This window comes from Paenibacillus sp. RU5M, from assembly GCF_900221055.1.
GTDB classification, from domain to species: domain Bacteria; phylum Bacillota; class Bacilli; order Paenibacillales; family Paenibacillaceae; genus Paenibacillus; species Paenibacillus marchantiae.
Map to the genome: position 1 here is coordinate 57,672 of NZ_OBQM01000015.1, position 57,671 is coordinate 115,342.

35 protein-coding genes and 2 pseudogenes (2 of these 37 cut by a window edge) are annotated in these 57,671 nt (G+C 39.6%); 31 read left to right on the forward strand and 6 right to left on the reverse strand.

Annotation, left to right across the window (positions count from 1 at the left end; all coding sequences use genetic code 11):
* Positions 1-364 carry the 5' portion of a TetR/AcrR family transcriptional regulator gene (locus tag CRO25_RS29110; RefSeq protein WP_079697354.1) on the reverse strand. It extends 248 nt beyond the left edge of the window, so only the first 364 of its 612 coding nucleotides appear in the window; the start codon lies at positions 362-364; the stop codon falls past the left edge of the window.
* Between the two features lie 285 nt (positions 365-649).
* Here CRO25_RS29110 and CRO25_RS29115 point away from each other — a divergent pair, with 285 nt between their 5' ends.
* From CRO25_RS29115 to CRO25_RS29190, 15 genes are all read left to right on the forward strand, one after another.
* The gene (locus tag CRO25_RS29115) at positions 650-1,705 is read left to right on the forward strand and encodes a ComEC/Rec2 family competence protein (protein ID WP_079697355.1); all 1,056 of its coding nucleotides are present in this window, start codon (positions 650-652) and stop codon (positions 1,703-1,705) included.
* A 4-nt stretch (positions 1,706-1,709) separates the two neighbouring features.
* Positions 1,710-3,065: an ABC-three component system protein gene (locus tag CRO25_RS29120; RefSeq protein WP_079697356.1), complete on the forward strand. Its 1,356-nt coding sequence runs from the start codon at positions 1,710-1,712 to the stop codon at positions 3,063-3,065.
* A complete protein-coding gene (locus tag CRO25_RS29125) occupies positions 3,062-3,628 on the forward strand; it encodes an ABC-three component system middle component 1 (protein ID WP_079697357.1) in 567 nt (188 codons plus the stop codon). Before CRO25_RS29120 ends, CRO25_RS29125 begins: the two co-directional genes overlap by 4 nt.
* Entirely contained in the window at positions 3,618-6,752 is a 3,135-nt protein-coding gene (locus CRO25_RS29130; protein ID WP_179132291.1) for a hypothetical protein, read from the forward strand. The genes CRO25_RS29125 and CRO25_RS29130 overlap by 11 nt, the downstream gene beginning before the upstream one ends.
* Positions 6,753-6,890: 138 nt before the next feature.
* Positions 6,891-7,160 (forward strand): hypothetical protein, encoded by a 270-nt coding sequence (locus CRO25_RS29135; protein ID WP_079697359.1) that lies wholly within the window; start codon positions 6,891-6,893, stop codon positions 7,158-7,160.
* 200 nt (positions 7,161-7,360) lie between these two features.
* Positions 7,361-8,398, forward strand: coding sequence for an ROK family protein (locus tag CRO25_RS29140; protein ID WP_079697360.1), 1,038 nt, complete (start codon positions 7,361-7,363; stop codon positions 8,396-8,398).
* A 265-nt stretch (positions 8,399-8,663) separates the two neighbouring features.
* Positions 8,664-9,863, forward strand: coding sequence for a sugar MFS transporter (locus tag CRO25_RS29145; protein ID WP_097115841.1), 1,200 nt, complete (start codon positions 8,664-8,666; stop codon positions 9,861-9,863).
* 186 nt (positions 9,864-10,049) lie between these two features.
* Positions 10,050-11,012, forward strand: a complete 963-nt coding sequence (locus CRO25_RS29150) for a phosphatidylinositol-specific phospholipase C/glycerophosphodiester phosphodiesterase family protein (RefSeq protein WP_072734652.1) — start codon at positions 10,050-10,052, stop codon at positions 11,010-11,012.
* The gene (locus CRO25_RS29155) at positions 10,999-11,697 is read left to right on the forward strand and encodes a response regulator transcription factor (protein ID WP_079697362.1); all 699 of its coding nucleotides are present in this window, start codon (positions 10,999-11,001) and stop codon (positions 11,695-11,697) included. The genes CRO25_RS29150 and CRO25_RS29155 overlap by 14 nt, the downstream gene beginning before the upstream one ends.
* A 341-nt stretch (positions 11,698-12,038) precedes the next feature.
* Positions 12,039-12,413, forward strand: coding sequence for a histidine kinase dimerization/phospho-acceptor domain-containing protein (locus tag CRO25_RS29160; RefSeq protein ID WP_143806611.1), 375 nt, complete (start codon positions 12,039-12,041; stop codon positions 12,411-12,413).
* Between the two features lie 64 nt (positions 12,414-12,477).
* Positions 12,478-12,963 (forward strand): ATP-binding protein, encoded by a 486-nt coding sequence (locus CRO25_RS29165; protein WP_179132292.1) that lies wholly within the window; start codon positions 12,478-12,480, stop codon positions 12,961-12,963.
* Positions 12,964-13,319: 356 nt separating this feature from the next.
* Complete coding sequence (locus CRO25_RS29170; RefSeq protein ID WP_079697365.1) at positions 13,320-13,568, forward strand: transcriptional regulator; 249 nt, start codon at positions 13,320-13,322, stop codon at positions 13,566-13,568.
* A 33-nt stretch (positions 13,569-13,601) separates the two neighbouring features.
* Entirely contained in the window at positions 13,602-14,018 is a 417-nt protein-coding gene (locus CRO25_RS29175; RefSeq protein WP_079697366.1) for an NUDIX hydrolase, read from the forward strand.
* Between the two features lie 512 nt (positions 14,019-14,530).
* Positions 14,531-15,151 (forward strand): hypothetical protein, encoded by a 621-nt coding sequence (locus CRO25_RS29185; RefSeq protein WP_079697368.1) that lies wholly within the window; start codon positions 14,531-14,533, stop codon positions 15,149-15,151.
* 133 nt (positions 15,152-15,284) lie between these two features.
* Positions 15,285-15,740, forward strand: a complete 456-nt coding sequence (locus CRO25_RS29190; RefSeq protein WP_079697369.1) for a DinB family protein — start codon at positions 15,285-15,287, stop codon at positions 15,738-15,740.
* Positions 15,741-15,857: 117 nt separating this feature from the next.
* Here CRO25_RS29190 and CRO25_RS29195 read toward each other — a convergent pair whose 3' ends face one another.
* A complete protein-coding gene (locus CRO25_RS29195) occupies positions 15,858-16,412 on the reverse strand; it encodes a stalk domain-containing protein (RefSeq protein WP_079697370.1) in 555 nt (184 codons plus the stop codon).
* A gap of 100 nt (positions 16,413-16,512) precedes the next feature.
* Between CRO25_RS29195 and CRO25_RS29200 the strand changes: the two genes are divergently transcribed.
* The 5 genes from CRO25_RS29200 (at position 16,513) to CRO25_RS29220 (ending at position 22,742) form a co-directional block, all read left to right on the forward strand.
* Positions 16,513-16,956 (forward strand): GNAT family N-acetyltransferase, encoded by a 444-nt coding sequence (locus CRO25_RS29200; protein WP_072734640.1) that lies wholly within the window; start codon positions 16,513-16,515, stop codon positions 16,954-16,956.
* 105 nt (positions 16,957-17,061) lie between these two features.
* Entirely contained in the window at positions 17,062-17,940 is an 879-nt protein-coding gene (gene rarD / locus CRO25_RS29205) for an EamA family transporter RarD (protein WP_072734803.1), read from the forward strand.
* A 21-nt stretch (positions 17,941-17,961) separates the two neighbouring features.
* Positions 17,962-18,279 carry an AbrB/MazE/SpoVT family DNA-binding domain-containing protein gene (locus CRO25_RS29210; RefSeq protein WP_063565341.1) on the forward strand — a complete coding sequence of 106 codons (318 nt, stop codon included), beginning with the start codon at positions 17,962-17,964 and terminating at the stop codon, positions 18,277-18,279.
* 430 nt (positions 18,280-18,709) lie between these two features.
* Positions 18,710-21,862 (forward strand): GNAT family N-acetyltransferase, encoded by a 3,153-nt coding sequence (locus CRO25_RS29215; protein WP_079697371.1) that lies wholly within the window; start codon positions 18,710-18,712, stop codon positions 21,860-21,862.
* A 1-nt stretch (position 21,863) separates the two neighbouring features.
* Positions 21,864-22,742, forward strand: a complete 879-nt coding sequence (locus CRO25_RS29220) for an amidohydrolase family protein (RefSeq protein ID WP_079697372.1) — start codon at positions 21,864-21,866, stop codon at positions 22,740-22,742.
* 170 nt (positions 22,743-22,912) lie between these two features.
* On the opposite strand, the gene CRO25_RS29225 is transcribed toward CRO25_RS29220, so the two are convergent.
* Positions 22,913-23,707 carry a phosphotransferase family protein gene (locus CRO25_RS29225; RefSeq protein ID WP_179132293.1) on the reverse strand — a complete coding sequence of 265 codons (795 nt, stop codon included), beginning with the start codon at positions 23,705-23,707 and terminating at the stop codon, positions 22,913-22,915.
* Positions 23,708-24,016: 309 nt separating this feature from the next.
* Here CRO25_RS29225 and CRO25_RS29230 point away from each other — a divergent pair.
* Positions 24,017-25,159, forward strand: a pseudogene (locus tag CRO25_RS29230) (iron-containing alcohol dehydrogenase).
* 366 nt (positions 25,160-25,525) lie between these two features.
* Here CRO25_RS29230 and CRO25_RS33120 read toward each other — a convergent pair.
* Positions 25,526-25,708, reverse strand: a complete 183-nt coding sequence (locus tag CRO25_RS33120) for a hypothetical protein (RefSeq protein WP_143806612.1) — start codon at positions 25,706-25,708, stop codon at positions 25,526-25,528.
* A gap of 723 nt (positions 25,709-26,431) precedes the next feature.
* Between CRO25_RS33120 and CRO25_RS29235 the strand changes: the two genes are divergently transcribed.
* Positions 26,432-27,463, forward strand: coding sequence for a hypothetical protein (locus CRO25_RS29235; protein ID WP_079697374.1), 1,032 nt, complete (start codon positions 26,432-26,434; stop codon positions 27,461-27,463).
* Positions 27,464-27,638: 175 nt separating this feature from the next.
* Here the strand turns inward: CRO25_RS29235 and CRO25_RS29240 are convergent, their stop codons facing one another.
* Together CRO25_RS29240 and CRO25_RS29245 are read right to left on the reverse strand one after the other, a co-directional pair.
* Entirely contained in the window at positions 27,639-27,884 is a 246-nt protein-coding gene (locus tag CRO25_RS29240) for an acyl carrier protein (protein ID WP_079697375.1), read from the reverse strand.
* On the reverse strand, positions 27,881-28,684 hold the full coding sequence (locus CRO25_RS29245) for a helix-turn-helix domain-containing protein (RefSeq protein WP_079697376.1): 804 nt from the start codon (positions 28,682-28,684) through the stop codon (positions 27,881-27,883). Before CRO25_RS29245 ends, CRO25_RS29240 begins: the two co-directional genes overlap by 4 nt.
* Before the next feature lie 337 nt (positions 28,685-29,021).
* Between CRO25_RS29245 and CRO25_RS29250 the strand changes: the two genes are divergently transcribed.
* The 9 genes and pseudogenes from CRO25_RS29250 to CRO25_RS29290 form a co-directional block, all read left to right on the forward strand.
* Positions 29,022-33,470 carry a non-ribosomal peptide synthetase gene (locus tag CRO25_RS29250; RefSeq protein WP_179132294.1) on the forward strand — a complete coding sequence of 1,483 codons (4,449 nt, stop codon included), beginning with the start codon at positions 29,022-29,024 and terminating at the stop codon, positions 33,468-33,470.
* 30 nt (positions 33,471-33,500) lie between these two features.
* Entirely contained in the window at positions 33,501-34,970 is a 1,470-nt protein-coding gene (locus CRO25_RS29255) for a serine hydrolase (RefSeq protein ID WP_079697378.1), read from the forward strand.
* A 100-nt stretch (positions 34,971-35,070) separates the two neighbouring features.
* Positions 35,071-35,355, forward strand: a complete 285-nt coding sequence (locus CRO25_RS34345; protein ID WP_079697379.1) for a TauD/TfdA family dioxygenase — start codon at positions 35,071-35,073, stop codon at positions 35,353-35,355.
* Positions 35,346-35,555: pseudogene (locus tag CRO25_RS34350) on the forward strand (TauD/TfdA family dioxygenase); the annotation flags it as partial. The gene CRO25_RS34345 and the pseudogene CRO25_RS34350, both read left to right, overlap by 10 nt.
* Before the next feature lie 38 nt (positions 35,556-35,593).
* On the forward strand, positions 35,594-35,968 hold the full coding sequence (locus tag CRO25_RS29270) for a TauD/TfdA family dioxygenase (protein WP_372829566.1): 375 nt from the start codon (positions 35,594-35,596) through the stop codon (positions 35,966-35,968).
* Between the two features lie 33 nt (positions 35,969-36,001).
* Positions 36,002-37,045: a guanitoxin biosynthesis L-enduracididine beta-hydroxylase GntD gene (gene gntD / locus CRO25_RS29275; protein ID WP_179132295.1), complete on the forward strand. Its 1,044-nt coding sequence runs from the start codon at positions 36,002-36,004 to the stop codon at positions 37,043-37,045.
* Positions 37,036-41,409: a MupA/Atu3671 family FMN-dependent luciferase-like monooxygenase gene (locus CRO25_RS29280; protein WP_079697383.1), complete on the forward strand. Its 4,374-nt coding sequence runs from the start codon at positions 37,036-37,038 to the stop codon at positions 41,407-41,409. Before gntD ends, CRO25_RS29280 begins: the two co-directional genes overlap by 10 nt.
* Positions 41,406-49,055 (forward strand): non-ribosomal peptide synthetase, encoded by a 7,650-nt coding sequence (locus tag CRO25_RS29285; protein WP_079697384.1) that lies wholly within the window; start codon positions 41,406-41,408, stop codon positions 49,053-49,055. The genes CRO25_RS29280 and CRO25_RS29285 overlap by 4 nt, the downstream gene beginning before the upstream one ends.
* A 79-nt stretch (positions 49,056-49,134) precedes the next feature.
* A protein-coding gene (locus CRO25_RS29290; protein ID WP_079697385.1) for a non-ribosomal peptide synthetase crosses the window boundary here: on the forward strand, positions 49,135-57,671 show its 5' portion. It continues 820 nt past the right edge of the window; only the first 8,537 of its 9,357 coding nucleotides appear in the window; its start codon is at positions 49,135-49,137; its stop codon lies beyond the right edge, outside the window.

Here is a 57,671-nt window from a genome sequence, read left to right on the forward strand (position 1 = left end):
AGATGGTGCCTTTATTCTTTTCGAAGATGATGACGATCTGGTTCCGGTATTTGCGTAATACGTCAACCTGTTCCTGCAACAGTGCCGACTTTCGCTCGCTATTCGTTTCCTCGAACAAGGTCTGGTTATCAAAGTGAATCGTCTCCACCAGCACATTTTTCAGATAATCCACCAGATCCGGCGGAACGACGGCGTAGAATAGTTCTTTCTTGTTCTTAAAATAAGTATAGATATTGCCCACGGAAATATTGATCTCATCCGCGATATCGCTCATCTTGGCATCCGCATAGCCTTTTTCAAAAAAGACTTTGAGCGCCGCGTATTCAATCTCTTTCCTGACTTCGTCTTTCTTGGCTTGCACCATCGGGAACGACTCCTTAATAGTGAATGAATGATTCGTTATTAGGATAGAGTCTTTTTTGGGGGTTGTCAATGAGGTGAGGAAGGGGACTTTATTTGAGAAATACTCTAACACAATAAATATTCTTCCAATTTCTTGATAATATTTCGGAATAGCAAATATTAGTATAAAGAAAGAGAACACTAGTTTGGAAGGTATTGGGTAACATTATAGCGAAATCTGTAGAACCAATACCATGAATGTTGTGTTGCTTTATGGTGGAAAAATTAAATTATACATGGAGGTAAGATGAATACTGAAATAATGGCGCTACCTGCGTTGGATGGAGACTGTTTTTTGATAAGATTTGGGGAAAAAAAAGATATAAAAAATATCTTAGTTGATGGAGGAAGAGGGCCTATTGGTTTTCAAAAATTAAAAAAAGAAATACATAATATGATTTTAAAAAATGAATTCATTGATCTATTAGTTCTTACACACGTGGATCGTGATCATATTCAAGGAATATTATCACTATTTAAAGACAAAAGTATACCCAAAAATATATTTAGGAAAATTTGGTTTAATTCAGGAAGGGTTTTATATGAATATTTTAGTAACGAAATACAACAAAATAGGGATATCTACCTAACAGACACCGAATCATCAAGAGTTAGTATTGCTCAAGGCATTCAATTTGAATCTATTATTGAAACTTTAGGTATTTCAAATAAAGATATAATTAAATCACTTGATTACTTTCAAATTGAGGGTGCAACATTTACTATATTATCTCCAAACATAGAAACTTTAACTAAATTACACGAAGATTGGGAAACCGAGTTGGGTGAAGAGACCTCTAAAATCAGTTTTTCTACACATTCCAAAGATAGATTTGATATAGATCAGTTGATAAATGATAAATTTATTGAGGACAAAAGCTTACCCAATAAAACAAGTATAGCTTTTATATTTGAGTATAGAAACAAAAAAATACTGATGTTAGGCGACTCTCATCCATCCATTATTGTAAATAGTTTAGAGGCATTAGGATATTCAAAAAGAAATAAGTTGAAAATTGATTTAATGAAAGTATCTCATCATGGAAGTAAGTATAATACTAGTGATGAGCTTCTTCAAATTATTGAATGTAGTAAATTTTTGATTAGCACTAACGGAGTAAAACATGGTGTTCCTGATAAGGAATGTTTGGCGCGTATCATTAATTCTAATAAAGATAAGACATATTTATATTTCAACTATAAACAACGAAGTGATATTTTCACAAAAAAAGATATGGAAAACTATGATTTTGAATGCATTTTGCTAAATTCAAATCAGCACAACTATCATTTGGAGGTCTAATAGATTGTTTAGCGATAATTATTCTCAGATGGCTGTTAGAATTCAAGTGGGTGGTACTAAACCTTCTCTAGGTAGTGGTTGTTTGTTTCAGCCACATTCAGATGAATATTCATATGTCTTAACAGCAAAGCATTGTCTAATAGGTAAAGATTTTGATAACCCAAATGTTTTGGAACTATCTGATATTAGTATATTCAGAGATTCAGATTTTGGAGGAGAAAAATTGAATGTGATATCTTATAAGATACATGAAGATGACTCTTATGATATTGCTTGTATTATTGTGAAAAAAGTTAATGATCTCCCCAATCTATTAATGGGTGAGCCACATAGGAACTGTGAAATTATCTCTTATGGATACCCGTATATCTTAAATGATCGAAACATTTGTGGGCAATTATTTGAAGCTAAAATTATGCATATTCAAAGAAATGAGCAAAAGCAGTTTACAGCGAAGGTAGATGTAGGATTTTTAACATATGAGAATGATGCTTTGACAAATATTGAAGGATACTCTGGATCGGCCGTATATATTCAAGAGAATGAAGGTTTACTTATAGTTGGTGTAATAATAGAACTTAAACATCCATCAGGTGTTTTTTCTGAGTTTATTGTTGAAAATATATCAAGCTTCAACGAGTTCTTGTTGGCAAATTCGTTGAAGCCATTGGAGCCAAGTTGTTTATCAACATTTGATTATTATTTCCATCATGCATTTTTAGGATATAGTGAATTCGAAAGGTCTTGGTTGAAACAAAAACTGCAAAGTTCGGTTAGTGCGGAAGTTACTCCAGCAAAAATTAAAGATGTTCTTAGAGAGAAATTATTGGTTCCTTATTCGGATTATAGTGAATCGGTATCTATTCATGATGATTTATGGAGGGGATGGGTATTATTATTAGTTGCGCTAAGTCATGATAGTAATTTTAAATTAGAGTCAAAAGACCTATCATCCCCTATTCTTTTATATAAAACTAATTCTGATGCCAGAAAAGATCCAATTCATCACTTTTTCGTTAAAAGATTTTATAACTTCCATGACTTTATTGAACACATTGTTACTAAAGATAATATTTATGATGATATTCGCCAAGACGGAATAATCATTGTAAATAATTCTGGATCATTCAAAGCAGCGGCTCTAAATAAGTCTCAGATAAAAAATATAATAACCGATATTTCACAAACTAAACCACTAAATGGAGTAATTAATATTGATGACCCAGAGATCGACAAAAACATTTCTGTATTTCATTTGAAGAAATTTGAAAATATTTTCGAATCGGTAGACTGGAATAAGGATCTTAATACAATCGATCAAGAATTAAAAATAGAGTTAGAAAGGGTATTTGAAAAATGATAGAACAGAATAATATTATAATCCCTAAATTAGAACTAGATAGTCAACAAAGTTTAGAGCACTTGCTATGTTGGGAAAAAAAAGATCCTAACTTCTCATTTTATATATTCAGTATTCAATTTCATAGCAATGTTCAGTTGGAAGAAATGTGGAAGAAAATCAATAACATCATAGCTACATATTTTCAAAGTAATCTAAATAAAAATGTTGAAAAATGGAATGTTTATTTATTTTTCTTTGTTGTAGATAAAGTATCAAGAGATGTTAAATATAAGATTGAACAAGATAAATACTGTTCAAGGAAAATAATAATTGATAGTAATGAAGAATGGTTAGATGAAAATAAGATAATGAATTATATACAAATGCAACTATTTACCTTGAAAATTGAGAAAAAAATTGATGGATTGAATGATATTGCATTGGCAAGTAAATTATTCAACTCAGATAATGCTGAATTAGCTAATCTATTCCTAGAATTCACACAACTGAATAACAAAAAATTAAAAAAAGAAAAAATACAAAATTACTTAAATGAAAGGAGAAAAAGAAATGAAATTTAAATCGATTGAGATTGAAGCATTCCGGGGTTATAACAAAAGTCAGATTTTTGATTTTACAGTAGAAGAAGAAATTATGAATTTGATAGTTATCTATGCCCCTTATGGTTTCGGGAAAACTTCTTTTTTTGATGCGGTTGAGTGGGGCTTCTCTGGAAATATAAAGAGGATATATGGCAATAATCGAGTAAAAGAAATTGCTAATCATGATAAAGGTTACATATTGAAGAACAAAAATAGTTTGAATAGATATGGAAGAGTAGAGTTTATATTAGAAAATAATGAAAAAATTGTTTTAGGAACACCTGTATTAAATGGTAAAAGACAACGTGATGATGATAAGCCAGTTATCTTTCAGTCTAGTGAATTCTTCAAAGAACATCGGAATAAATTGTTTATAAATCAGAATGTATTAACACATGATAAGATAGATTCTTTTTTAAGGTTTTCAACTTCTACTGAAAGATTCAATGCATTAAAAGAATTTTGGGATCACAGTGATGATTCTCTGGTGTACAGTAACTTAATCCAAATGAACAAAGACGTTCAAAAAAAATGGGAGGATACCTCTAATAAGATAAGTGCTCAGAGGACTGAACTCAATGCCATTAAACCTAATGAATTAGTAATTTTAAATGTGCATAAATTGGTAACTGAGGTTTTCAGAAATGATCCGGATAACATGCCAATTATTATGGATGAATCTTCAGATTATGACCAGGCTATGCAAAGTCTTAACAAAAAGTTGTCTGTTTTTGAGACAATAGCGACTCAGAGTAAGAATGAAATTGAAAGGGCAACTAACTTAAGTGTAAGACTTAAGAAGGACTATATTAACTCCAAGAGTTCAATTGCAGAAAATTTTAGTCAGAAAAATGAGTTGAATAAAATTTTAAATACTTTCAACAATTTGAACGTAGAACAACAGAATTTCAAGCAGTATGAAGCAAAGATAGCAGAATTAAATTTAAAAATTAGAGGTGTCACATACTTAATAAATCAATACGGTTTTTATGAAATGATGAACAGTAAAATTGCTGGATTAAGTGCGAGTAAATCTGAGTTAGATAGAAGAATATATAATATTAATGAAGAGATGTTTCTTATTGAAAAAGAGCATATAAATGAAATTCAAGAATATGAATTTCTTATAGAGAAACGAAAAAAGATAAAAAACGACCTATCTTTATTAGAAGATTGCTATAGCAAAATTTTGTCTTTAGAAAAGAAAATATTCTATGAAAATAGAATAAGGAGAATTGAACACTGTTTAATCGAGCAAGGGAAGAAAGAACAACAATTAGAATTTATTATCAATAAGTATAAAGAATATAGAGCTGCAGATAATAATACTTTATGGGGAAAAGTATCAATGGAACATCCATCAGATGATATTGAAGTTCTATATGATCAATGTGTAAAACTGTTCAATAGAAATGTTGAGCTTAGTAATTTAATTGACGAAAAAAACAGTTTATATTCTAAATACAATGGATTAAATGGTGATTTGTTAGAATTAATTGAGTTAGGGACTAAACTCGTTACAGAAACAAAAAATTCTTCTTGTCCCTTGTGTAAACATCAATATAACGATTTCAATGAACTCTTAAAAAAAATAAACAATGACACGAAGTATCTCTCAGAAATAGATATCCTTACTAATCATATAAATATGTTAGAAGAAGAGAAAAATAATAATACTAACAAGCTAATAATACTTAGAGAAGCTTATAACGAAAGTATTAGTACTGCCATAGAAAGTCTCCAAAGTAAATACGTGAGGTATATTGATAAAGAGAAGTATTTAATTGGAAAGTTAAAAAATTCAAAAGAGCTATTCAATAAACATCAAGATAATATAACTTTAATCTATGATTTTCTTATAGGCTATAATAAATCAAACTATTTCGAGGAGACTCGTCAAAAGCTTAATTTAGTTTCACATGAAATAAATTTAAATCTTGAGCGAATGAAAGAGACAATAGGTGGAATTGAAAATTCTATAGAAATTACTAAAAATATAATAATAAGTAAGAAACATGAATTAACTAAATTAAAAAGTAACTTTGAATTTATTAACAATCAAATCTCTGATCTTTTAAATAATAAAGAGTTTAATGAATACAGAAGAATTTTATTACAGGAGTATGAATTGTTAGAAAATGAGAATTTCATTGAGACACTAACACAAATGAAAGATTCTTTTAATGCTTTACTAGTTACTGAAACTTTAGGTTTGAATGAAACAATTAAAAATTACAATAATTTTTTAAAGGAGTTAGAAGGTAAGAATTATGAAAATATTGTTAACAGTGTTAATCAAATTGATGTATTAAACCATGAATTAAATAATATCAAAAACCAATTTTTCACTGAATACAAACTGCTCCTTGATGTAGATGATGTCTCTCTGAATCATTTAGAGCAATTTATATCACAAAAAAATGAAACTAAATCCCAAAATGATAAATTAATACAGGTATGTAAAGAAGCTATTAACAATCTCGATGTTCTAGAAAAAAATGAGTTATGGATAAGGAAAAAAAATATCTTAAATGATTTATTGGCTGAACAAGAATATGTTGATCAGTTGTTAAGAGATACAAATTCATTAGTTTTAACTGGCAAAGAGCATATTCAAAAACAAATAGAAACAAAATTTAATTTAGCAACAATCAACAAAATATATCAAATGATAGAGCCTCACCCCGACTTCACCAATATTGAATTTAGAATAATACAACAAGAGGATAGTCAATTAGGCTTAATGGTTTCAGCCTTGAATAAAGAAAAAACAAAAGAAGAGTCTCCAATACTATTCTTTAGTTCTGCCCAAGTAAATATACTTTCTTTAAGTATATTTTTAGCTAAAGCTCTTGAAAGTAATAATGGTTATAACACTATTTTTATGGACGACCCGATCCAACATTTAGATAGTATAAATTTACTTTCATTTATAGACCTGTTAAGAATAATCACAACAGAACTGGACAAGCAGGTTATAATTGCTACCCATGATGATAGATTTTTTAATTTAGTGAAAAGGAAATTAGATCCAAATTTTTTTAAGTCTAAATTTGTACAACTAGAGTCTTTTGGGAGAATTAAATCTGAAGATCATTATTGATTTTGAAGAAGAATTAATATAGCGCTCTAACTGTTAATGCGCTTTTGTACAAAATTATTTATTTTCAATTGTACGTCTTCGCGTACCACTTTCGCCTTTAGTCTATGTTAATCTCTTTTTAACAAAGGAGAGATTAACATGACAAGTACCAACAGCGAAGACCTGTCTTCGCAGTATGCACAACTCGTCCAACAAGAAGACGATTACGTTGATCAACTCGTCACATGCAATAAACTCATCCTAGACGCCATGGAGATCATTTCGAAGCAGGCAGGTGTGCTAGACATGGATACGGTGAAACAAGCAGCATATCACCTTCATGCCATGGAACAGGATCTGAACCGAAAGTTATTTGAAGTTCGACTGGAGAAGAGCATCTTGGCAAATCAAATGAGCCAGTCTACATAAACTCACCTTAACTAAAAGGACAGCGCAGGATCATATAAGATGATCTTGAGCTGTCCTTTTGTCTGTCCATCCATACGTTTTTCACTCTCAATTTAGCATTGACTTTCCTCCCAAATCCCCCTACACTTCAATTGTTAAAATACTTTTAAAAACTTTCATTGAAAAGTTCGAAATGAACGAAAGGAGGCATATAACTAACGATGTTACCTACATCACACAACACCCAACAGGTGAAGCGCATTAACGTTGAACTGGTGAAGAATACGCTCCGATCCATGGGCGTAGGCACGAAGGCTTCGATTGCGAACCTGACCAAACTCAGCGTAGCGACATGCGGCACAATCTTGAATGAGTTGCTTCAGACAGGTGAGATTATCGATCTGGGCCCGGATGAATCGAGTGGGGGAAGACCTGCCAGTCGTTATCAATTCAATGCGGACTACGCCAGCGTACTGTGCCTGATTATTCGAACAGAGGGCGGCGTTCACTCGATCACACATACATATGCCAATCTGAACGGAGAGATGGCGGATGAACAGACACTCTTTTTGGATGAGATTAATGTCATGGTGGTAGAGGATCTAATTGCAAACCTGATCGAACAACACCACAATGTGCAGGCGATTGGTATTGGGATACCTGGTGTGGCACACAACGGTGTGATTGGCATTTGCGATGTGTCGGAGCTGGCGGGTCAACCTCTGGGGCCAAGGCTCAAGGAGAAGTACGATGATGTTGAAGTAGTCATTGGCAACGACATGAATCTCACGGTGTACGGACTGTATAACCAACAGCAATTCGAGGAAGAGAAGAACTTCGCGGTGGTAACTTTTCCGGAGAACCATTTTCCGGGTGCGGGCTTTATCATTGATGGGCGACCGCTTACCGGGAATACGCAATTTGGGGGCGAGGTTTCCTTTTTGCCTTTTGGCGTGTCACGGGAAGAGCAGCTACGAATGTTGAATACGCCAGATGGGTTGCAGGAACTGGTAGTACAGACGCTTGTATCGATCATCGCGATCATTAACCCGGCTACGATTGTGGTTACAGGCGATACGATGGATCCAGCTATGCGGGATGGCCTGACGCAAGGTTGTTTGGATCGAATGATTCCACTGGAGCATATGCCGGAGTTGATCATCCAAAGAGACACTCGACGCGAGTATGTGACTGGGCTGGTCGCTGTTACTCTGGAGAGCCTGACCTACCGCATCCAGGTAGTTGAGAAGCAGTGGTAGGAATTACTTATTATGAAGTGAAGTTAAGTAAAATTTTTTACACGAGAACGGAGAGGGCAGAACCAATCTGAAGAACGCCTTTATCACCGAATTTTCCCTTTAGGAAAGGGGATCAGAAAAATCTGGGGATAACAGCGGTCGGAAGATGGTACTGCAATCGTAGTTATGAAGTGTAACCATTTTTCTGAACACAATGGAGGAACTTATTTTGAATCAGCAAGCAGGTACGCAAGGGAACAAGAAAAAGTTCAACAAACTGTATGCCATGCAACTGGCAACGATTTTTCTGGGATTTATCGTATTTGGTATATCTGAAAATATTAAGGGACCAGCCATTCCGCGAATTCAATTCGACTTCAATCTGGATGAGAAACAGCTCGGGACGTTATTGTCCCTGAATGCACTGGGGTACCTGATCGCCTGCTCCTTCACCGCCATCCTGGTTCGCAAATGGGGCATTAAGGCGGTTAGCATCATTTCGTTTGCATCGATGATTCTCTCGGGTGTGTTCATTTACGTATCTCATACATATCCACTCTTTGCTTCATCATACTTCTTCATGTACATCGGAAACGGCATGTTGGAGATTGCGCTGGCGATTCTGGGGGCGCGAATCTTTGTGAAAAACACAGGTACGATGATGAACCTGTCCCATTTCTTCTATGGACTGAGTTCAACGGTAGCGCCTTTGCTGGCGACAGGTGTCATGTCGTTGCACGTGTTCGGACACGAGCTGGACTGGCGTGGTATGTATCTGGTGATGTTGTCACTCTGTATGCTACCGATCATTGCAGCGCTGCGCAGTAAGTTTCCGGGGGATGATCTTCCTCATGAAGATCGGACTTCACTCAAGACGTTAACACGTGATCCAGCCATCTGGCTGATGGTGCTTATTCTTTCTTTTGGCGTGGTATCAGAACTGGCGGTTGGAGGTTGGCTCGTTAACTTTCTGGAGAAAGCCTACACGTGGGACACGGTCAAAGCATCTGGGCTGCTGTCTGCGTTCTTCCTGAGTTTTTCGTTGGGCAGACTGTTGCTAGGACCGCTTACTGACCGGATCGGATTCGTTTTGTCGTTGATTCTGTTCTCTGCTTTTTCGGCGGTATGTACGTTTGTCGCCATTGCAGGCGGAGAGGGGCTGGCATTCTTCTTTGCCGTATCGGGAGCGGGTATTGCGATGATCTATCCAACAGTCATGGCATTTATCGCACGCAGATATCCGAACGGCAGTGACACTGCGATTACGTTCACAGTTACCTTGATGGGGATTGGTAGTGTCATCGGTAACTATGTGATTGGCTGGGTCATTGAAGGTGTGAAGAATATGTACGGTCCAACGACTCAGTTGGGGCTGCTGCGCGGTCTTCAGGCGGGGTATGGATTCATCGGTTTATGTGCAGTGATCTGTGCGGCGTCAGGTGTGGTACTGTTTGTGTATTTGAAACGGAAGCAGGAACTGATCTAGTTATCATTCTAATGGATATGAATAGCGCAAGATGATATGGGAATTCTCGTTTTGGCAAACGGGGATTCTTTTTTATATGGATTTCAATGCATACAAACTTCATAAATTCATTCGTTTTTATACCAGTCCTTCTTCATTTGAGTCCTGTAGTATGACTTACATCGGGATAACAAAGGAGCAGAACGAATGAAGAAGACGAGTATGTTAAGCTTATTCATAGTCATTACGGCTGGAATGATCTGGTGCAGCTGGGGCCTTGTTTGGTCAGGTCAGAATCAGCCGGCCTCTACAGCTGGCACCAGCGGCTGGCAGGGAAATAGGCTTATTGCACATGCATTTGGAGGAGTCAACGGCGCTAGCTACACAAATTCTTATGAGGCATTTATAACCAATTACAATAGAGGGTACCGCTTGTTCGAGGTTGATCTTGTGCAGACGACGGACGGGGAGCTTGTAGCCAGACATGATTGGTCTCACAGGCTGCAGCCGGATTTGGCTGCTCATCGCGGACGAAACGTAACAACGCTTCAGTTTGCAAACTCGCTTATCATGGGCAGATTCCACCCGCTTACACTGCCGGACATACTGCAGCTGATGCAGCAATATCCTGATTTTGACTTAATCGTGGATACGAAAGCAGGCAGTAAAGAGCAAATTCAGCAGCAGTTTGCGCATCTAGTCAATGAAGCGCACCGTACGGATCCTGCACTGCTCAACCGGATTATTCCTGAAATTTTCAGCCCGGAAATGTATGACACGGTTATGGGAATCTACCCCTTTCCAAACAAAATGTATTCACTTTACAAAACTGGCGCCTCTGCCGAAAGTATTGTAGAATTCGTAAGGGACAAACATATGACAGCGGTTGCCATGCCTGTATACCGCGTGTATCTCAACCCCAATCTAGTACCAGCACTAAATAAGTTTGGGGTAAAAAGCTATGTTCACACCGTCAACCGCAGACCGGTTATGCAGATTCTGGACAGGTTCGGGGTGCATGGATTTTACACGGATCAGGAAGAATCACCGGAAGAGCTGATGCTTGCAGACGTTCCCCCCGGCCATGTTGATTTTCCGGGATACATGAGTTCCGGATGGGCAAGTATAAGAAATATCGTGATGAAGGTGAGAAATAATGGCTATAAATAACATTCTTGTTGTAGACGATGAACCGGAAATTCGAGAAGCGCTCGTTATTTACTTGAAAAGCGATGATGTGGATGTATTAACGGCCTCTAACGGATTGGAGGCGCTGGAAATCCTAGAACAAGAAACCATTCATCTTATTATCATGGACAACATGATGCCACAGCTCGATGGAATTAAAACGACATTTAAAATTCGTGAAAACAAAAATATACCGATCATTATGCTTTCCGCCAAATCGGAAGATAGCGACAAGATTTTGGGACTCAACGTTGGGGCCGATGACTATATTACGAAGCCGTTCAATCCGCTAGAGCTAATCGCTAGAGTCCGATCTCAGCTGCGTCGGTTTACGAATTTAGGTTCCTTCCAGTCAAACGGGGAAGAGATCATTCAAGTAAGAGGACTCGTGCTGAACAAAAGCTCGAAAACTGTTGAGGTAGATGGAGAGGACGTCAGACTGACCCCGAAGGAATACAAAATTTTGGAGCTGCTGATGGAGAACAAGGGCAGAGTTTTCTCGATCGAAGAGATTTATGAGCGCGTGTGGAATGAACTGATCTTCGCTTCAGAGAATACGGTTGCCGTACATGTGAGAAATATTCGTGAAAAAATTGAAATCAATCCCAAAGACCCAAAATATTTAAAGGTGGTATGGGGAATTGGATACAAAATTGAGAAAAAGTAAAGCAGATCGGAAGGTTTCAATCGACCTTATTGTCATCATTGTTGCCGCGATCTTATGGAGCCTCATACTCATTAACGAGTATTCATACGCGGGGTTGAGTCTGAGCTATTCAACATCAAGTTTTATTCAGGCACTGCTTGCCTTTACTATTCTTTGCTTGCTGGTTAGCAGACTGTTTCTTTATTTTAAGGCACCCCTTAGCAGGCGTTCATTCTGGCATGGCAGTGTGCTGATGGATTACTTTCATATTTGGAGAACCGGTATTAGAGCCAGTTTACAAAACTGGAGACTACTGTTCGGCCTCATCATTATGCTTTTGCTAACCGCGATAGCCGGCATTTGTGTTTGGGAGGCAGCCACAAATTACGGTATATGTATGGCTGTATGTGTTGTTCCTGGTTCCGTATATCCTTTCCAAGCTTGGACGCTTCATCGCCATCATGAACGGGAGCAAAGAAATTGCCGAAGGGAATATTCAGAATACGATTCCGGATACCGGCAAGGATGCTCTATCCAAGCTTGCTGGTTATATTAACAATATGAAATCCGGGTATCAAAGCGTGCTGGAGAATCAAATGAAGAGCGAACGGTTAAAAACAGAGCTGATTACCAACGTGTCACATGATTTGAAGACCCCGCTTACTTCTATTATCAACTATGTCGATTTATTAAAAAAAAGAAGATCTGTCTACGGAGACATCCCGAGCCTATATTGAAACCCTGGACCGGAAGATGCTAAGGCTGAAGCTGTTGATAGAAGACCTGTTCGAAATCTCAAAGATGGCCAGAGGTACAGTAGAGCTGGATATGGAGTACGTCGATGTCGCAACCTTGTTAACACAGGCGATTGCCGAGTCCAATACCAGTATGGGACAAGGGTCGCTCGTGATTCGGGAGAGGATCGCGAAATTCCCGATCCATGCACATTTGGACGGCAATAAAATTTGGCGTGTCTTCGAAAATTTTATTGGCAACGCGCAGAAATATTCGCTTCCAGGAACCAGAATCTATATTTATTTGGACGAGTCTGATGATATGGTATTATTTAAAATTCAAAACACAGCTGCTTATGAAATTGATTTTGCTGCGGAAGAATTGTTCGAGCGTTTCAAAAGAGCAGACGTATCCCGCCAGACAGAAGGCTCCGGACTAGGGCTGTCCATTGTGAAAAGCATCGTTGAGCTGCACGGCGGGAAGATCAAAATTGAAATTCATGGCGATCAATTCAACGTTATTCTGCATTTGCCCAAGCAGCGCTTAATATAAACGTCATAAAACTAAGTTAACCCTCAATGCTCCTTTTCAGGATGCATGAGGGTTAACTTATCTTCAGGCTCTCTTCCAGCCCAACTAGAAGCATAGCGAATCAGATATTACCCTTTGCAAAAGAGAATGGGATCACAATTATGGGATATTCACCATTTGGATTTGCTCCTCATTTACATACATTGGGTATGAAAGGTTTTCCTGAAGTGGGTTCAATAGAAAGAATGGGAATTAGAAAAAGATGATATTGACCAGATTGAGAATCTCTTCCCATTTGTAAAAATGGAAGTATATTCACGCTGGCAGTGGATTACGCTTAAGGTTAAATATGTTCTTATAAGGGAGGTCATCGTTTCTTGAAATTTGAATTAGGGCGTTGCTTACTGAATGAACGATTGATGGAATCCGGAAGGTCAGCGGAATGGCTGTCCAAAGAATTGCTTTTTAAACCGGAACGAGTTTACGACTTTATTGAGAACAAAAGAGTGATGCCACTCAAAATTGCCATATCAATCGCCGATTCCATCGGTTGTGATGTTCGTGCCTTGTATGAATTAATTCCGAATGATACAAAGGCAGGGAAGTATGGGAATCATGTGGAATAAATATACAACTTTATCTTATTTGGAGGTTGTAAAATGGGTTTCCCGACACATATTGTATCTGCAGGCGGAATAACTGAAGTTGGAGAAAACCTGATTGATGGCGTCATTCGTGAAATCAAAGAGGAAAGTGGGATTGACGCCACGGTTAGTCATCTAATCAGTGTTGTTTCGAATACAGCAATCCATAAGTGGTATGACAATGTGACGGATGTCCCTACCAAGGTCATGTTTGATTTCGTATGTAAAGCTGTGGGTGGAGCGTTAGCTACTTCTAATGAAACGAGCGAATGCAGGTGGGTTCCAAAGGAACATGTTCTGGATTTGATTACTTTACCTGAAATCCGCATGCGTTATGAAGCTTATTTGAACTTTAACGGCTCTGTGAATTATATGGAGTATGTCACTGCGTCAACGACAGAATTTAATGTCAAGCTTCAAAGGAGTGTTTAGTTGTACGAGGGATCGTGTAACGGGAAACGAGAAAAAATGAGGAGGCAACCAATACATAATGGTCAATGATCTATACCGAAAAATGGGTCCTTTCCTTTTAAAGAAGAATCTAGTTCAGTTAGCATCTCAGTTTTTTATTTCGGCGTTAATCGGAGTTATATATACATTAATGATCATTGATGAAACTATAGGTGGATATATTCATGAAGTATTACCGAGTAAGGATGGACCGAATCTTCATCAATATTTGCCCATTGTGATCACTGTGTTAATTTACTCGTGCTTCATTCAAAGAAAAGAAAGAATTTTTATAGAAAAAATCTCATTCAGTTGTCTTCATATTTTGATTGCAATACTAAGCTGTATTTCTTCTCTTATCGTTATCATGATGGTTCAATTCCCATTGATGAACTAACTAAATTATCAACTAACGAGCAGGAACGAGCAGGCTAGTTCACGGTACTAAATATACTAAAGGGCAGAATACCACGAAGCTTAGGAGGAGTAGGAAGATGATTCGGGGTGTAATTATTGAAGGGATGTCTACTGTAGGAAAAACATCATTATTTTCTGCTATAAAGAGATTACATAGTCAAACACAGAATAATGAAAAAACTATAATTGCAGTAAGTGAACACTATTCACAAGTATTGCATTCACACCAAGGTGTTTTAAGATCCATGGATAAGGATGAACATATTTCACTTCTAAGTCGACATGTTGATTATCTTGAACAACAATCCTATTGGATTAACTTTCTTGGTCATTCCAAACCATCCAAAGGTATATTTTTTCTTTTAGAGAGGTTTCATGTAAATCATAGAGCTGCATTTAAAGCCTCTCATGAGATTGAGTTGCTTGAGAAACGTCTACTCAGGATGAATGCACATTGTGTACTCTTAACCTTGACCCCGGATACTGTTGAGTCTAGGTATATTGAAAGTCGCGGTGAAGCCTGGAAGTCATATGTGATGGGAAATTCTACTACTCTCCAAGTATGTGAAACGTTTTTAGATAATCAAGAAAATCTTCGAATGGCTACGAAACAATCATTGATTCCAACTTTAGAGATTAACACAGATGAAGCAGACTGGGATGCTTATGCAAAACAAGTTCTTACGGATTTACGTTAAACGTTGGCGTTCAACCAAGACACTACGGAATTTGTTCAGATATCAGTTAAATCAAAATGAAAAGCTTCATTGATGAAACTATCGGATGGCAGCAGATTAAATTAATCAATGAGACGAAGAGGGGGAAATCGAAATGAAGACAATCAAGTGCATGATGGACCACCTGTACTGGGCAGACGGACGTATCCTGGACGCGCTCGAAGAGAGTGGGACGAAGAACAAGGACCTTCTGAAACTGGTTCGGCATGTTGCGGTCGCAGAACGAGTCTGGCTGTCCCGATTGCAGGGCAAGGGCAGCGCGCAATATTCGTTATGGGAAGAAGCGGAAGACCTGAAGGCGCTCCGGACGATGTTCGAAGAAAATGCTGAGCAATATCGCGTCTATATCCAAGGGCTTGAGGAATCTGAGTTGGACGAAATGATCGACTACGCAAATCAGAGTGGGGTTTCATTCCGAACATCCGTCCGGGACATCCTGTTGCAGGTTCTCTTACATGGGCAATATCACCGGGGACAGATCAATCGGGTACTTCGGATCGAATCGGCAGAGCCTGTCCAAGTCGATTACATCACATTCGCGAGACTCTAACGGGCAGGATAGCGTGGCATATAGAGGACTGGATATTCATAGATAGGTTTCTTAATAAGAGGAAAAGAAACCTATCCTGGGGATAACCGAAAGAGAATTAGAAAATAAAGGTTTTAATTAATCATTAAACTCAACAAACACATGCATATACTTATCTAATCCTGGAAGACCGGTCGTTTCTTTGATATCCAAAAATTTAAGTTTTTCTTCCCAGTCCACTCTTTCTTGGTCGGACTCATCAGCAGCTACTTCAAAAATATATGCTAAGACAAATGCATCAATACTTGAGACTCCATTTTTTAATTGTACCCACTCTCGAGGGAGAACAACTTGATTTTTACCCGCTGTGATTTCTTTGCCAGAGAAATTAAGAATCAGTTCTTGGCCTTGATTTTTAACCGTAGTAATTTTTTTCTTTCCGTCCCAATTAAACGTTGCTCCAGATTGTTTAAAAACATCCTTCATAGGAACATAAGTGGAGTTATACGTCGTTCTAGTCAACTTATGGTCCTTTGTGATATTTAGTTCTATCTTTTTTAATGAAGGATTATATGTATACGCTGCACGTTCCTTAAAAGGTAGATCCTTTAAAGGTTGGTCCGTAGCAGATGCAACCGACACTACACCCACAACTAAAGTTGACATCAAAAATAGAGAAACTAATCGCTTCATCTTGATTCCTCCTTAAGTATTGTTATTCACGTAACATAAACGCTACAAGACAGGAAAATGTTTCCTTTAAAATCCAGTTGTATGAAAAGGGAGAATAGGCATGGAAATTAAGATACGAGAAATTGCAGCGAATGATTATACTGAAGTTGTTTTTTTATGGAACGATGTGCTTGAGATTCGCAATGTTAATGATGAAAATTTTCGAGATACTACAGAAAAAATGAATGAGGACGGGAATTACAAAACATTTGTTGCATTATTTGAAAATGATGTGGTTGGTTTTGTAACTATAGTTCAGGCATTGTCCATAGGGGCTTCGATTGGTTATTTACATATACAAGCTCTTGCCGTTAAAAAAGAATTCCAGCATCGTGGGGTAGGTACACAACTATTAAGACATACTGAAAATTATGCTAAAGAACTCGGAATATCTAGTATTATTTTATGTAGCGGATTCAAGCGAACTGATGCCCATGCTTTCTATGAGCATAATGGCTATGACAAAGATTCATACTGCTTTGATAAGATTATTAACCTTGACTAATTAATAATAATTAAATCAAATTCATCAATTATTTCCTTTACTTGAGAGGGGATTGAGACGTATAATCCGTTCAGACATCAGAGCAAGAAGAGGGGAAAAATGATTATGAATAACGGGTTAGTCAACGCTATTATTGCGTATATCATGTGGGGGGTTCTCCCGCTTTATTGGAAGTTGTTTAGCGAAGTTCCGGCAGGCGAGATTCTGTCGCATCGGGTTGTTTGGTCTTTCGTTTTTATGGGTATTCTGGTCGCCGCCCAGCGTCGCTGGGGTGACATAAAGCGGATTGCAACTAACCGCTCGCTTCTTCTGTCCCTCACCGCCAGCGGAATGCTGATTGCAGTTAATTGGCTTATCTTCATCTGGGCGGTCAACAACGGCCATGTCGTCGAGACAAGCCTTGGCTATTATTTGAATCCGTTGCTGAACGTCTTGTTAGCGGTTCTCTTCCTTCGTGAGAAGCCAAACCGCGGCCAATGGCTCGCGATTGCCATCGCTGGAGCAGCGGTGCTTATCATCGCGATTGACTATGGACGGTTTCCGTGGGTCGCGATCTCGCTGGCCGCGTCATTTGGCTTGTACGGCCTGGCGAAGAAGAAGATCAAGCAAGACGCTTCTATAGGCTTATTCTCGGAGACGGCTGTAGTCCTGCCTGTCGCGCTCGGCTACTGGATCTATTTGGCCGTTGTGGGGAAAACGACGGCATGGACGCTGCCTGCACCTACGTTCATTGAATTGCTTCTTTCCGGCGTGGTCACGGCGCTACCGCTGCTCTTTTTTGCGCGAGCAGCCGCCCGGATGTCGCTGTCAACGCTCGGCTTCGTTCAATACATCGGGCCGACGATCATGCTGTTACTGAGTATATTCGTATTCAAGGAATCGGTCTCGCCGGTTTTGCTCGTTGGCTTTGCTCTCATCTGGACAGCGCTCGTGGTATACGCTACAGCATCGATTCGCGGCGCGAAACTCGCGAAGGCGAGTTGATGGCATAGTACCCCGGTAGGGATGAAGTGGAAAACCCTGGAGCATCAATCAAACGAAAGGCGTGGGATTGCCATGACTACAGCCACACTTAGCAAATGGGGAAATAGCAGTGCAATTCGCATTCCTAACCAATTGCTTAAGCGTCTTAATCTGGAAGAAGGCTCGGAAATTGAGATTTTGGTGACAGAAGATAATGAATTGTTGTTGCGTCCAAAAACCAAGCCTGTAGAGTCCAATGAGGAACTACGTAACCATCTAAAGACGTTGCTCTCTAAAGTGAAACAGGATACAAGACATGAAGAAATAGACTTTGGCACAGAAGGGAACGAGCTACTTTGATCATTCCCAGCCATACGACCGACCACTGTACTAACATGAATTTAATGAAGTAACGGGTTTTACTGTTGTATGTCGCTTAATGAGCCAATCCCAATGAAATCAGTTCTACGCAATGTCCGTTCTATTTTGGCATAATTGAAGATTATTAGCTGTTCATTTACCTAAATCCACGTCTAACTTAGAGACGTGGATTTTTTCTTCATACCTAAATAGATTCGTCCATCCTTGACGCTTCGAACAAGAGCCGAAAGGCACTTATAAGTTGGAAAGAAAGATTTTTAATCCTCTGAAATTGTTTCCATTTATAGTATGATAAGACTATCGTTAGCTTCTTCAAACATGGCCTGTATTATCTCTGCGGCTATCGGGCAAAGGCCATATCGAATGATCACGAAGACCATCCTATAGATAAAGATAAGGAGATCCAAATATGACAGTAACTTCGATCATGGAACAAATCCGCATTATCGAATACGATCCCTCCTACGCCGCTGCAATCGCTGATATGTGGAACCGCAGCAATGAAAGTTGGGGAGGTGGCACCAACCAGAGAACGGAGGATACCGTTCGCCGGGAGATGGAGACTTCGTCCAATCTTCATGTATTTCTCGCCGTTCATGAGAAAGAGGTTGTTGGCTTCTGCAGTTTTGCCCACTACCGCTATGACGAGAATGCCCTGTATGTACCGCTGTTGAATGTGCGCCCCGATTATCACGGCTACAAGGTCGGACGTAATCTGATCCTGAACGCCGTTCGCAAGACTGTGGAAGCGGGATGGCCTCGCCTAGATCTGTTTACATGGGCAGGTAACACCAAGGCTGTACCGATGTATAAGAAATGCGGGTTCTTCTGGGAGAAAAAGGATGAAAATGTGCATCTGATGAACTTCATCCCGACCATCTTGCAGACGGAAGCACTTGCTCCTTATTTTGAGGAGCTGGATTGGTACGCAGACAGCACCCGTGAACTCGTCATCGAGCCGGATGGCCGACGGGAGCGTGGTTTCGATTTCTTTGATTATTCCTGGAAAAAGGGAGATATCTCCTTGCGAGCCGAATTCGAGAAATCAGGTCGCGGGCTGACAGCTCTCGAAACACCGGAGTACGAAATTACCACAGAGATCGACGATCATGATCTCGTATTTGGTTCCACATACAAGGTTCGCTACCGAATCACAAACCGCTCAGCATCCGAGCTGAAGTTCGAGATCAAGGGTCAGGACAACAAAAATATTCGTTTTACGCTGGACGTTGCAAGAGCGGTTGCTCCGGGAGAAACGGTAATCGTGGAGGGCGAATTCCACCTAGATCCGGTTCAAGAGGAGCAAAGTCCGAATAAGACCCATCCCGTTGTGACGAGCACATGGCTGATCGGTGGCAGGAAAGCCGAGTTTCGTAGGGGCGTTGCCCCGAAATTCCCGGCCAAGATCAACACGGCGTTGCCCGTGAAAGAGCTCTATACAAGCGTTCCTGCTGAGCTATACCTGAACGTGGAGAATAATTTTGATTCCGAAGCAGTGTTCACTTTTGACTTGCCAGAAGAAGAATTCCTAGAGTGGGCAGAACGCTCGGTGCGCCTCACGGTCCCTGCAAAAGGCAAAGCATCTGTTCCCGTAGCGTTCACCTTGCGTTCGTATGGTCTCTATTCGCGAGAAGTAGAGGTAACAGCTGTTCCGACGGATAGACAAGAGGTATCTTTTACAACCAAGCTGTCTGTTCTAATGAAGGGAACACAAGGACGTTACGGTGGGGAAAATGGGGAACAGTGGGTGGCCGTGAACGGTGCATTCTCCCTCCATATGAGCAAGCAAGAGAACAACATGTGGATTGAATATCCTGGCTCGGTTCACACGTTCTGGTGGACCTATCCGAAGCTCGGTAAGCCATTTGCAGAAGAGTTCTCCAAGAAACAAGCCAAGGAAGTGAACATCTATCCGGAGGGAGAAAACCAGGTTCTCGAAGCACTGTATGAATCGGAAGATTTCCCTGGTATAGAGATCAAGTCCGTGGTCAAGCTGTCTGCCAACGGAATTGCGGAGTTCTACCACGAAATTGGGAATACGCGCAGCGCAGAGCTGGAAGAGAATATGTTCTTGATGACGAACTTTGGTTTCTTCGGCAACCGGCTTATTCTCCCGTACCAAGGCCGTTATGTAGATATGGGCGATGCGTACTCTGGCGATCCGAGCCACTGGGACAGCGCCCAAATTACAGAGAACTGGCTGTTCTGCAAGGAGGAGTATGGTGCTTGCGGTATCTATTGGGACCCTTCGCTGAAGCTGCTTCGTCCGGAACACACACTGGGGTTACAGCATGAGCTAGGCCGGATTCCAGCAGGAGCCGTTGTGCAAACAAAGGCGACCGTATTTGCTCTGAATACCTTTGCCAAATGGCAGGATTTCCGATCATTCGCTCAAAAACGGCATAGCCCGGTTGTACCGAAGCTGGACAACCATCTTGAGCTGGCATTGGGTGGTGGCAATCCGTTTGCCCAGGATGTGCTGACAGCAGAACTGATTGAACGGAAGATGGTCCCGCTCGCTGGAAACCTGGAACTGTACGTGCAGAATGGTGGCACACCAGAGCATTTAGCTGCTGATATGGAATTAAATCGAGAGCAGGATCTGCGCTCTGCTAAATTGCAGTTCTCCCCTGAGGAAAAGGATGCGACAGGAGAAAGTGAATTGGGCTGGAAGGTTCGGGCCGTATATCGAGGCGAAGATCGGATTCATGAACGTACAGCCCTCTGGTATCCGCAGACAGGAACAGCCGTTGATTGCGTGATTGAGGAAGGTCCAGCAGGTTCTGTGTACACGGTGAGCAACGGAGTTCTTTCGATGGCAGCTGCCCCTGGTTTCGGAAGTGTCGTGCATTCCTTGAAGTACCAGGGTGAAGAATGGCTGGACAGCACGTATCCGGAAGCAGCACCGCGTTCCTGGTGGAATCCATGGTACGGTGGACTTGGTGTAGGTATCCCTGCTATGAACGGTTTCAGCCGTCAGTTGGAACAAAGAAGCGCAACTTGGACGGAGCAGAAGGATGAATTCGGTAACGTCTGGAAAGGAATTCAGATCACAACCCGCATCGAGAAGCATGAAGCGAATCGAGGAATCACGGTACAGCAGCATTACCTCATGCTGCCCGGCGTTCCTGTTCTCTGTGAGTTGCACTCGGTTACGAACGAAAGCGGATTGGCGCTGGATTACTCGCTAGCCGAGGAACATTTCTTCAAACCCTCGCCTGTCTTTGCTGATGGTTGGCTGGAACACCCCGAGCAAGGGCGGTACCCTCTTGGAAAGCTAGATGGATATCTTCAGTCCAAAGGTTTCTTGCGAATGGGTTCAGTTTCGCGTAAAGACATGCTGCATGCAGTGAATCGTTACCCTAATCAGAATGCTGCGGGGTTTGTGAACAATGTGGTGCTTGGTCACAATGTGTATCACAATCTGCCACTGCTGAACGGGGAAACGGTCTGGACAGAGCCGACCTATCTGATCTTGGGGCAAATTCCTCTGAATCCAGAGGATGTACGTGGCCTTCTGCAGCTAGACTTTGCAACTTCAAAAGGTGAAAAGGAGGCTTAACATGCCGATTATTGACATTCACATTCATCTGTCGGACATCGACAGCTTTCATCGAACGGCAATAGATTTATCGAAAGTGGATTACTCTGCCGCTGGCCTCAAGGCGGAGTTTGATAAGAACGACGTTATTCTTGGCATCGGAATGGGGGTTACGGAGCAGACAAAGGGAGCATTCCCGGATTCCAGTTCTCCCAACCCGATGGGACTTGATTTGGAAGAAACGGTTCCTTCATTCCTGATGGAATGCGTCGGCATTAATCCAAACCACCTGGGTGGTGAACACGTTCAGGCCGAGCTGGACCGGATTGAAGCACGATTGCAAGCTCCTGAGGTAGCCGGAATTAAACTATATGCGGGGTACTATCATCACTACGTGTATGACAAGATCTACACACCGGTCTATGAACTGGCAGCCAAGTATAATTTGCCGGTGGTCATTCATACGGGGGATACGTACTCGATGAATGGATTGCTTAAGTATGCACATCCACTGACCGTGGACGAATTAGCCTTTCAACAGCGCGGTGTTAATTTTATGATCTGTCATTTGGGTGATCCTTGGGTGATGGATGCCGCTGAAGTCGTGGCGAAAAATCCGAACGTTTACGCAGATTTGTCAGGCCTTGTTGTCGGTGATCGGCCTCATTTTGAACGGTTTATGAGCGAACCCTTGTTCATGGATCATTTCCGCCGGGCGCTGGTGTATTCGGATCATTACGAGAAAATGCTGTTCGGAACCGACTGGCCGCTCGCGCCGATCGATTTGTATGCGGAATTCGTCCGTCGACTTGTGCCGGAGCAGCATCATGAGAAGGTATTTTACGAGAATGCTTTTGGTTTATTTCCGCGCATTAAACAGCGAATTGCAGATCTGGGTTAAACACCAGTTCATAATTATCTGTGAGAAATGTATGGCATTTAGGTCAGGGAAGCATATGATGTTCATACTGAATCCCTATCATGTAAGCTCCTGTCACTTCTGGTGGCAGGAGCTTTTTTTTCGGTAAAACAGTGAATTCATCTTATGCTTAACTTGGAATGAGGAGGGGATTAGTAGAACAAAGGTTGAGTTACCATCTTCATATACTTTTTTAAGTCGTCTTTTGCATATGAGTGTTGTTCCCATACCCCAAGGTTCCAACTCATATAGCCGATGCCAAGGTATCGGGATGCCAGGGAGAAATACTTTTCGAATTGATCTTGTGGAATATCGTATCTGTGGGAACTTAGGGCCTCCCGATAGATGTCTACTTGTCTCATATGGCTACAGCGTAGAGGAATATCGAAGAACAAGGAGCCGTATCTTGCTTCCTCCCAATCAATAAAATAGACATCCTCATTATTATGTACCAGTACGTTTCCGGGATTCAGATCATTATGGATCATCGTATGCATATGTTCATCTCTAATCAGAACTTCAAGATCATCTACGATGTTACTGGCTACAGCTTCAATTTCCGATATGATCGGTAATCCAAATTCCGCAATGAATTCTGGGTTTTCTATGGCGGCGTTCCACGAAGGTCTCCAACGATTTTCCATCATATCGATGATATGATTCTGATCCACAGTGGGTATCCAGGGCATTTCTTTTTTTAACCCCATATTCGTTCCATGTATGTAAGCCAGCGCTCGTAATTCTTTATTCTGAAGCAGATCCATATCCAGATGGCTATAATCGGTTTGGTAGTCCACATCCTGAATGCAGATCAAGCTGCGATCTTCAGTATGAGGCTCACTTGTTAGACTAAATGGCACATTAGCGCCTTGTGAAAATAATCTGGACAATGCAGAGCGTTCAATGAACGTGGCTCTCTTCGTAATGACAGAAATGTCCTTTTGCACTCCATTGACTAAGAATTCAATATGATAGGATGTGAGCATCCGAGGATATATACTGATGGATGGTTTGTTTTATTAATGCTTGTACTGTGATAGATTCCTTACTCATCTGATCGCTCCTTCCTGCTCATCAGTTTAAAAGCAATGTTAATAGTGTCATATATAAGATGCATAGTTTGTCGAAGAGAATAAAAGAATATCGCAGTAGCTATTCGATAAGGCAATGAACGCCCCATTTGTTTTTACGAATAAAGAGAACTATAATGATGGATGCACAAAATTTCAGACTTCTTTGGAGGAACATATAACGTTATAAGATCTTTTCAATTTTACAATCCTACCCGGCTGATTTTTGGCAAAGGGCAGATTGAAGCACTAAAAACTAAAGTTCCAAAATACGGAAAACGTGTTTTGCTTGTATACGGTGGTGGCAGCATCAAACGGAGCGGGCTGTACGATCAAGTGATCGGGCAGTTGAATGAAATCGGAGCAGAGGTAACGGAAATGGTTCGTGTAGAACCGAATCCACGTCTTTCCACAGTTCATAAGGGCGTGGAGCTGTACAAAACGAATAACATTGATTTGGTTCTTGCTGTAGGCGGTGGTAGTGTGCTTGATTGTGCTAAAGCGATCGCAGTAGGGGCCAAATATGATGGAGACATGTGGGATATTGTTGTGCGCGAAGCAACTCCTCAAGGCGGACTTCCGCTTGGAACGGTTTTGACCATGGCTGCGACGGGGTCAGAGATGAATAATGGTTCGGTAATTATCAATCAGGACACACAGGAGAAGTGGGCCTGGTTCAGCGAGTATTCCTTTCCGGCGTTTTCCATTCTTGATTCGGTGAATACATATACCGTACCTTTGGATCAGACCGTATAAGGTATGGTGGATATGATGTCTCATGTGTTTGAACACTACTTCCATCTGGATACTAATACACCTGTTCAGCTTGGATTCTGTGAGACCATTCTTTGCACGGTAATTGAAACTGCGCCTCTTCTGAGCAAAGATCCCGAAAATTATGAACTGCGCGAGACCATTCTCTATTGTGGAACAATGGCTCTTAACGATGTGCTGAATATGGGTCTTGCCGGGGACTGGGCATCTCACAAAATTGAACACGCCGTGTCCGCCGTGTACGACATTCCGCATGGGGGAGGTCTTGCCATTCTGTTCCCGCACTGGATGAAGCATAATCTGGATGTGGATGTAGATCGCTTCAAACGCATGGCTGTTAATGTATTTAATGTGAATCCTACAGGGAAGTCAGATAAATAGGTTGCTGAAGAAGGCATTGAAGCGCTGCGTAAATTCTGGACCTCAATTGGTGCACCTAGCCTTCTGGCTGACTATGACATCGACGATAGCCAGATAGATGCTATGGCTGATAAAGCGATGCGTTTTGGTCCATTCGGCTTTTTTAACAAATTGCAGCGTGAAGACGTGGTTTAGATTTATCAAGCATCGTTGTAATACAAAGGGCACATTCACTTTGTAGGTAAGCCTACTCAACAAGGACGTTCCAGTACTTCTCAGGAACGACCTTATTTTTTTATTATTACCTAATCCCTTGTACATTCAACCGTTTAATCCAGGTCATATATTGCGAGCACCTTTTTCCGGTATTCCAAGTGTTCCTGAATTTGGCTTAACGATTGGAGTGAAGCTGAGGGATCGCCCTCAAGGCTAAACTTCCCCAGATTATTATTGATATGCCTGTAGTCCCTCAGTTAACAGTCAGTTTGGTTGTGCCATTGAGCCCTACTAGTTCGATGATGTTGAGTTCGCTCAAGTCGGCTGAAACTTCTTCAGATTTCTTCAGAATCTGGAGAGTAGTATAGGCATCGTTCCATCGTCAAAGTGGGTCATTCGGTGATCCCGCTTCATAACATCATCCACGGTTGTGCCTACATCTATAAGATCTGACATCACAGACAGATCGTCAAAGTTGTTGAATACTACAGAGTTCGCCGAAAGGTTATCGACGCGATAAATCGTCACTTTATTTTACTAACTCGCCAGTTCGGCATCATCAGGATTATCGGTCGATTCTGCACCGTACAGACCCCATAAGACCACGCTTCCTGCAATGATTACAACGGCAAGGGCAGAAAACATCACCACGTTTTTTCTGGATTTCAACACCGTTTCAATTCCTTTCTAAATCAGGATAATCGAATACTATAACCGCAGATCCTTCTGGTTGTATTCTCGCGTAGGGCCTTCCTGCTTAAGATACACCTTGCTGGGCTTTTGGAGAAACAGATTAAGCAACTTGAAGATGTGAACAAGAGGAGGGAATTCTGAATGAACATAACGCCAAAAAAAGGGCCAGGTTCATAAACGTAATCGTTAGCTTATAGCTTTGTCTTGAGATAAATACGATGGTCAGGATCGGAGGAACCAGAACCATGAGGACTCAGAGCCCGATACTTACAAAATAGGCGATCTGTTTCTTTAATGAAGTAAAGAATTATTTTAGTTTAATGTCTTGCTATGGTAATTTAACATGTATGCTATGTTTTTTTATTGGCTTTCATTATCGTGTTGCTTGCTTAAATTTGAAGATTCTCCCTAGCTACAGAAAATATATTTTGATTATTTGTGAAAGCCTTTTCATTTACAAATGAATTCTGGTATGATAGAAATGGAAATTGGAAGAAAGAATTTTTTTGTAAGTAAACTCTTAGAATTAACTGTTATGATTAGGAGAGAAAGATAAGGATGCTAACAGAAAAAGAACTACCGATTAAATATCCTATGATTACCTCACTTCCTGCGTTTGCAAACATGACTGCCATTCTTTGTACTCATGAAGATGTTTTTTTTCCGTGGTTGTGTCATAATCATGTGCAGTTAGTAGCATGGGAGACTCCAGAGGTTTACATACAATTTTATACTCCTGTTTTTAGAGAACACTATAGATTATTTGTACTGCACCACTATCATAAGAACGTTTTGGTAAAGTGGTGTGATAATATAACACAGTTTATTATTGATGCAATTGATGAAGAAAATTATGTGTATTTAAGCATAGATCAATACTACATTGCAGCCTATGATAATTTTAGAAGAGTGCATACGCCACATGATATGCTGATATATGGATATAACAAAGAAAACCAAATGTTTTACGTAGCTGATTTTTTTAATTCTAAATATTCCTTCTCGAAAGCATCTTTTAATAGCGTTAACGGAGCATTTTTAAGTCCTCATTCTGAGGGGGAATGGTTCAAAGGGGTTCAGCTTTTGCAATTCAATGAACGAAAAAGTGAATTCAAGTTTGATCTAGCTTATCTGATTAAACAGTTGCATGAATATTTGCATGAAAAAAAATCCTCTAACGATTATAAGTTGATTGAAGAACCTGGAAAAGATACGGATGCTTGGGGAATAGGGGTTTATCGTTTTTTAAGAAAACATATTACAGAAAATGCTTTATTTGAATTTAGTCTGATTAGATCTCTCCATTTGCTCTTTGACCATAAAGAAGTGATGTTAAGGAGTTTGGTTTTTCTCGATGAAAAAAAATATATTACCAGATTTGATTTTCATGAAAAGGCTTACGGAGAAATTAAACAGCTATGCTTAATTCTTAGGAATTTGTGTATAAAGCACAGTATTTCAGAAAAAACAAATCATATAAAAAATATAATTGAATTGATCGAAAAGATTGAGAACGAGGAACGGATTGCAGTACAGGAACTGTTATCAGATCTTGAGGAAGTAGAGAAAAACCTAGCTGAAGTAGATTAAATTAATCATTTTATAAAAAATTAAGAAAGGTGAACTCTGTCATTCAGAGATCACCTTTCTTAATTTTTAGTAAGTATAAGAAGTCATGTATTATTTGTTTTCCAGTGTGGATTTGTCTGAAGCGTTGCTAATTAGAGGCACAGGAAATTTCACCTGTTATTAAAGTGTTTAAAACTTATTTTAACTTCAATTGAATTATGTTAAGTATATTTGATAAAGTGTTAAAGTTCTCAAATAACAACTCTTCATCATTAAAAATGATATCAAAATGTTCTTCTAAAATTACAATCAGTCTTATCATTTTAATAGAACATACCCCTAAGTCATTTAAATTATCATGCATATCAATTTCTTTGATGTTAGTAACTTGCAGACACTGGGCGATATTTTTAATTACGATATCTTTTAGATCTTCGGTCAATGAGTTACACTCTCCCCTTCGTTGCAGTTCATGCGGATAAATCTCCGATATTCTGCTGGAGTAAAAGAAAAGTGTTTCTTAAAGATACTCGAAAACTGAGAATTTGAAATATACCCGATGGCAATAGTGAGTTCTTTGATATTCAAGTTGGATGTTTTTAGAAGATCACAGGCACGTTTCATCCGGACTTGTTGTAAGTACCTCATAGGTGATATATCAAATATTTTAGAGAAACTATTGCTTAAATAAACTGGATTGCAATAGATTAATTCAGCAAGTAATTGTAGCGTGAGTGGTTCTGCATAATGTTTACGGATATAACGATGTACCATAATCAAACGACTGTCAATTGTTCTTGTCTGTTCTTTTGTATTCGCATATAGAGATCGCCTACTAAAAGTCTCAATATTTGCACGAAGAAGGGTTTCAATTTGCTCTTCTGTTTCAGCAATGTACCGTCCAGCTAACGGCCCGCAAATTAATTTAGACAGTTTGTTTATGTTTCTCATTGTTTTAGAAGAAGCTTGGATGACCAAAGGATATTGATCAAGGTCAGAAAACGAATGGTTAAAAGTTATCTTGCGAATCTCTGCATAAGAAGAACCTAAGTTCTGCAGACTGAAATTTTTACCTACAAGTATGCTCATTTTATTTATAAGTAGCTCATTACCATCGTAAGATACGAAAGTCGAAGAAGGAACAATAATTGCGTAAGCCTGATGGTGTATAGAGGAACAAAATATTTCGGTCTTAGGAAAAATATTTTCTACACTATATGCAGAAACCGTAACAAACTTCATGCATGGTTACTCCTTTACAAGTTTAATAGACCTAAGATTGTAATCCGTAACATTTTTCAAACTACATGTACATAGTTCAGTGAAGAAATGAATATTAATTACAAATTTTAGAATCATATATAGATTAAAATAACATATCTTTAATTATGTATCCAATTTTACATAAAAGCAAAAAAAGCATTTTTTTTGAAAAAAGTTGGTTTATAATATCTCCTATAGAAGAAAAATGGGATTTATTATTCCATTATAATCAATTTTACGACAAATAACACCATTATCTGATTAAAATAACAACAAGTTTTAATTAACAATTGTATGTAAATAAGGGGTGTTTATATTGCTATATCCATTGTCTCATCCACAAAAAAGAGTATGGATCATAGAGAATATATATTCAAAGAGTTCTCTGTATAACTTAGGCGGCGCATTTTATTTCAAACAAGAAATGGATCTGACATTACTGAAAGATAGCATTAAGGAGCTGATTGATAACAATGCTAACTTGCGTATTCGTTTGAAACGGAGGTTTAATAACGTATATCAATATGTTGATGAAACTGAACATGAAGTCACCTTCATCGATTTTAGAGAGAGGCAGATCGATTCTGAAACGTGGTTTACCAATCACTTTAACGAACCTTTTGAATTGATTGAAAGTTCACTCTTTTGTTTTATCGTTTTCATTGATCAGTCTGGTAATGCCGGATGTTATTTTAAAGTGCATCATCTGATTGGCGATGGTTGGTCTGTGAAGCTCATCGCGGAGTCAGTCGTTGATATATATCAAAGCAAATTTTCTGGGAAAGAAGTTAAATCAGATCAGTTATTATTTACTGATTATCTACATAGGGAAGAAAAATACAAGAACTCTTCGAGATTTTTAAAGGACAAAACCTTTTGGACGAAACGTTTCGAAGATTTGACTAAGGTTGCTCAATCTAAAAGCAGCGAGAACACGCAAGCTCGTAGGTTAACAACGATCATTGATGCTAACCGTTCAAACAGCATTAGGAACTATATCCAAAATCAAGCTATAACAAATGCAGCATTTTTCACTGGTGTATTGTTTCTTCACTTGTCCAAGATGGATAAGACAGAGGAGCTCATATTGGGGACTCCTGTGTTTAATCGTTCTGGACGCAAGGAGAGGGCAAGCTTTGGGATGTATACCAGCACAATGCCCTTAAAAATGAACATTGATCCAGAAATTCAAGATTCGACATTTATGATTCAGGTCCACAAAGAACTAAATGATTGTTATTTTCATCAGAAATATCCTTACGATATTTTAATTGAAGATATTTTGCTCAAGCAACAAGGTAAGGATCAACTATTTCAACATTGTATCAATTACAGCAATGCAGCACTTCCTGAGCATTGTGACGGAATTGACATTAAAACGTTGGACTTTTTCTCCGGTCATCAGATTTATTCGCTTCAAGTTTTTGTTAAAGACTGGTACCAGGATGGGCATATCCGACTCGACTTTGAGTATAAGACGGACGACTATACAGACGCTCAGATTCAACACTTCTCATCTGTCTATCTATATTTGATAGAGCAGGTCATCATAGATAATGGGGCAAAGGTAAAAGATTTAAGAATTATGGAGCCAGAGCTTGAAAAAGAAATTATTCATCAATGGAATGATACTGAGGATCACCAGACAGAAGGAAATAGTATTGTTGAATTATTCTACAAGCAAGCGGCACTTCATCCAGAACGAATTGCGCTTGAGTACGGTGAGACCAGGTTAACATATGAGGAGCTTAATCTAAAATCCAATGCATTAGCACGTAACCTTTCCAGATTTGGCATTGGATCAGAGAAGGTTGTAGCTATTATCTCAGAGCATTCTCTGGAAGCTATTATAGCGATATGGGCTGTATTGAAAGCTGGAGCGGCATTTTTACCCATCGATCCTAAACTTCCTTCAAAAAGAAAAAGATATATGCTTGAGGATAGTAATGTTAGCGCTATCTTAACTAATTTAGGTGGAATTAATGAATGTAGTAATAATATCAATGTGATTGATATTTCTTTAGAAACAACATATGAGGGAACAACAACGAATAATTTAACGGTTATTCCAGCCAAAAACCAACTTGCTTACATTATATATACTTCTGGCTCAACGGGTATTCCTAAAGGAGTCATGGTAGAACATGGTGGATTGTTTAATTACACGACGTGGGCTTGCTCAACATATGTGGACGAAATTGAAGTGTTTCCGGTCTATTCGTCATTTTCTTTTGATTTAACTTTAACTTCGATTTTTACACCGTTAATTTGCGGAAGCAAAGCTATTATTTACAGTGAATCTGATAGTGGGTTTGTGTTGGATAAAGTCATAACGGATAACCAATCCACCGTAATTAAGCTTACTCCATCTCACCTAAGACTGCTGATTGAACATGGGCGATATGGAAATTCACTCAGAACGTTAATCGTTGGAGGGGAAGATTTAAAAGTACAGCTTGCCGAAAATGTGCTTGAAATGTTTGGTCGGGATATCAATATATTTAATGAATATGGGCCGACAGAGACTGTAGTGGGATGTATGATTTACCGATACGATAGTGCTTTGGTTAGAGGCGGATCCGTAAGTATTGGAAAACCTATACAAAACACTCAAATCTATATTCTGGATGGTGAGTTACAACCGGTTCCTTTGTATACAAAAGGTGAAATTTTTGTTTCGGGAGCTGGTGTTGCTAGGGGGTATTTAAATCAAGGTGATTTAACAAATGAAAAGTTTCTACCTAATCCATTCGTACTCGGTCAAAGGATGTATAAAACGGGGGATATAGGTTATTACGTCGAAGACGGAAACTTATTTTATGTAGGCCGGGCAGACGATCAAGTGAAAATTAATGGTTATCGGATCGAAGTGTTAGAAATTGAAAATATCATGTGTGGACTTGAAGGCGTTAAAGAAGCGGTAGTAACGAAACATTCATTATCCAATGGCTCAGATATGCTGATTGCACATTTGGAGTTGCTAGAATCCATTTCTACTAATCAGTTAAAGAGATCGTTATCGCTTCTCTTGCCAAGTTATATGATTCCTTCGCATTTTGAGATAATGGAACGTTTACCTGTCACGACCAATGGAAAGATAAATCGTTCACAACTACCAATGCCTAAGTTATCACAGGGTGTTGAGAATCGCAGTGGCCCATCTGAAATCGCAAAACAGGTATTGAGCGCATTGGAAGAAATCTTAAAAACAGAAAATATATCTCTGGATGACAATTTCTTTTTTATCGGAGGGGACTCCATCAAAGCCATACAAGTTTCCTCTCTGCTTAACACGCAAGGAATTGAATTGAAGGCCAAAGATATACTTTTATTTCCAATTGTTGGAGAGCATGCTGAGATGGCAGAGGAGCGTGTTACTGAACAAACAACTCAACCAGCCCAGTGTAAGGGAAGTATTCCTCCTGCGCCGATCAATCAATGGTTTCTTAAAGGCAGTATAAGCAACAAGGATTATTACTTGCAATCCGTCCATATCAATCTTAAGGAAGATATTTCTTACAACCAATTTTGCCATGCTATTTCTCAACTGGTTGATGTTCATGATTCTTTAAGAATTACGTTGGACAAAGAAACAATGCAGTTAAAATATCAAGATGTTTTTCCCTTGACATCCGTAATGAAATACATGGATCTGCGCTTAGAAGAAGAGGGAGATTATCTGGAAAGTATGATCAAATACGATAAGGAGATCAAAGAGAGTATTTCAATGGATTCACCCTCCTTATTTTATTGCGTGTATTACGATACTCCACATGGTATTAAGGTATCGTTCATTGCACATCATCTGATTGTAGACGGAATATCGTGGAGAATTCTACTGGAGGATCTGGATTCATTGATTAGGGAGGGGGAACAATCTCATATTTCTCGGATATCCAAAGGAAGCTCTTATCAAGAATGGGCTGGTAAACTATTGGAATACGCTGAGAGTCCTGCTGCCAGGAAAGATAGAGAGTATTGGAACAAAGTTGTTTCCCAAATTCACTATATAGATTTAAAAGATAAGCTACAGACCGAACGATCTCACTCACCAAGTGTTCAGGAACAAAGGATAGTTCAAGAAAGTATAACAAAACTCATTATGTCCACGGTGAACAAAAATCTGCAGACGACATCAAAAGATTTAATTGTTGCAGCTGTTGTTCTCAGCATATGGGAGCTAACGAAGGAGAGCAACATCTCTGTAATGCTGGAAGGCCATGGCAGGGAAATGTTCGATCATACGCTCGATATTAATCGTACAGTCGGATGGTTCACCAGTTTGTTTCCCGTTAACTTCTTTGTTGAATCGGGAGATTTAACAGATCAGATTATTGCTATTGCCAATGAACTGAACAGTATACCTCTCAATGGAATGGGTTACGGAATACATTATTATTTAAAAGATGTATCAGGGGTGGAAGAGAGAAGATTAGTCCGACTGAACTATCTTGGTGAGATGGACAATGGCCTTGCTGGTACGTGGTTTACACCCTCAGATACAAATACTAGCGCCGATGTTTGTCCCTACAATGATTTAAACTGTTTGCTGGACATCAATATTTATGTCATGAGTGGACAATTGTATATTCAAATCAACTATAAAGAAGATGATTTCTCTGTAAATACCATTCAACTATGGATGAATAAAATACAAAATAAACTAACAGAGATTTCTCTCATCCGTTCAGTTGTAAGCGACCCTATTGTAGATCTTACAGAACATAAATTAAACCAGGAGGACTTGGATGCATTATTTTCTTGATAAGCCAATAAAAAGAGAGAGGTTCTATATATGAAATTCCGTCGTATGTTTACCTTACTAATTCTAGTTGTATTTTTGAGTAATAACTATGTTGGGTATGCTGAATCCTTAACACATAATCTTGAAAAATCTATTGATATGTTTATTAATAGGGAAATGGAAAAATTGAAAATTCCTGGATTATCAGCTTCTATTGTTTTAGATAAGTTTGAATATAGTGCAGGTTATGGATTTCGTAGTTCCGGGAACAAAGCCGTTGATGAAAGGACGCTTTTTGAACTTGGTTCCAATTCCAAAGCTTTTACCGGGCTTGCATTACTCCACATGGTTAAACAGGGCAAGCTTAGCCTGGATGATAACGTAACAGCACATTTGCCTTGGTTCACGGCCGTTTTGGATGGCACCGAATCAGACATTAACATTCGGCAATTGTTACACCATACAAGCGGAATTCCTACTGATTCCATAACTCTAATCCCTGAAAGCAATGATGCTGATGCCTTGAAGCAAATGCTGATGGAAATGGTACCTGTACAACTTGTCAACAAGCCAGGGCAAATGTTCGAATACGCAACCTTGAATTACGATATTATCGGTCTCATTGTTGCAGAAGTTTCTGGGATGAGTTACGAAGAATACATGATAGAAAATATATTCAATCCGTTGGGATTATTGAATACTTTTCCTAAGGCACAAGTTCAGTCAGAGGAAAATATGGCTTCTGGACATAAGTTAGGTTTTTTCGGCGCAGCATCCTATGACGGACCATCCTATCGCGGGAATACGCCAGCTGGATACATTGTGTCCAATGCTGAGGATATGCGTCAGTGGATGAAGATCCAATTGGGGATGGTCAATGTACCTGGTTTTGGTGAAGTCATTTTGGAATCACACATGAAGGATAGCACTCTGGAGGGGATACAAGAAGGAGCGCCATATGCCGCTGGATGGGAGATTTATTCATTTGAAGGTGAGCAACTTGAACATTCAGGAGCAAATCCGGGATTTTCATCTTACATGTTATTGAATAAAGGGAAAAAAATAGGGGTAACCGTGATGGCCAACCTGAATTCAGAGGCTGTATTTTCAATAGCTATGGGAATTGAGCAAATTTTATTAGGGAACACGCCGACTCCATCCGAAGTAGATCTATTTCTAATATTAAATAATGTGATGAGAGTGCTTCTTGTATTGAGCTTGCTTGTGATCGCGCTGTCATTATTCTTCTGTTCTCGAATGTATAAGGACAAGCATAGATCTTTCCAAAAACCATCCTTGAATGCGGGAATTAAACTGACGTTGTTATCTGTTGGATATGCAATTTTCACTGTGGCCATCTACTTATCTCCTACTGTTTTATATCACGGGTATCCCTGGAGTTTCCTGAGCGTTTGGGCTCCTTCAAGCTTGGTTGTGGGTGCAATCTTCATGGTCGTAGCTGCAGGGGGATGTTTCCTTTGCGGGGGATATAGCATTCTATTTCCAAAAAGAAAAGATTAAGTTCTCGAAAAACTTATGAAATCAGGAGGTTTATCATTATGAGAAGCATTGGTAATTCCATATTAAATACACCGCAGGATCACTCTACACATATACTCCCATGGATAAAGAAATCAAACTGAATCAATGGGTTACAGAGAACAAGAAGGAATTAGAAGAGGTATTGCTACAAAGAGGAGGCGTTTTGTTTCGGAATTTCCCCAAGGCATCGATCTCAGAGTTTAGTGAAATCACGCAAATTTTCAGTTCAGAATTGTTAGAGTATAAGGAACGATCTACACCACGAACTGAGGTTCAGGATAATATCTATACTTCCACTGAATATCCTAAGGACCAGTGTATACCTATGCATAATGAAAGCTTTATTCAAAAGTATGGCCTATGAAGATATGGTTTTCTTGCCAGATCAATGCCGAGGTAGGTGGGGAAACTCCGATTGCAGACAGTAGAGAGTTATTGCAGAAGCTAGATGCATCCATTAAAAAACAATTTATCGAAAAGCAAGTAATGTGTGTAAGGAATTCGACGGTATCTTGGATTTGTCTTGGCAAAATGTTTTCTAGACAGAAAACCAAAAGATCGTAGAACAGTATTGCCAAAAAAATGGGATTGCATTCGAATGGATATCTAAAGATCATTTGCGGACGCGAACCGTTCGTGATTCAGTAGCCATTCACCCCCTCACTAAGGAAAAGGTCTGGTTCAATCAAGCTAATTTATTTCATGTCTCTAGTCTGCTTTTAGAGGCCAGAGAATGGCTTATAGAAGAACGGGGTTATGACAATCTTCCTCGCAATACGTATTTCGGAGATGGTAGCACAATTCCGGATTCTTTAATTGATGAAATCCAAGGACTGTACGAGGAAATCAGTATAGTCTTTCCATGGCAAGAGGGAGATGTCCTCATGTTGGACAATATGCTCATGGCGCACTGCAGAAAAACATTTAAGGGAGATAGAAAAATTGTCGTTGCGATGGCTGAACCCTATAACGTATAAATCCAGGACCTAATCAAAGGAGAGATGATAACAATGAACAGGTATATTCTTTCGGCTAGTGAACTCAATGAGATCTATGAACTCGTTGAATCTATTCCCGCAGACACGGATCTTGAGACGGACCGTTACTTAATGGAGGCAGCTCTATGGGGATATAATTTACCTTTTGAACTAAAGAAGAAATTAATTGATTTTAAACAATCGGAACAACAATCTCATCTCGTTATATCCGGATTCCCAGTTAATGATGATGATATCGGTCTAACACCCTCCCATTGGAGAGAACGGCCAGATCCTAAATTAACACGAAAGGTAGAAATCTTTTTTTCGTTATGTGGGTCGATTCTAGGAGATTTGTTTGGATGGGGGACCCAGCAACAAGGATATTACATTCACAATATACTTCCTGTAAAGGGAGATGAGAATGAGCAGTTGGGCTCAGGGAGTAATTCGTTACTTTGGTGGCATACAGAAGAAGCCTTTCATGAATATCGGGCTGATTATCTCGGTTTGTTTTGTTTACGGAATCCGGATTCAGTTGCAACAACTTATGCATCTATAGATATGTTAAATCTGGAAAAGAAGTACAAGGATGTTTTGTTTGAGCCGAGATTTTATATTTTGCCTGATGAATCTCACTTTAGCAAAAATAATGTGGGACAAGATTCATCAGAGATTTTTGATCAATTTGAAGCTAATTATTCATCGAAGCAGCCTTTATCTATTTTATTCGGTAACTACGACTCTCCCTATATAAGGCTAGACCCGTTTTTTATGGGAGTTATAGATGAGAAAGATGACTTAGCCAGAGAAGCTATGGCACATATCGTATCCCAGATAGAAGATTCAATTATGGATATTACACTGAAACCGGGAGACATGTTGTTTGTTGATAATTATCGTGCTGTCCATGGAAGAAAACCATTCAGCCCCAAATATGCGGGCAGAGATCGTTGGCTCAAACGAATCAATATTACACGAGACCTTCGAAAGTCGAGAGATAGTAGAAAGAGTGCTGAATCTAGGTTGATACAGCCTAAAATGAAAAATAATGTAGGTGTTTCGACATGGACATGAAGATTTCCAAGCAAAATGTGGAAGCGGTCACAGATCTATCCCCTCTGCAAGAAGGGATGCTTTTTGAGCATATGATTAATCCACAGCAGCATCATGTAATATACCATTATCACATCAAAGCTACATTCCTAGACGAAGAGATTCTTCGCAGGGCATTAGATCATGTAACAGTTCAAAATGACACGTTGAGAACCGTTTTTCGGTGGGAAAAAATAGAAAGACCTATACGTATAGTGTTAAAGGAGTATCATGTGCCGTTCAATTTCACCAATTTATGGAGTGATCAACTCGGTTCTCAAGATCCACAAGGTGTTGATGAACTATTAGGGTCATTGCGCGAAAAAATTGATATTATGCATGCTCCTCTTCATATAGGTCTGTTAAAAACCTGTGAGGAAGAATGGCATATCGTCGTCGCATTTCATCATATTCTGATGGATGGTTGGTCCAATATGCTCTTTATGGAGCAATGGTTAGAAGTATATAAACATCTGTTAAAAGACGACACCTATTCCGTAGTTCAAGAAAAAGCAAAATACAGCCAGTTCATTGAAGCCTTAAGACATACGAGCAGTCATTCGGAAAGCGTTTACTGGACAAGCTATTTAGATGGAGCAGTTAAGACCTCCTTATTTAAGAAACATAATCAGAATATAGATTCCTTCACAAACTACAAAATCAATCTTGGCGAAAATAATAAAGATTCGATTATGCATAACATTTCTACCATTCAAAGTACACTGGCCATGGCTGTTTATTCTACATGGGGAATCTTGCTTCAGAAATATGCACAAAGTGAAGATGTGCTGTTTGGGGTGGCTGTTTCCGGAAGAAATATGGAAGTCGAAGCTATTGATGAAACAATAGGACTTTTTATCAATACAATCCCTTTTAGGTTCAAACACAGTTCTGAAGCTAATGTACAGCAGGTATTACAGGAGTGTGCCGGTCGCTTCCATGATGGCATTGCATTTGAACACACACCTTTGACTCGAATTCATGAATGGTCAGGTTTTGGGAAGATAAATCGTTTGTTTGACACCGTTGTGGTCATTGAAAACTACCCTATGAATATAGAAAGTATGGAGAAAAATCATAACATTTCTATCCTGAATTATGAGGTTCATGAGACTAATCCATACGATATTACACTAACGGTTACGCCATCGGAAAGAGATGTTGAGTTTAATTTCAGCTATAATAGAGAGATTTTTGAAGATGAATTCATAAAAGGATTATCAGATCAGTTTATCCATATATTAAACCGAATGTTGAGCAACCCTCAGATGAAGTTGGAGAAGCTCTGGTATTTACCTGATGTGACAGCAGAGAATCTGGATCAGAAACCTTTATCAAACCTAGAGTCGATTCGTGCTTACAAGGAGAAAACACTAGATTCAATCTTCGATGAAATTTGCGTGGAGAAATCAGGGGATGTAGCGTTGGTATATAAGAACCATATTCTTACCTACGCAGAATTAAAAGTAAGGGTCGATTCATTTGCTAACTTCCTTCACAATCAATTGGATATTAGAGCAGATGACAGGGTAGGAATATGTTTACCACGTTCGGCTGAGTTAATTATTGCTATTTTGGGTGTGTTAAGAGCCGGTGCAGCTTATGTACCAATAGACCCGACATTGCCCGAAGAGCGCATTCAATACCTTGTTGAGGATAGTGGTATGATCGCCTTGGTAACGGATACAATCCCTGAAAATTATGACTTCCCCATGAGGCTTATTACATTAGAAGACTGGCATTTTTCTTCGAGTTCGAGTTCTATAATCATGGATTCAAGAACCCATGATGCCAGCTCACTAGCTTATGTCATCTATACGTCTGGTTCAACAGGAAAACCAAAAGGCGTTATGGTCGAGCACCGAAACGTTATTCAGTTTTTTGAGAGTTTAAATGATTACTTTAAACCGAGTACGAAGGATGCTTTACTATCGGTTACGACCGTTTCATTTGACATTTCCGTTCTGGAGTTGTTATGGACTTTATGTAACGGGATACAGGTTGTATTAAAAGTAGATGACCATGAACAATTTGAAAGCTACGACACTTACTTAAATACGTCCCGCAAACTAGATTTCAGCCTCTACTTTTTTGGTAATGCGAATCGGGATAAGCAGCCTGAAAACGAGTATCAATTGTTACTTGAATCTTCCATTTTTGCAGATAAACATGATTTTGAAGCAGTATGGACGCCTGAACGTCACTTTCATGAGTTCGGTGGGAAGTTTCCTAATCCTGCGATAACCAGTGCTGCTATAGCAGCTGTCACTCAAAAAATCCATATTCGAGCGGGCAGCATTGTCTCCCCTTTACAAGATAGTTTGCATATCGCTGAAGACTGGGCCATGATTGACCAGCTTTCCTCTGGTCGAGTAGGAGTATCTTTTGCATCAGGATGGCATGTAGACGATTTTAGCTTGGCACCGGAACGATTTGAGAACAAAGAGGAACACATGTACAAACAAATAAAAGAAGTCAAAACATTATGGTGTGGTGGAGAGATTAGTAGAATCAATGGATTAGGTCAAACCACATCACTGCGTGTATATCCCAAGCCTGTTCAGGAAAACTTGCCGATCTGGATCACATCTGCAGGAAATCCAGATACATTTCAGAAGGCTGGGCAAATAGGTGCTAACGTACTTACACATCTACTAGGACAAGACTTGGAAACGTTAAGGAGTAATATCGATATTTACAGGAAATCCCTGTTGGAATCGGGGTTTTCTCTAGATACAGGCAAGGTAACTCTGATGATCCATACTTACTTGGGTGATGAACTTGAGGAAGTAAAGAAAATAGTTAAAGAGCCGTTTTGTAACTATTTGCGTTCTAGTGCCGGACTTGTTCAAAGATTGATTGATAAACTCCACGAGGATTTTAACATTGAGTCAGAAGATGAAATGTATGAATTTGCTTTTGAACGATATTGGAATAAAGCAGCATTGTTTGGAACGGTAGAGACATGTCAAGTCATGGTAGACGAGCTTGTTCATATCGGAGTCAATGAAATTGCAAGCCTGATTGATTTTGGAATTGATTCTGTAAAAGTCTTGGAAGGGTTAGAACGATTAAACGAATTAAGGATGAAGAGTTTCAAAGAATATGAGAAGCTTCAAGTTCATAAGGAGAAGATGAGACCCATTAATTATCTTCAAACCACTCCTTCTCGGCTACAACATATTCTAAATGATTCATCATCACACGAATTTTTAAAATCTCTGACAACAATCATTATTGGTGGGGAAGCATTTCCAGTGGAAATGTTCCACAAGCTCCGTCATATTACGGATGCCCGAATCGTAAATGCTTATGGCCCTACGGAGACAACGATCTGGTCGGCGTTATTGGATGTGGAGCAGAATAAGCGTGATTTTATACCGATCGGAAACCCATTACCCGGCGAAATGATCTATGTGGTGGATGAAAAACTCAGACCTTTGCCCCCTTACATTCAAGGTGAAATTGTAATTGGTGGAGGTGGCGTTTCGAGAGGTTACTTGAACAGAGAGCAACTAACGAACGAAAAATTTATTTACCTTCCTTCTGACCTGCGACAACAACAAGGAAAGTTCTTTAGAACTGGAGATCTTGGAGTCATACGGTCCGATGGATCGCTTGAATACCTCGGAAGAAAAGATAATCAAGTGAAAATTTCTGGATATCGCATCGAGTTGGAGGAAATAGAAGCTTTCATCCGTGCGATTGAGGGAGTTGTGAAAACCGTTGTGTTCGAAGGTGAATTCCAGGAAGGGTCAGATGCAGTGTTGCACGCCCTAATTGTTGTTCAACCACCTCTTGACAAAGAGTATATTCGTGAAATATTATATCGGCGGTTACCACGGTATATGGTTCCAAGGAACATTGTTCTCGTTGATGATATCCCCCTCAACACAAGTGGCAAAATTGATCGGGGTGCAGCAAAAAAAATGGATTTGCGGCAATTTTATGTGGAGGAAGAGAACGTTCTTCCCCAAAGTGAGGAAGAAATATTAGTCGCTGAAGTCTGGAAGCAGGTTCTTGCCCGTGATGAAATCAGTATTTCTGATGACTTTTTCTCACTCGGTGGAGATTCTATCAAAGCTATGCGTGTTGTAGCACTATTGAAGAAAAAAGATTATGAGATTGATGTGAAAGATATATTCCAACGCTCTACCATTAAAAGTCTCATTGCGAGCAAAAACAGTATTGGACGGAGTACGATACCTAGCGTAGATACTGGCAAAAAAGTGCCTTCCAGCAAGCGGAGAAGTCATTATCAATATGGTCAATTAAATAATGAGCAATTGCAACAGGTGGAACATATCATTCAAGAAAATAAAAAAATGGGAGGTTCACATCCATGAGTGATGTTCAAAGAATAGATGTTGTCCCCCCAATACAGGCAGGATTGATGTTCCATCTTATTAACGATGAACATCCTGATGGGACATATGTTGAACAGTTTGTTGTACAGATCGAGGGACTATTCCAATACGATAAATTTATAGAGGCTTTGCACGGCATCACGAAACGGTGTGAAGTAATGCGAACTACTTTCTTACATGAAGATCTTGATCAAGTGGTAAGGATAATCAGGAAGGAAGGATTCACAAGAGTGAATCACATGGATGCTTCCAAACTGGAGGGAGACGATGTTGAAGACCTCTTATGTAAGCTGCTGGTTGAAGACCGTACAAAGCCTTTTGTGGTATCAGAAGAAGCGCCCATACGATTTTCTATCCTCTCGACCAGCGACAACTCATTTAAACTGATTTGCAGTTATCATCATATACTCATTGATGGTTATTCCTTCAAAATTTTGTTGAGGGATCTTTTGGTTAATTATGACAATGTGTTGCATGCCCGTGGAACGGATATCCAGCTGTTGGGTATGCCAGATGCCCATTTCATTCAATGGTTGAATGAGCAAGATTGGATGGGAGCATCCGATTATTGGAATTCTTATTTGGCCAATTATGATTCCAATTATTCAATTCCAAAGAGAAATTATCAAGATGTTATATCCGAGTATAAAGAATTGAAACTTGTAGTTGATCCAGAATTGTTCAAGAACTTAAAATCCGTTGCTGCTGCATATCGTGTAACGATTAACGTAGTGTTCCAAGGAATATGGGCAATGATGTTACAACGATACGCTAATTCGGAGGACGTTGTATACGGATTGGTCACTTCACTTAGAGATCCCGGAATTGAGAATATCGAACATGCCTTAGGGGTATTCTTAAACACGATTCCAATGCGAGTGATATCAACCTCAAATACAACTCTGGTAGATTTGCTTAGAAACATTCAAAATGACATGTTCAAATCGAGAGAGTTTTCATATTATCCGCTGCACCAAATTCAGGGGGAAAGCGAAATTTCTCAGGATTTAATTGATCACATCTTAATTTTTAATAATCATGGGGATATTCCTGCTGAGGATCAATTTTCTTATGATCTTAACGATCAAATTACAGGAATGAATGTGAGTAATGTGACATTTGCTTCAAAATCACACTATCCATTAGAAATGATATTTGATATATATACTAACCATGCTGAGCTATCCATTATTTATGATCGTAACCGTTATGATTCGGAGTTGCTCAACTTGTTTAAAGGCCACTTCCTTCGAATTGTCCAATTGGTAGCTGACCAAAAAACGGAATTGATCAGAGATTTTGATATGTTGACTGCTCAGGAAAAAGGGAAGTTATTGAGTAGGCAGGAGCTTACTAGCATGCCGGAGTTCTCATCCGTTTTTCATATGTTTGAACAACAGGCTAATGCTCATCCTAATGAAACTGCTGTAGTCAGTATACAACGGACTATGACCTATAGAGAACTTCTAAGGGAATCAACCAATCTCTCCAATGAAATGATTTCAATGGGGTTGCTTAAGGGAACGGCAGTGGGTTTGTTGTTTGATCGTAATGAATGGTTCATCATTGGTGCTCTGGCAATATTAAGATCTAACTTACGTTATGTTCCTTTGGATCCGGAAGCGCCTGAAGATCGAAATCTATATATTATGCAGGATAGCGGTATTCAATTATTGCTTTCGGAGAAGAAACTTTGGGAAGCACAAGACAGGAATTATGAAGGAATGAACTGTCTGTTTATTGACAAAGCTTCCCTTTCCGATTCGGACCAAAAACCGAGCGCTTTAACTTATCCAGTTCTGTCTGATGACGGAGCTTACATTATCTACACTTCCGGAACAACAGGAAGGCCCAAAGGGGTTGAGATGCAACATAAGAGTATTATCAACCTAGTAAGAGGTCTATCTCTTGAAATATATGCACCCTTTGAGAAGAAACTAAATGTGGCTCAGCTTGCGCCATTTTTCTTCGACCAATCCATAGAGGAGATTTTCGGTTCTTTATTGCTTGGTCACACCCTATTCGTTGCGACAAACGAAGAACGTTTGAATCAGGAGCAATTACTTCACTTCCTTGATAATCATGCAATTCAAATGATGAATGGCAGTCCTAGTTATATCAGATCTGTTCTTTTTGAAAACAAACAACCACGATTTTTGCGCCGCTTATTAATTGGTGGTGAAAAGGTGCCTCATCAGTTGCTGGAGGACTTGTTTCAATTATACGGGCAGGAAGATCTGGAAGTATTTAATGTATATGGTCCAACGGAATGTTGTGTGGATGCAACGTACTACAAAGTAAACCTGAATGAGATCAAGAGTTGGCAAACTACGCCTATCGGTAAACCAATGATGAATAAAACGGCATATATTCTGGACAAATATGATCGTTTGCAGCCAGTTGGCATTTCAGGAGAACTCGTAATTGGAGGAGAGGGCCTCTCCACGGGTTATATACGCTTGCCGGATATGAGCCGGTCCAGATTTGTGCCGAATCCTTTTTTGCATAATGAACAAATGTATCGTACAGGAGACCAAGCTAAATGGTTATCGAGCGGTTATATTGATTTTTTAGGCCGTAACGATCGAATGGTAAAGCTGCATGGTTATCGAATTGAATTGGAAGAAATCGAAAAATGTCTGTTATCTCATAATGCTATAGAAGAAGTCGCTGTCTTATTGAAAGATACCGAAGATCGAAAATTTCTATGTGCATTTGTTGTTGTAACTGAGGGGAAAAAGATATTGGACCATGACTTGAAACTATGGGCCTCACGGACTTTACCTCCTTATATGGTGCCAACAAAAATAGTCTTTTTAGAGGAGTTTCCTCTCTCTGATCGTGGTAAGGTGGAACATCATCTACTAGAGCGAATGAATGTAACGGGTGGTAGTTCAGAACAAGTTACTCGAGATCCTGAAGTGATGAAAATCATTCATCTATGGGAGGGGATTTTTAAGTTTGAGGGCATTGGGCCACAGGATCACTTTTTCGAGCTTGGAGGGCATTCTCTATATGCGGCTAACTTCATTTCTAAGTTGAAAAAAGAAATGGGAATCAATGCAACACTCAAAGAGTTATTTCTATATCCTACACCCGCCGATTTTGCAAAATTAATCAAACACAAACTTGTTCAGGGTTCCTCTGTTGAAGAACTCGAACCGATGTTTGAAGCAACGTCTACGCAATATTCGTTGACACCTGCTCAGACACGTATGTTCCTAATGCACCAAATGAACATGAACAGTACAAAGTACAATATCTCTGGGAAATTTAGGATTAATAAACCGTTGGATACTAGTAGGCTTCGGACTTGTTTTCATCGTTTGTTGAAAGAACACGAGATTCTAAGAACACGCTTTTCGGTCGAGGATGGGACCATCATGGCAAGCATATTGCAGGAGTGGAATTTCAATGTACATGTGTGGCAATCTGAGCCAGCTGATGACGAATGGATAACAAGTTTTGATTTGAATGATGCTCCTTTGCTGCGAGTCTCTGTTTTTGAAGTAACCGAAGAGTGCTTTGACTTATTTATTGATATGCATCATATCATAACTGACGGCATATCAAACTTGAATTTAATCAATCAATTCATTCTTTTATATGATGGCGAGCCTGTAGAAGCAAATTACAGCTCTTATAAATATTATGCCTTATGGTTTGAAAGTTATATGGAATCGCAGAAATCTCGGGACGATCAGGCGTACTGGTATGGAAAACTAGAGGCTGAACGAACAGATTTTACTTTATTACCTGACTACTCAAGAACATCGGAACAAGATGGAAAAGCCGAGACTGTTTGGATTGAACTGAACGCTGCGATGACTGCTTCACTTCGAGAATTGGCGAAGGGTCAAGACGCGACCTTATTTAGTGTATTGCTGGCCGCTTATAACGTGATGATATACAAGTATAACGGACAAGAAGATGTATTATTGGGTACAGCTGTGTCAGGACGGACTCAGCCCGGCTTTGAAGAAAGTGTGGGCTTATTTGTAAACACCATCGCTTTAAGGAATTACCCATCTGGTGGGAAGACATTTACCGATTTTTTGAATGAAGTAACGGATTCATTAATGAATGATCTTGAACACCAGGATTATCCGTTTGATCAGCTTGTTGACGATCTCTCAATCAAGAGGGAGCGATCCCGCAATCCTATTTTTGACGTCATGTTTATTATGCAAAATAGGACACATGCAGACAATCAAATGAATGAACATGATGATATTGTTGAACACGTCGTTCCGAGCGGTGATGCCAAATTCGACTTACTGATCGAAGTGTTCGAACATACAGATGACATGTTAATTAAACTTGAGTTTAATAGCAGTCTGTATACAAAAAATACGATTGAAAAACACGGTGAATATCTCGTTCATTTAATTGCAGATATCTTGTCAAAGCCTCATGAGAAAATTGCTAATCTTAACTTTATGAGACAAGTAGAGGTGGACGATATCATCCGAGAGTTTGATCGTACACAGATGGAATTCCCTGTTGGCAAGACGATTCAGCATCTTTTTGAACAACAGGTTGCAACAGTACCTGATCATATTGCTGTTAACGATCAAGTTGAAGCGCTTACGTATCGTCAACTGAACGAACGTAGCAACCAAGTGGCCAATGCTTTACTAAACAAGGGCGTATCTGCTGGGCATTTCGTTGCCTTGCATATGGACAGATCTATCCATGCGATCGTCAGCATACTGGCTATCCTAAAGGTCGGGGCAGCATATGTACCCATTAATACGAAGTATTCTGATGATTTGATTCGTTACATTATGGAGGATTGCGGTGCAGAATTTGTTATCGCTGACTTACCATCTGACGTATGGGATGCATTCGATGCATCCGGAAAGAAAATAAGCTTGAGTGATCTGGTTGAGATTTATGAGAACGGAGATACAACAAATCCGGCGATAGCCCCTACACCTGAACATCTGGCATACCTAATCTATACATCTGGAACTACAGGCAAGCCTAAAGGAGTTATGATCACACACGCCAATATCGTTAGATTGTTTGAGAATGAAGCACCGTTCTTCCCATTTCATGAGCAGGAAGTCTGGGCCCTGTTTCATGCATTGAGCTTTGATTATTCAGTATGGGAAATGTACGGGGCTCTTCTCAAAGGCGCCAGATTGGTCATTGTTCCAAACGAGGCTGTGTACGATAACCGTGAATTTTTGCAGTTGCTAATTCGGGAGAAGGTAACCGTGCTTAACCAAACTCCGGGAGCTTTGTATGCATTAATTAGAGTCATTTTGGGGCAAGGCGTGGATCTGCCTTTGAAATATGTCCTTTCTTCAGGTGAAGCGATTCACCCGATAAGGTTACTTGCTTTTCATGAAGCTTATCCCGAAATAAAGATCTTAAATATTTATGGGATCACAGAAACAACCGTTTTTACAACATATAAGGAACTTCGACATGAGGAGATGGCTACGGATAATCGAAGTGTTGGAAGACCGATTCCTACTTTGAGCACATATTTGCTGAATAAAGATGGACAGCTTTCTCCACAAGGTGGAATAGGCGAACTGTATGTGGGTGGAGCAGGTGTTGCAAGAGGTTATTTGAACCGAGAAGAACTCAACCAAGAGAGGTTCCTGGACAACCCATTCGCTGCGAATCAAAAAATGTACAAGTCTGGAGATTTAATGCGAATGTCGTCTGAGAGGGAGCTTGAGTATGTTGGTAGAATTGACGATCAAGTGAAAATAAGAGGATATCGCATAGAATTATCAGACGTTGAAGAAAATTTGCTGAAATATTCTGAGATTGAAGGAGCTTCGGTTCTGCCATTGGGAGAACACCCAAATAACTACTTGTGTGCTTTTTATGTTTCGCAGAGACAGCTGCCAATCGAAGAGCTTAAAAGCCATCTTAATCAAAAACTTCCTTCTTATAGTGTGCCCTATAAATATGTACATCTAAATACATTTCCCCTTACATTAAACGGCAAAATAAATCGTCGAAAGTTGATTGAGTTAGCCGAATGTATGGAAGCGAATCCCATAACTCTACCAAGGAACGAAATGGAAATGAAGATATCCGTTTATTGGTCTGATCTCTTGGAGAAGCAGGGATTCGGGATTGAGGATGATTTCTTTGAATTAGGCGGAAATTCGTTACAAGCTATGCAGTTGGCGGATTTCTTGCAGAAGGAATATCAGATCTACTTCACAATCAAAGATGTATTTGATAATCCAACGATTGCTTCGTTATCAAATGAAGTTGCTAAATCGTCCAGAAGGAACAGAGAGAATCTTATAGCGACGAATGTAATTACCGGAGCTCGGTATCCATTATCTTTAGCCCAAAACAGAATCTTTCTACTGAGTCAACATCCTAACATCGGGATGTCGTATAACATTGTAAGTAAGTTCGATTTGTTTGGGGCATTTGATTTTTCACGCCTTGAATCTGCTCTCAAAACAATCATAGAGCGGCATTCCGTATTGCGTTACCGTTTTGGATATCACAAAGGCATGCCTGTGCAGTTTATGGGAGATTACGATAATTTTTTATACTGGTTTGATTCGACAATCGAAACGCGAGATCAGTTGATGGCTCAGTTTTTGCAGCCTTTCGATGTTGTTGGGGAAGAACCACTCTTCTCGGCAGCAGTAATACGGATAGAGAATCATCATCATGTATTGGTTATAAATATTCAACATCTGATCAGTGATGGAATCTCTATGGGGATTTTGGAACGTGAGCTGGTGGCGTTGCTTAGGGGAGAAACATTGCCATCCATTGAATACCAGTATCATGATTATGTGAATTGGGAAACGGATCGTTACAAGCGACAAATGTTGGACATTGACAAAAACTATTGGCTTACGACCTTTAGCGATTTTAAGCCTACCATCGCCTTGAATACAAATACTCATGTTCAGTCCTTTAGAGGCGGAGCGGTTTCATATAGCCTGCCCCAATCCCTCCTCGAAGACTTGACAGATTTATCAAACGACAAGAAAACAACCTTATTTAATGTACTGCTTACCTTATACAAATGTACCTTGCATTTGCTATGGGGATCTGAGGATATCGTTGTAGGAACACCAGTCTCAGGCAGGGTGGAGCAGGAATTTTCCGATACCATGGGCATGTTTGTTAATACATTACCTGTACGCAGCAAGCCACATGGAAGTATGAACTATAATGACTATTTGAATCAAATAAAAATGATTATGCAGGAGGCATTGAAACATCAGCTCTATCCGTTGGATAAGTTGGTGGAAGAGCTTGGGATTGCTACTGCTCCGGGACGATCACCTTTATTCCGTTTCATGTTTTCTTATGAAGTGTGTCGGCCTTCTGTGTTCTATATTGACGAATTGAAGATCGTCGCTAATGAGACTATGGATGATGGCAGCGCCATGATGGATCTTACATTTGGAATCTTGGAGAGCCCTACAGGGACGGAAATTCAGGTCGAATATGATACCTCCCAATTCAGCAAGGATATGGTCGAATATATAGTTGAAACTTTTGTTGAGATTGCGAGCCAGGTTCGAGATGATCATGATATTAAATTGAATCAGATTAAAATTAAGCAGCAGAACGAGAGTGAAGGCGAATGGAATACGCAGCAATTCGAGTTTGATTTTTGATCAACTGACCTACTGTAATGTAACAGTCGTCGGCAATATGATTGTCGACGACTAATAGAATGGGAGAAAGCGAGTGATAATGGTGCCTACTGAAAAGAACGTAGATGAAGCAAAACAGTTTTGGGATAACGTGCTGGGGAACGAATCATATCCAGCTACGGATATAACCATGCGAGTACACCCGTATGCCTTGTCAGAAGGACAAGGATTGGTTCGAAGAACAATGGATCAACAGACAGTCGAGCTTTTGAAACAAAAATGTAAACATAATGATTCATTAATATTTACTTATCTTCTAACCATATGGAATACGATGTTTGGTCAGTATACAAGAAGTAGACGTACCGCCGTTGGTATTCCTAATATGAAATCTAATTACAGAATCCCTCAAGTGAGCCTGACGTTACCTTACTTTCAAGAATGGAAGGCCGAGACTAGTTTAAAAGAAATGTTGATCGAGGCCAAAAGTAAACTTGATACTTTGTATGAACATGCGTCAATTCCTCCATTCGTTGAAAAAAATAATCAGCCAATGGACACACTGTACAACGTAATTATCGGCTATGAACCTCTTCATGGAAGCAACAGCATAGATAGTCTCTCACAAAAGTATCCGATCGTTCTTTGGATGAGTAGCGCGTTGGATGAATTGGCAATAAGCGCAGCTTATCAAGCCGATTTTAGTGAAGAGCAAGTGCGAGCGATGTTGCGTCATTATGAACAACTACTTTTTAATTCACTTAAAGGTTCATCGGACGTCAGAATAAGTGAACTGTCAATGTTATCGCAGGAGGAACATACACAAATAGCATATGTGTTCAACGAAAGAAAAATAGTGGAGGAACCAGAATTACCGCTAGCTAAGTTGTTTGAGAAGTATACTCTTAGGTTTTCCCAGCGGAGAGCCGTACAAGATCCAGATGAAGCATTAACTTACGAACAGCTGGCTGAACGCTCAGATCATATCGCTTATGCTTTGCTGGCTCAAGGCTTGAGACCAGGAGAGGTAGTTGCTTGTATCTGTGAACGATCTGTTAATACCGTTTCCAGTTTGTTGGGGATACTTAAAGCGGGTGGCGTTTTCTTACCCATTGACCCGTCATCTCCAGCAGGAAGAGTGGAATACATGTATAAAGATAGTGGGGCTAGAATGGCTCTTGTCTCGGCAAAAATGGTCTCCAAAACGGAGCAATTTGAATCTAAGATCCTAATCATAGAGGATGTAATACAGTTTGCTTATGAAAAAAATCAAGAATTCCCCTCTGTTCCTGTCCATCAAGGTGCATGCATTATATACACATCTGGAACTACAGGAGAGCCGAAAGGCATTTTGTTTGAACATCAGATGTTAATACATCACACTAGTGCTTATGGTAAATATGTTGTTTCATACGAAGAGCCTAAACATATTGGTTTGATTGCACCTTACTTTTTTGATGCTTTTTTGGAAGCTGTATTCTATGGCTTGTTTAACGGACATACCCTCATAGTCATATCTGAAGAAACTCAACGAGACGGTAGATTATTAATGGAATACTTAGGGGATAACGAAGTTCATATGTTGAATTGTACACCTACACATATTCGCATATTAATGTCTTGTCCTCCTCATTTATTTCAGAATTCCCATTTAGAATTACTTTTAATTGGGGGAGAGCCTTTAAAGGAATCTTTAGTTCATGAGATTCGAGAAAATTTTAGACAAAATGCGCCAAACATTATTAATTGTTATGGACCAACAGAATGCTGCATTGAGGTAACGGCTTATAACGTGGTTGAGACATCAGACTTACCGGGGAACGCCATCCCTATAGGTAAGCCTATAAAAAACGTTGGTGCATACATTCTTGGGCCTAACAATGAAATTTTGCCTGTTGGGGTCATAGGTGAACTCTGCTTTAGTGGAGACAAACTGGCTAAAGGGTATATCGGAAAACCTGCGGAATCTGACAGGGTCTTCATGCCTTCGCCATTTGTATCAGGTGAAACATTGTACAAAACCGGTGATTTAGCGATGTGGCTCGCTGACGGTAACATTGTATTTATTAAACGCATAGATTCACAAGTCAAGGTCCGGGGTAATCGAGTTGAACTCAACGAAATTGAATGGGTTCTTCAACAGCATAGCCAGGTTAAAGAAGCGGTGGTATTACATCAGAATGAGGAACTTTTTGCGTTCCTTGTTATGAAAGATAACTCTGCATTGATGGAGCTTGAAAAGGGAATTAAAGGAAAACTTCCATCATATATGCAACCTAAAAGCTTTACATTTTTAGAGTCTTTCCCCACAAATGCCAATGGAAAGTTGGATAAAAAGGCGTTATACCAGTTGGTGAAATCAGAAGTTTCCGATAATGGGCATTCAGAACTCATAACAAATACCGAGAAAGCACTTGGAACGATATGGAAGAATGTACTAGGAATCGAAACAGTAGGCAGAGAGGATCACTTCTTTGAGCGGGGCGGACATTCTCTAAGTGCGGCTGTATTGAGCGGTCAAATATATAAAGAATTCCAGAAAAATGTATCGATTAAACAATTGTTTGCGACACCTGAGCTGTATCATTTGGCAAAGTTTATTGATGACAGCGAAAAGGAGATGAATACCCCAATATCGCCGGCTCCTGTGGCAGCGTTCTATCCATTATCGCTGGTCCAGGAGAGACTATTCATTATACACTCAGCCCATCCTGACAGTACGGCATACAATATGCCAGGGATCATTGAAATAAAAGGTGCTTTGGATCGTCAGCGGTTGGATATGGCTTTGGAAAGATTAATCCTGAAGAATGAAATACTCCGAACCAAGTTTGAAGTGCATGATTATGAACCTGTTCAACGTATCGTGGATAGTACAAAATTCAGTTTAGACTGGCATCAGCTTAACTATGATAAGCTTCAATCTTTCATTGATTCATTTGTGAAGCCTTTCGACTTGGCGAATGCTCCGCTATTCAAGGTAACTGTGGTCGAGTTGGATAAAGATCGGTTCTATGTCCTGTTTGACATGCACCATATTATCGCAGATGGACGAACCTCCCAGATTTTGGTTCAGGAAATATTTGAATTATATAATGGCACAGATGTTCCGGAAAAAATGATCCAATACAAAGACTATGCATACTGGGAGAAAGAGCATACGAATAGCTCTGAATACTTCCTTTTAAAGGATTTTTGGATGAAATACATGGGTGGAGTTCTTCCCCAATTGTCTTTACCTTATGATTATGATCGTAACGAACATCAAACGTTCACAGGCTCCGTATGTTTCAAGGAGATTAAAGGCGAGACCGTACACATGCTTAAACAGCTTTCCAAGAAAAATGAAACCACAATGTTTATGAATATCCTTACTGCTTACTATGTATTATTGAACAAATATTCAGGAGATCAAGAATTTATCGTAGGAACAACTTCATCTATACGCGATGATAGCAACCTGGATATGGTTATGGGACCGATGATTAATGCCATACCTATTCGGCAAAACGTTGATCCCGAGGTTACCTTCTCGAAGTTGCTAGATCAGGTGAAGGAAAACGTGGTGAATGTATATGAGCATAAGAGCTATCCATTCCACCAACTGGTAGAAAATATTTCATTTGATCGGATGAACAATCAGAATCCTATATTTAATACCATGGTCATTATGCATCAGTTTAAGGAAGACTTTGATACCGTAGTCGAAGAGATGACGATCAAACCTGTAGCATTCGAAAATAAAACTTCAAAGATGGATCTTTCATTGGAGTTAACAGAACATCAAGATAGCATGACAATTTGCTTTGAATATAACACGCAGTTATTTGCTCAAAGCACTATAGAGAGATTAGCCAATCATTTTATTGAACTTTTAGATCGTATTGCGCAAAAACCTGATGAATGTATCAAAACATATAGCCTTCTTTCTACAGATGAGCAAAATTGGCAAATCTACGAATTGAACCGTAACGAAGTTTCATTATCATTCGAGAGACCAATACATCATCTGATTAGAGAGCAGGCAAGGATAAATCCTGAACGAATTGCAATACGAGAAGGAAATGAAAAGTGGAATTACAGGGAACTGATGCAGCAAGCGGATGCTTTAACCAATCAATTGGTAATGAGGGGCGCTAGTGCTGGGAAAATTGTCGGCATCATGATGGAAAGATCCTCTTCATTGATTGCAAGTATTTTGGCGGTGCTTCAAACGGGAGCAGCCTATTTACCAATAGATCCAATGTATCCTGAAGAGAGAATCAGTTACATTTTGGAAGATAGTCAATGTTTTGCATTAATTAGCGATAAACCTGTTGAGAAATTAGTAGGTGAGTGCAAATTCAACTTGATTGTAAATTCAGAATTGGAACCTTTCGTGGAAACTCAGTGTGATGCTATACCCGAAATTAACATTCTCGAACCAGCGTACATCATTTATACATCAGGTTCTACTGGACAACCCAAAGGCGTAATGATTAGTCACCGGTCATTGTTGAATTATTCTTTATGGGCTGCCAAGGTGTATGTAAGCGGAGAAAAGGATATCGCCTTCCCTTTATATTCTTCAATCGCTTTTGATTTGACGATTACCACTTTATTTACACCATTGATCACAGGAAATAGCATTGTCGTATACAACGATCCACCCGAGGAGTCTCTCAAACGGATCATTCAGGATAACTTGGTCGATATTATCAAATTAACTCCGTCCCATCTGCGGCTAATGAAAGAAATGGAACTTGAGGGCAATCGCATTAAACGTTTCATTGTCGGGGGAGAAGCTCTGGAAACCAAGCTAGCTCGTGATATTGAGTCGATATATGGTAAGGGTACAATCAAAATATATAACGAATATGGTCCAACCGAAACAACCGTAGGTTGCATGATCTGTGAGTTGGAGTCTGATTACAATTCACCATTCGTTTCTATAGGTGTGCCAGCGGACAATACAAAAGTCTATGTTTTGGATAAGTATCTCAATCCTTGTCCTTTAAGCGTGATTGGAGAATTGTATATCTCCGGATTGGGAGTTGGGATGGGGTATATTGGACAAGAAGAACTCACAAGAGAGCGCTTCATTCCAAATCCATTTGAAAACGGAGAATGGATGTATAGAACGGGGGATTTGGCCAAGTTAATGCCGGATGGCAATCTTGCATATGTGGGTAGGATAGATACCCAGGTCAAAGTAAGAGGATATCGGATTGAACTAGGCGAAGTGGAGCATTATTTGAATCAGAACCCAAATATTAAGGAGTCAGTAGTATTCGTTGAGAATGATTCTATTGGTGGATATGCATTAATAGCTTGTGTAGTACCGACTCAATCAAACTCTTCAGATGTTTTGAAAAACGTCGAAGAAGAGTTGCAATTGTATTTACCCCGGTACATGATACCGGACCAAATATATATTATGGATGAAATTCCGTACACTTTAAATGGAAAAGTGGATCGTAAAGCTCTCGCCAAAAAACAGATTTCTACCAATCTTAAAACGAAGGAAAGCACAGATATATCTGATCCAGAACGTATGGATACGTTGACAACGGCATTATCTGAGATGTGGACTTCTTTATTAAATGTTTCGGAGATAAGCATCAATGATAATTTCTTTGATCTAGGTGGGCACTCGCTTAAAGCAATCATGCTCCTCTCCAGAATCAAAAAGAAATTCGAAGTTGAGATTAGTTTGGAATCGTTCTTTGCCAATCCAACGATTGAGATGTTATCGGAACTTGTTGTGAGCCGCCAAAAACCAGTTATTCCAGCAATTAAACCTGTCGAGAACCAAGGTCATTACCCGTTGACATCTGCACAAGTGAGATTATATTTTCTTCAACAATTCAATAATGGAACCGTTTATAACATCGTTGAAAACTTTGTTATTGAGGGTAACTTAGAGAAAGAAAAGTTCGAGTCTGCCTTGAGAAAAATGATTGAACGACACGAAATTTTACGAACCAGTTTTCATTTTACAGAACAGGATGGTTTGGTACAAATGGTTCATGATCCAGACCGTGTTAAACCATTTTTGGAATGGTGCAAAACGTCGGATATCTCTGAATATGAACAACCTTTCGATTTATCTGTTGCGCCATTATTTAGAACAAGAGTGGTCCGATTGGGAATGGAGCGCCATGAAATAAAATTTGATTTCCATCATATTATTTTTGATGGTATTTCTATGGAGTATTTTATCCGTGACTTTGTGAGTTTTTACAATGCAAAACATGAACTTCCTCCACTTAAGATTCAGTATCGAGATTATTCCGTATGGCAGGAAGCGTTTTTACAAACGGAAACCTATGCTCAACAGGAGAAGTATTGGTTGGAACAATTGTCTGGAGAATTGCCTGTTCTGGCTTTTCCGACAGATTTTCCAAGGCCAATTGTAAAAAGCTTCAAAGGAGCAACTTTTCGATTCGAGGCAGATTCGTCCGTATCATCCCAATTTTCACAGTTGTGTAAACAGAACGGAATTACATTATATATGGGACTGATTAGCCTCTTTGGATCAACCCTGTACCGCTACACTCAACAAGAAGATATTTTAATAGGGACACCTCTAGCTGGAAGAAAGCAGCAGGAATTGGAAGGTGTTATAGGGATGTTTGTAAATACGACAGTACTTCGTCTTGCACTTACAGGAGAAATGACCTATACACAACTGATAGAAGCAGTCAAAAGAAATACCATTCAGATGTTAGAGTATCAAGATGTTCCTTTTGAACAATTGGTTGAACGTCTCCATGTGGAGAGGGACACTTCGCGTAACCCCATTTTTGATGTTATGTTTGCTTTGCAAAATTATGATGATGGGGGCCTTGCAATTCAAGACTCCATAACAATTGTACCTGTAAGTCCAGAAATGGGAAGTTCAAAATTTGATTTGACACTGTTTGCTTGGGAGGAAAATGAACAGATCTCGTTCTGTTTTGAATACAGTACTGATCTTTTCGAAGAACAAACGATTAAACGTCTATCGACGCATTTTATGAATTTAATGCGCGATGTTATTAGACAGCCCAATGCGCCTATAGCACATTTAAATATGCTTGCAGATCATGAGAAGAGACATTTGAATGTGGATATTCGTTCTAGCGGGAAGGAAACCCAACCCATAACACTCTATCACTGGTTTGAACAGCAGTGTGAGCATACGCCAGAGGCTGTTGCATTAATTCACGATGACATTCAACTTACGTATTCCGAATTACATCGGCGTACTCAGACGGTGGCCGGAGCGCTTGCTTTAAAAGGAGCTGAAGCAGGGACGATTGTGGGTGTGATGATGGAGCGTTCCCCAGAAATGATTATCTCGATTCTGGCGGTGCTTCAAACGGGAGCAGCTTACTTGCCATTAGATCCCGAATATCCCGATCAACGTCTGCAATACATGCTGGATGATAGCATGACGGATGTGTTGATGACGGATAATCAAACCAGCACAAAGATGCTTGCAGATTTTCAGGGACAGCGCTTTAACGTGCAGGATATCGAATACGATTATGTATCGGAGACTATTTCTGGAAGTTATCCGGACACCGAAGCATTAGCCTATGTCATCTATACTTCTGGATCAACAGGAAATCCAAAGGGAGTCAAGGTAAGCCATGCAGCCATTTTTAATACGCTGAAATGGAGAATAAACCATTATTCGTTTGGGTTAGGTGATAATACACTTCAAGTACCTTCTTTATCCTTTGATAGTTCTGTAGAAGATATTTTCTGTGCATTATTGTCAGGAGCAACGTTGACATTAATGTCGTCGAAGGATCGATTGGATGTTACAGCACTAACTAAAATTGCAGAGCGACATAAAATTACTCATTTTCTGATGGTCCCTAGTATGTATGCCGCTATATTGGAAACTAAGCCGGATTTCAATTATCTTAAATCGGTAACTGTAGCTGGAGAATCAGTTCATGCGCATCTCGTAAACAATCATTTTGCATTATTCCCTGACGTGAGGTTGTTTAATGAATATGGGCCAACCGAATGCAGTGTTTGTACGACAGTTCATGAATTCAAGGCAGAAGATACACAAATTCGCATTGGAAAACCTATCGATAACATGGAAGTTTATATTCTGGATAACCATGAAAGAATAGTACCCATTGGAGTACCTGGAGAACTGTATATAACAGGAAAGGGCCTTTCCAAAGGTTATTTGAATGACGATGTAAAAACGAGTCAACGTTTTGTTCATGTAACCGAATTGCCAAATCAATTATTGTATCGTTCGGGTGACCGGGGGAGATGGTTATCAGATGGTACACTGGAATATTGGGGTAGAACTGACAATCAGGTGAAAATCAGGGGATATCGGGTTGAGCTTGAAGAGATTGAACGCAGTGCAATGCAGATGGACTGTGTTACACAAGCTGTTGCAGTAATGAAGAAAACCGATGACAGCCAACGTCTTGTTCTTTATGTCATCATGGATGCGAGCGAGCCAATAGAAGATTCACAATTAAAGAAAGAACTTGCTCAGAAATTACCACCATTTATGACACCCGAAGATGTGATATTCCTGAATGAATTCCCTCGAACGGCTAATGGGAAGATTGATAAGTTGGAGTTGTCCTTGCGTGAGGATCTTACGGGTTTGATTGATCGTCCAATGGAGAATGA

Bases quoted from the DNA above. Each gene is read 5' to 3' on its own strand.
- CRO25_RS29115 (WP_079697355.1), top strand. From the start codon at position 650: ATGAATACTGAAATAATGGCGCTACCTGCGTTGGATGGAGACTGTTTT.
- CRO25_RS29125 (WP_079697357.1), top strand. From the start codon at position 3,062: ATGATAGAACAGAATAATATTATAATCCCTAAATTAGAACTAGATAGT.
- CRO25_RS29130 (WP_179132291.1), top strand. From the start codon at position 3,618: ATGAAATTTAAATCGATTGAGATTGAAGCATTCCGGGGTTATAACAAA.
- CRO25_RS29135 (WP_079697359.1), top strand. From the start codon at position 6,891: ATGACAAGTACCAACAGCGAAGACCTGTCTTCGCAGTATGCACAACTC.
- CRO25_RS29140 (WP_079697360.1), top strand. From the start codon at position 7,361: ATGTTACCTACATCACACAACACCCAACAGGTGAAGCGCATTAACGTT.
- CRO25_RS29145 (WP_097115841.1), top strand. From the start codon at position 8,664: ATGCAACTGGCAACGATTTTTCTGGGATTTATCGTATTTGGTATATCT.
- CRO25_RS29150 (WP_072734652.1), top strand. From the start codon at position 10,050: ATGAAGAAGACGAGTATGTTAAGCTTATTCATAGTCATTACGGCTGGA.
- CRO25_RS29155 (WP_079697362.1), top strand. From the start codon at position 10,999: ATGGCTATAAATAACATTCTTGTTGTAGACGATGAACCGGAAATTCGA.
- CRO25_RS29165 (WP_179132292.1), top strand. From the start codon at position 12,478: ATGGCCAGAGGTACAGTAGAGCTGGATATGGAGTACGTCGATGTCGCA.
- CRO25_RS29175 (WP_079697366.1), top strand. From the start codon at position 13,602: ATGGGTTTCCCGACACATATTGTATCTGCAGGCGGAATAACTGAAGTT.
- CRO25_RS29185 (WP_079697368.1), top strand. From the start codon at position 14,531: ATGATTCGGGGTGTAATTATTGAAGGGATGTCTACTGTAGGAAAAACA.
- CRO25_RS29190 (WP_079697369.1), top strand. From the start codon at position 15,285: ATGAAGACAATCAAGTGCATGATGGACCACCTGTACTGGGCAGACGGA.
- CRO25_RS29195 (WP_079697370.1), bottom strand. From the start codon at position 16,412: ATGAAGCGATTAGTTTCTCTATTTTTGATGTCAACTTTAGTTGTGGGT.
- CRO25_RS29200 (WP_072734640.1), top strand. From the start codon at position 16,513: ATGGAAATTAAGATACGAGAAATTGCAGCGAATGATTATACTGAAGTT.
- rarD (WP_072734803.1), top strand. From the start codon at position 17,062: ATGAATAACGGGTTAGTCAACGCTATTATTGCGTATATCATGTGGGGG.
- CRO25_RS29210 (WP_063565341.1), top strand. From the start codon at position 17,962: ATGAAGTGGAAAACCCTGGAGCATCAATCAAACGAAAGGCGTGGGATT.
- CRO25_RS29215 (WP_079697371.1), top strand. From the start codon at position 18,710: ATGACAGTAACTTCGATCATGGAACAAATCCGCATTATCGAATACGAT.
- CRO25_RS29220 (WP_079697372.1), top strand. From the start codon at position 21,864: ATGCCGATTATTGACATTCACATTCATCTGTCGGACATCGACAGCTTT.
- CRO25_RS29235 (WP_079697374.1), top strand. From the start codon at position 26,432: ATGCTAACAGAAAAAGAACTACCGATTAAATATCCTATGATTACCTCA.
- CRO25_RS29245 (WP_079697376.1), bottom strand. From the start codon at position 28,684: ATGAAGTTTGTTACGGTTTCTGCATATAGTGTAGAAAATATTTTTCCT.
- CRO25_RS29255 (WP_079697378.1), top strand. From the start codon at position 33,501: ATGAAATTCCGTCGTATGTTTACCTTACTAATTCTAGTTGTATTTTTG.
- CRO25_RS34345 (WP_079697379.1), top strand. From the start codon at position 35,071: ATGGATAAAGAAATCAAACTGAATCAATGGGTTACAGAGAACAAGAAG.
- gntD (WP_179132295.1), top strand. From the start codon at position 36,002: ATGAACAGGTATATTCTTTCGGCTAGTGAACTCAATGAGATCTATGAA.
- CRO25_RS29280 (WP_079697383.1), top strand. From the start codon at position 37,036: ATGGACATGAAGATTTCCAAGCAAAATGTGGAAGCGGTCACAGATCTA.
- CRO25_RS29285 (WP_079697384.1), top strand. From the start codon at position 41,406: ATGAGTGATGTTCAAAGAATAGATGTTGTCCCCCCAATACAGGCAGGA.